Below are 57671 nucleotides of genomic sequence, written 5' to 3' on the forward strand. Positions count from 1 at the left end.
AGGTGCTGGTGTTGTAGCAACTATCGTAGAGTAATAGTTAGCCTAGCTAATTAATACTAAAAAAACCCGAGGCTAGTCTCGGGTTTTTTAATGTCTGCGATTTACGTCATGTGAAGGTGGCGCTATTACCTTAGGCGTAGGTGCTTTGTAGCAACTATCGTAGAGTAATAATTAACGTTTAAGTTAATTATTAGAAAAAGGTCACTTCGGTGACCTTTTTTAATGCCTGCGATTTGAGCTGTAAGCTTTAAGCCGTAAGTTTTAAGCTGCCCGAGTGCTTTTTAATTGTTGACATAGTAACTTGCTACGAGCAGCTTTTTGGCTTACCGCTTACCGCTTACCGCTTACCGCTTACCGCTTACCGCTTACCGCTTACCGCTTACCGCTTGTTCTTTTTCAGTGCGCGCTTTTGCTCTGCTTTTTTAACGTGTTTACTGATCCACTTGGTCATTTTTGCCATTAATGCTGGCGGGAAGTCGTGGCCCATCCCGTTTACTATCTTTAATTTTGCTTTGCGTATCTGGTGTGCGGTTTGTTTTCCTGCGGCCACAGGCATGACAGGATCTGAGCTGCCGTGAATAACTAATGTTGGAGCTTTGATCTTCGGCATTAAATGTTGCCTACAATCACTGGCGGCAATGGCTGCGAGTTGTCGGTAAAAACCTTGGGGGTTGTGTGCTCTATCCACTCCTAATGTAGCTTGTTTACGTAGTGTTTGTTCATCTTGTGGATAAGCGGGGCTGCCTATTAGTTGATTTAGTTTGATATTGTAATGAATAGCACTGTCACGGTTTTCACGTCGCGGACGATGTTTAGCAAGCTGTATGAATAATTTCAAGCTAGCTGCCGAGAGTTTAGGTTTAGTTGAGCTCGACATAATTGAGGTTAAACTTAAAACCTTTTTCTTATTTTTTGCGGCAATAAGTTGCGCAATCATGCCACCCATTGATGCGCCGACTAGGTGCGCTTTTTTAATTTTTAGCGCAGCCATTAACTCCAGTACATCATTCGCCATATCATCCAGAGTGTAAGGGATATGAGAAGCGACGGGGAGGCGTTTGCTTAACCATATCTTAAATAGGTTTGGGTTGCCTAGCTGCCCAAGTTGGCTTGAAAGCCCCGTGTCGCGGTTATCAAATCGGATCACCCGAAAACCATTATTCACTAAGCCATAATACAGTTCGTCAGGCCATACTGTTAATTGCGCACCGAGTCCCATTATCAAAATAATAACGGGAGCAGCAAGCTCTCCGCTATCTTGATAGCTAATGTTGATACCGCTGCTCGTTTTAATAGTGCGCATAGTCGATTATGGATCTAATGCAGCTAATTAATTATGCAAAGTATAGTCAGAACAACGAGTAGCTTCATGCTCATTAGTATGAATTTTTTATATTCCAAAGCTTCTGCTTGTAGTGATCTGCTTTTAACTACCGCCATCAGCGTATTTTTGCAGCTCTGCTAGCATGTTTTCATTGCCAATCATTTCGTTTAATACCGAATAGACGTTATCGTCGGCAGAGTCTTGATATAGCGATAGAATGTGTTGTGCAATCTGTTGGCTATAGTCGCTTCTCTCGCTCTGAGCTTGATAGAATTGAGTTACTAAGCCTTGCCCTGCCAAACGACGAATATAATCGTTAGAATCTTGCTCTAGCAGTGCCGTAAAGCGTTCAGCTAAACGATAATCAAGCACTGGCGATTGAGTTGTAATTTCTATGGCTTGAATTTTAAATTTATCATCATGACTATTATCGGCCAGATCTAATACATTTTTAAAAACTTCATAATCATACTCAGGTATGTTGGCTTGATTTAAAATATATAAGTTCATTTGTAATTGAGCTAGCGCTGCTAATCTATCAATATCACTGGCATTTGGGTCAAGAATTTGCTGTCGTAATTGTACCGCCATATTTTCGGCATAGGCCGGTTCTGACTTTAAACGTAAGTCATAATCTTCTGGTAAATCAGCATAAAAGTCATATAAAGGGTTACTTTTACGCATTTTTTCGGCTTCTTGCTGATCTTTTTCATTGAGTACCGCAATTACCAGCTCTTTAAATTCGTCGTGATTGGTCGCTTCCTCAAATGCTGGGTTTTGCATTTGCAAATTAGCGAGTTGTAATTGTAAGGCGGTAATCTTTTTATTTAATAGATCGATAGATAGCTCGTTATAGTCGTTATTTAACGGAATGTTAGTGACCACTATTTCTGAACCATTTTGGTGTATAGCGTTTTGTTTTGCATGTGGGGTTACTACATGTTTTGCGAAAAAAGTACCGTAACATGATATAGCAATGGCAATTGTGGCGATAACAATTGCTACAGAGCCCTTATTGATAGGCATTAAAAATGTGCTCCAAAGATAAAACGCTAATTTACCCATTTTGGCGAAAAAGTTCTGTTAAAATATGTAGAAAGGCAGGTACAAAAATGAGTTTTTCAATGGCTTTGTGTAAGCTCCGGTTGCCCAGAGCTTAAAATGTACAGATTAATGTTTTTTCGCATACGCTTCGGCTTGCTGCCATACGCGTAGCATGTTGCCGCTGAGTATTTTTTTAATATCAGTGTTGCTGTAGCCTCGATCCATCAAACCCTGTACTAGGTTAGGATAGCTTGAAACATCTTTTAAGCCAGTTGGCAATGAATCACCCACACCGTCATAATCAGAGCCAATACCGACATAATCGATACCAATTAACTCAACAACATGATCGATATGGTCAAGCACTTGTGCAAGGCTTGCAAACGGGAATGGATTTTTAGCGCGATACGCCGCGTCAAAATCTTTACTTAATTTAGTGCCTTGTTTTTTCGCCGAGTCTTTTTTACTGTTTAGCTGATCATACCAATTACGGGAGCTGGCTGTGACAAAGCTTGAACCAAAATTAATCTGGATAACCCCGCCATTTTTTTTCAGTGCAAGTAGCATATCGTCATCCATGTTACGCTCAAAGCCCGGCGTATATTTGCGCAGCGACGAGTGTGAGGCAATTACAGGGGTTTTAGATAGCTCCATTACTTGGTAAAACGCATCATCTGAGATGTGCGATACGTCAATCAGCATACCGATATTGTTCATTTCAGTAACCAGCTTTTTACCAAATGGGCTCAAGCCTTTCCATTTACGGCGAATATCGTAAGATGAATCAGAAATATGGTTGCTTTGTGAATGGGCAAGAGTGATGTAGCGCACACCACGGTCAAAAAAGTGTTGTAAGTTTTTCATATCGCCTTCAATTGGCGAGCCATTTTCCATACCCATTGCTAGTGACATTTTGCCTTGCTTAAATTGCGTTTTAATATCAGAGGTAGAGCTTGCAATGGCAAATTTGTCTGGTGCACGCTGTGCAATCGCTTCCATGCTATCAATGAGTTGATTCGCTAGTTGGTAGCTTTTTCCTTTACCTTCAAATTCTAAATTAGCAGGAATATAAATCGACATAAACGGCGCATTTAAACCACCTTTAACGGCGCGAGGGTAGTCAAAATCACCGTCGTCAGTGGCTTTGGTTACATCTGCCCAGCTTTTGTGAATACGGTATGGAACATCAATGTGCGTATCGATTAAAATGGTTTCTTGTGTGAGCTTGATAGCTTTATCAGAGGGGGTAGTTGTATCTGCATTCACTTGGCTGCTAAGAGCTAGAGAAATAGCAACAACTATTGAGCTTAGTTTTATCATTTTTAATGGCTCTTGAAGTAAAAGAGCCATTGTGAAGTTTTATCGTGCGGCTGACAAGTTTACTCGTTAAACTGCTCTTCACTTTGTAGCGCCTTAAACTCGCTCTTAGAGATAATGGTGACTGATTCGTGTAGTTCAGAGAAGAACACCATCGCTTCGCCAGCGTTTAATTGCTGATTAACTTGCGCCACTTTTGCTTCAATACTAAATTCTTGTTCACCGTAGTCGGTGCCTTCACGTAAAACGTAACTTTCGATTAAGTTATAGAGTGTGTCTTTATCGAGTTGCTGGTGTGGAATGATCATAACTGCTCTTTTTTAACTACCTGATTGAAGTACTCAGGCACGATTTGCTCTAACCAGTAAACCGGTTTAAATGGGTTACTGCCCGTAATGAAACCAACATGGCCGCCTTTTTCTGAGATGCGTAGCGTAACATGTTCACTCACATCTTGCCTGCTCGGTACGGCTTTAATCGATAGCATTGGGTCGTCTTTAGCGTGCACAATTAACGTCGGTGTGGTTATGTGTTTTAAATAGGGCTTGGCACTAGCTTGTTGGTAATAATCCTCAGCACCAGAAAAACCATGCAAAGGAGCGGTTAGTTGGTCGTCAAATTGCCATAAATCATTAATTTCCATTAATTGCTTGGGTGTTAAATCGATTTGTTGCTCAATTTGTGGCAGTTTGCGTTGCATGGATTTCTTCATTCGGTCGAGCAAATATTTTTGATAAATTTTTGCTAGGCTCTTTCGTATTACTTGGCATGATGCCGACAACTCATAAGGAGCCGACACCACAGCTGCGCCATCAAGTCTGCACTGTTGGCCTTGTTCGCCTAAATATTTAGCAAGTACATTGCCACCGAGTGAAAAGCCAACTGCCAGTAACGGGCGATTTGGAAATTGTTGTTTAAGTTGTTTGATAAAAAAATCGAGATCGCCAGTTTCACCACTGTGGTACGCGCGAGGGAGGCGATTTACTTGCGTTGAGCAATTACGAAAATGCATTAAAACAACGCTAAACCCCTGCTTTTTTAGGGCTTTCATCATACCTTTGGCATAAAAGCTGTTTATATTGCCCTCAAGGCCGTGCAGTACAATGGCCAGCGGTGCATCGTCATTTCTTGGTAACGACCAAGCAAGTTCTAAAAAATCACCATCTGGGGTATCAAGCAGCTCTAATTGATAACGCGTATTATGAAAAGGGCGAAAAAAACGCGGCATAATGGTTTGCACATGACGATTACTCATCCACCACGCAGGCTTGAAATTTGTAAGCATTATTGACGACTACCTAGCTAATTGAAGTATAAGTGTAACAAATTTTTGGCAATAAAAAGCCCCTAATCAAATAACTTGATAGGGGCTTTGCGCGTCGTGCTTAATTCTAATTGGGGATATCTGCATCGTGTATTTTTTTCATAAAGAAATACACAAAGAAAAGGCATAAGCTGATTACTATTCCTAAAAAACCAAATGATAAAAATAGTACTGGGTCGCTAAAAAAATCTCTAAAGAATACGTCCATAACTTGCCTCCTGATGTCTATGGGTTAATCATAGGCTGGCTTAGCTGAGCTTGGTATGATCCAGATCAAGCTATTTTCCTAAGTTGATTAGCAGTGATACAGAAGTTGATTTGGATCAAGTCAGCTAGCGAGAGGAAAATTACAAGGTAATGAATTGCTGTAGGTCGTCATTTATGGCGACAATTTTTGCTGTAAGTCAGTTAAAGATCTTTTTGCACAAAGAGAACAGAATGAGAAGTAAATGAGGGGGAGTTAAAAATTTATTTGCAACAAAAGTAGGTTTCTTCAACAAAATATGACTACTGGTGGTAAGCGGCTTTAGCCATGAATTATTTCGTTATTAAAATTAACGCGCTAAAGCGCGACCTACATGAGAGCTTTTACAAATAGAGCTTTGTGTTACTTGGCGTGCTGCAAGGTGTTAGATCAAAGCTATTAATTGTGGTTATTAACAACTGTTGTTGTTGCTTTTCCAGCTTTAACTCGGCGCTGAGCAGGTTTTTACGAATCGCAGCATAATCTGAAATCGTGGTTTGATTTGCTTTTAAATAAGCGCGTGTGGCACGCAAGGGTGTTAATACCTGTTGATCCAATTCACTAATGCATTGTTCAAGTTTGTTTAGCTGGGCTTTGTTGATGGTGAGATTGAGAGAATCTAAATAGTACAGTAGCAAGCATAGGTTAACGTTTTTACCTTGCTGGTTTTGATAATCTAACAGGCGTGCTTGCATGCCATCTTCGCTATAAAGCTGACATGCAAACTGCCAAAAATCATCGCCGTTAAGCAAGTTCATCGGCAAAGGCCTGTTCTTTTTCTTCCATTTCTTCAAGGGCCATAAGTAGCTCTTCTTCGATGTCATTTACTTTGGGTGTTAATGTCGCTTGTTTAGCGAGTAACTCTTTGAGTTTTGCTTTGTTGTCATCGTTATAAAGCTCGTTATCGCCAAGTGATTCTTCGATTTCAGCTAATTCGGCTGAGTATTTATCGAGTTGCTTTTCAAGCTTTTCAATCTGTTTTTTAAGTGGTTGAACGGCTTTTCTAAACTCGGCTTCTAGGCGCTTTTGCTCTTTGCGATTTACTTGCGAGTTTGCTTTAGGCTCATCGTCAGCTTGCGTGGCTTTTGCCGCTTCTTTATTAGCATTGAGTAGCCATTGGTAGTATTCGTCTAAATCGTAGCCAAACTGGGTTACTTCACCGTTGTCGACTAAGTAATATTCGTCGGCAGTATTTTTTAGCATGTGACGGTCATGGGATACGGTTACCATTGCGCCTTCAAAGCCTTGTAATGCCATAACCAGTGCGTGACGCATTTCTAAGTCAAGGTGGTTGGTTGGCTCATCCAGTAGCAGTAAGTTAGGTTTTTGATAAACCAGCATAGCTAAAACTAGGCGGGCTTTTTCGCCACCAGAAAACGGTGCAACTGGCTCAAGGGCTTTATCACCTATAAAGGCAAAACCACCTAAAAAGTCACGTAGTGATTGCTCGCTTGCTTTTGGATTTAAACGCTGTAAATGAGTGACGGCGCTGGCTTTTAAATCTAGTGACTCCAGCTGATGCTGGGCGAAGTAACCTATATTTAAACCTTGATGTTGGAACACCTCACCAGCTTGCGGTTGTAACTCGCCAGAGAGCAACTTTATTAGGGTAGACTTACCTGCACCATTACGACCAAGTAGAGCAATACGGCTACCTGGCACTAAGTTGAGCTTTATACTGTGTAATATTGTCACATCACCATAGCCGGCTTGTGCTTTATCGAGCGTCATCAATGGGTTTGGTAATGCTGTAGGTTCCGCAAACTCAAAGTCAAAGGGGGAATCAGCGTGAGCGGGGGCGAGCTTTTCCATGCGTTCAAGGGCTTTAACACGACTTTGTGCTTGCTTAGCTTTACTTGCTTTTGCTTTAAAGCGAGTAATAAACTGCTCAAGGTGAGCAATTTGTTCTTGTTGTTTTTCAAACATCGCTTGGTGTTGCAACAAACGCTCAGCTTTTTGACGTTCAAACTGCGAGTAATTACCTTTGTAGACATTGATCAGCTGCTTATCAATGTGCCAAATTTGATCGACCACGGCATCCAGAAACTCACGGTCATGTGATATTAATACCAAGGTGCCTGTGTAAGCACGTAAAAAGCGTTCGAGCCAATACACGGCATCTAAATCTAAGTGGTTGGTTGGCTCATCCAGTAATAATAAATCAGCATCGCGAATAAGTGCTTGAGCTAAGTTTAAGCGCATACGCCAACCACCGGAAAAATCACTCACAGGGTTTTCGATTTGGTTATTGGCAAAACCTAAACCATGCAACAGTTCACCGGCTTTGGCTTCAATGCTGTAGCCTTTGATGTTTTCTAACTGGATATGAACTTTGGCTTGCGTGTCGCCATCGTTATTTTGTTCAGCTTCGCGCAGAGCAATACGTAATGCGTAATAATCTGGATGGCCTTGTAGTACATAGTCAATGGCACTTATTTCAAGTGCTGGGGTTTCTTGTTTTACCGAGGCAATCGACCAATCCTTTGGAATACTGCAATTACCCGCATCAAGCTGTAACTCAGATTTTAATAAGCTAAAAAGCGTCGATTTACCGCAACCATTTGCACCAACGAGGCCGACTTTGTGCTCTGGAAATAAGGTAGCCGATGCATCTTTAAGCAGTGCTTTACCGCCGCGGAGTAATTCAATTTCTGAGATCTGGATCATGTATTATGCGCTTTACTGTGCCTGTGTGAACTTGGCGCTATCATAGCACGGAAGCTGGGCTATATTTCAATTGCTAGCGTATCAACTGAACAGTTATTGGGTTAAAATGCGGCGAGTTTCTTTTCAAACTGTGAGAAAGCGTAGTGAAGCAGAAAAAACGATTTATTGCTGGAGCAACCTGCCCAGAGTGTAAAACAATGGATATGATGATGCTTTATAAAGAGCATGACGTAGAAAAAGTTGAGTGCATGCAGTGCGGCCATAAAATGGCGCAGCCAGAACAGGCAGTACAAGCATCAACACGCCAATTTGAGCAAGTAATCGGCGTGTTTAAACCGGGCGATTAAGCCGCGCTAATTAATAATGCGGCGGTGGTGGCTCTGGCATGTTTGACATCATCGACGGCGCTGATTGCGACTCTTTAATTTTTTCAGCCAGTAGCTCTGTTTGGCGTTTCATCTTCGCTAACAGCTGCTGGTGCACCTTAATTTCGTCATTTAAAATATCAATCGTTTCATCTTGAAAAGCGACTTTGGCTTCAAGTTCCATTAAGCGATGTTCAATTGTGTTCATTTTTATCTCGTCTAATAAAGCGCTCAGCGACTCCGCTGGAGCTTTCGGTTAACAACTTGGTATCGTTGTCAGTAAAAGCAACATCAAGCACCACCGCTGATTTAGGTCTGCTGCCTTCGCGCGGGGTGACATGCCAACTCTGAATTTTTTCACCCGTATCTAACTGCCATAAATCAACCAAGCGATTGGGTGAGCCGGTAGCAAGTAAGGTGCCTGCATCATTAAAGCGAACCGCAGTGAAAATTCTTTGTCGGGCAATATACGCCAGTTTACTAACAAGATCACCCGTTGTCAGCTGCCATACATGTGCCTGTGTCATACTGTCGGCGGTAAATGCATAGCGACCTTGTGGATCAAGGGCTACTTGAGTCACTCTGGTTGGGTGATTAAAGCGATGGATCACTTGCCCTGTTCGAGTATCCCAAAAATAGGCTACGTAGTCGTTAGAGCCGCTGAGGGCAAAATGTCCATTGGGGGATAAATCGACCGCGTTAATTTTTTCTTGATGACCAAGGAACTCTATGCGTCTACCGGTCTCTAATTCGAGATAAACAACCACGCCGTCGCTGCGACCGTATAAAACGCTGCGACCTTGGTTACTGATGGCGATATCTCGAATGGTGGCGGTTTTGATTTTGTAATAGCCGGTATTTTTTCCGCTAGCAATATCCCAAACAGCAAAGGTGGTTTTTTCTGCGGTGACAGCATGGCTATTGTCATACGCAATGGCGACAGTGTGAACTAGGCTATCTTGGGCTTGTTGCTGAAACCATTGGTATTTTAGCACTTGCTGTTGATTATCCCATAGGGCGACCCCATGGTGTATGGATGAGATCAGGCTGTATTTGCCATCATGAGATACTGCTGAGGCAAAGGAGCCTCTAGCTGCATGCTCATAGCTTGCAGTCGCTTGGTCTTTTTGTTCTGAGCAGGCAATTAGCAAGGTGCAGCACAGAAGATACAAAAAAGTACGAAATATCGACATATTACAGGTATTTCCCCTTAACTCTTAGTGATTGAGAGGTTAGACTAGGGCACGTTGAAGGCCAAGGTTGTTTATCTAATAACTTGAAAGTGCGCGGTAGCTTACAATCAGAAATTAGATAAGTAGCCTATCACGGGCCGTTAATCATTAACTAGTAATAATACAATAAATGACATCTGCAAAGTGTGTCGGAGATTTAAAATGAAAAAGACGATTAAATTGTCATTGATTGCAGCGTCAGTTTTTGCGCTAACAGCTTGTAATCAAGAAGCAAAACAAGAACAAGCAGCACCCGTTAAGCTAGATACTGAAGCACAACAACAAGCATACGGTATCGGTGCATCAGTTGGTAACTTTTTAAATAAAGATTTAGCTGATAAAAAAGAGTTAGGTATTGAGCTTGACCAAGCATTGCTTATTCGTGGTTTTGAAGATGCACTTGCTGGCGAAGCAAAACTTGACGAAGAAAAAATTCGTGAAGTATTAACTACACTTGATACATCTGTACGTACTAAGCAAGAAGCTCATGCGAAAGTTGAAGCTGAAAAAAGCAAAGCTGCAGGTGAAAAATACCTAGCTGATAATGCTGCAAAAGAAGGCGTTACAGTGACTGAATCAGGCCTTCAATATGAAGTGATCACTGAAGGTGATGGTGAAAAGCCAGTTGCTACAGATGTAGTTAAAGTACATTACAAAGGTACTTTATTAGACGGTACTGAATTTGACAGCTCTTATTCACGTAACGAACCAACAACTTTTCCTCTTAACCGCGTAATCGCTGGTTGGACTGAAGGTTTACAACTTATGCCCGTTGGCTCTAAGTACAAGTTCACCATTCCTGCTGAACTTGCTTACGGCGACCGTGACTTAGGTAAAATTCCAGCTAACTCAACACTTGTTTTTGAAGTAGAACTACTTGAAATTCAAAACGAAGAGCAAGCTGCTGCGGCAGAATAATTAGTTATTCTGGATTGAAAAGGGGCTCACTTGCCCCTTTTTTATTGTGTAAATTTTAGCTGAAGGCCGCCTCTTTCATAGTCAACGTGCCGGCATCCGCATTAATTTCAACTTGTGTGCCGACGGGTAAAATAAATTGTCGCTTAATATGGCCAATCATCGCACCGCGATAAGCGGGAATGCCCAGTGGCTTAATATAATCTGCAAAAATTTCATCAAGCGTTAATGAGCCATAACCTCGACCCGGTGTACAGTCGTTACAATCGCCAAATACAAAGCCGGCTATCTTATCCAGCGCCCCCATGAGTTTTAATGTGCTAAGCATGCGATCAATGCGATAAGGTGCTTCATCAATATCTTCTAAAAATAAAATCGCCCCGTCAAACTCAGGTAAATAAGTTGAGCCTGCTAAAGCGGTTAGTACGGTTAAATTACCTCCAATCAGTTGTCCTGTTGCTTTACCAGGAGTGATTGTTTGGGTCAGGTATTGGCTATTTACCAATTCGTCTTCGCCCTTAGGTAGGTTGCTAAAATGCATACGTGTTTGTTGCTCAAACATTTGCTGAAACTGCTTAACATGGAATCGGTTCCAGCTGCTTGATGCATTGGGGCCATGAAAACTAACAATGCCCGCTTTAGCAAGCAGTGCATTGTGTAATGCAGTTATGTCAGAGTAACCCATTAGCGGTTTGGCGTTAGCACGGATCATGGCATAGTCCAGTAATGGCAAGATACGCGCAGCCCCTGAGCCGCCTCGCAAGCAAAAAATAGCATCAACACTACTGTCGTTAAACAGCGCATTAAGATCGTCAGCACGCTGTGTATCTGTACCGGCAAGGTGGCCGCGTCTTGCCATAATATTAGGAGCTAACTTTGCTTTGTAACCAAGCGCTTCTATTACTTGCTTGGCTAAAATAATATCTTTTTGATTTGCAGTTGCCGCGGATGGACTGACTACGCCAATAGTCCCCTTTCTTGGTAGTGAGGTAGGTTTTTTCAAACTTAATACGTTGTGGTTTGATGAATTAGCGACTGCTTGCACGCTATTACCTGCGAGTAATCCAGCACTGAGAAGTGATACAGATTTTAAAAATGTACGTTTATTCATAGCGAGCCTTTGTTATTTTTATACACAATGGCTCTATCATTACATTATGGAAATATAAATTTCAATTATTTGGGGTGGTTTGGAATATTTAATTTTTATCGGTAAGGCAACAGGTAGAAAACAGACAAGGAGCAGAGCTCCTTGCTACAGCATAGTGGTGCTATTTAGGTATGATTAGAATACAAATTATCGATTAATTCATCTTCTAATTCAAAGCGCAGCTCAAGAGCTTCGCCTAGTTTTGATAAGTCATGATCAAAGTCATTGAGTAAATCTTCTTTATCTACTTCTGCATATTTATCATTAAAATCAAGAGCAGTATCGGTGGTTTCTGAAATTCGTGGATAAAGTTCATTGGCAAGCTTTTGACTACTAGGGCCTTTTTGTTCACATGCTTTGGCAATGTCGTCATACACCTCGAAGTGCCCAGCAGATAAGTAATCCATCAAGATTTGGCAAAAATTTTGGATCTGTAATTGATCTGGTAAAGCGTGGTCTTTTTGATCATACGGTGAAAAGCCAGCAATACGACAATATAAAACTAACAGCTCTTGACGTTCTGTAAGCCATTTATCGATAACGGTGTGGCTACCACCCCATTTTTGTTGAGCTTTTTCCAAACGCGTCAGCATTATCTTTCTCCTTAGCTGGGTTGGTTTCTTCTATAACAATGAAATATGCAGAAAAGATCAACACATTTTTTAAATAATTTAGTAATAAAAGGTTAATATATTGATATATAGGTAGTTATTATTACTACTTTGCAATTGTTCTGGGCAAGAAAAAACCACCATAAATGGTGGTTTAATTTCTTTTCCATGACTTGTTAAAACAAGCTTTCTTATTGTTATGGGAAGATTTTTATTTTTGTTGTTATATAATTTTTATTGTTTTTATTGTTAACGCGGAACAAGTTATACCAAGCTTTTTGTAATGTTGCAAACATATTAATGAAAAATTTCAAATGTTATTTTTTGTTGCTTGAATTTTAAGCGTAAAATAAAACCATTGATCTGTATCATCGGCAAGTACATTGCAATAGAGCACGGTGCGATATGGTGATACAATCTGCGCAATTTCATAACAGCTTTAGGATCTCTTACGCATGAGCGAATTAAAAAACGACCGTTATTTACGTGCACTACAAAAACAACCTGTTGATGTAACTCCGGTATGGATGATGCGCCAAGCAGGGCGCTATTTACCAGAATACCGTGCCACACGTGCACAAGCGGGCGATTTTATGAGCTTGTGTAAAAATGCTGAGCTAGCTTGCGAAGTAACCCTGCAACCGTTGCGTCGTTACCCGCTAGATGCTGCTATTTTATTCAGCGACATTTTAACGATTCCAGATGCAATGGGCTTAGGCTTGTATTTTGAAACAGGTGAGGGTCCTAAGTTTGAGCGCCCTATTTCATCATTAGCTGATGTAAAAAAGATCCCAAAGCTTGATCCAACCGATGAGCTTGGCTATGTAATGAATGCAGTAAGCACCATTCGCCGTGAATTAAAAGGCGAAGTACCACTGATTGGTTTCTCTGGTTCACCTTGGACTTTAGCCACTTATATGGTTGAGGGCGGTAGTAGCAAAGTATTTGGCAAAATAAAAAAAATGGCGTTTGCAGAGCCGCAAACATTACATTTGTTACTTGATAAGTTAGCAGATTCAGTGATCGACTACCTAAATGCACAAATTAAAGCGGGTGCACAGTCGTTAATGGTGTTTGACTCATGGGGTGGGGTATTGAGCCCACGTGATTATAATGAGTTCTCTTTGCAGTATATGCACAAAATTGTTGATGGCTTAATTCGTGAATATGACGGCCGTAAAGTGCCTGTAACGCTGTTTACTAAAAATGGTGGCCAATGGATAGAAGCAATCGCAGCAACAGGTTGTGACGCCGTAGGTCTTGATTGGACTATCAACATTGGTGATGCTAAACGTCGTGTTGGCGATAAAGTGGCATTACAAGGTAATATGGATCCATCAATGCTGCATGGTACACCTGATCGCATTCGCCAAGAAGTAGCAACAATACTTGAAGACTTTGGTACCGGTGATGGCCATGTATTTAACTTAGGCCATGGTATTACGCCAGATGTAGACCCTGAACATGCCGGCGTATTTATCAATGCCGTACATGAGTTAAGTGCGCAATATCATAAATAATAACCGTTAGAATAACGAGCCACTCGTTATTTACGTAGTAAAAAGCCCGCTAATGTTAGCGGGCTTTTTGTTGTCTTTTAAACGCTTTTAAATATGGGTTACTTAAATAAGCGGTTCAAACCATTTAACGCAGCAACACGGTAGGCCTCAGCCATGGTTGGGTAGTTAAACGTGGTATTTACAAAGTAATCAATGTTATTGCCGCCATTCTTTTGTTCCATAATGGCTTGGCCGATGTGAACAATTTCAGAGGCGCGCTCACCAAAGCAATGGACACCCAATACTTCTTTCGTTTCGGTATGAAATAATATTTTTAAGCTACCCACTTCAGTACCGGCAATTTGCGCTCGTGCTAAATGCTTAAATTGCGCACGGCCTACTTCGTACGGTATTTTAGCCGCAGTAAGCTGTTGTTCGGTTTTACCGACAGAACTCATTTCAGGAATGGTATAAATGCCTGCCGGAATATCAATAATTAGTTTTTCATCGCAATTGCCACAAGCTATGGCATCGGCGGCAATTCTACCTTGGTCAAATGCAGCACTGGCAAGGCTTGGGTAGCCAATAACATCACCCACGGCATAAATGTTATCAACCTCTGTTTGGTAGGTTTCATTGACTTTTAACTGGCCACGACCATCTGCTTTTAAGCCTACAGCTTCAAGGTTTAAACCGTCAGTGTTACCGGTGCGACCATTGGCAAATAAAATACAGTCTGCTTTGACGCGTTTACCTGATTTTAAATGCATCACTACACAATCGTCGCGAGTTTCAACGCGATCAAATTCTTCGTTATGGCGAATAACAATGCCGCTATTCCAAAAGTGATAACTTAGGGCATCTGATATTTCAGCATCCATAAATGCCAACAAGCGGTCACGGGTATTCACTAAATCAACCTTCGCCCCTAACCCTTTAAAGATTGATGCGTATTCACAACCGATAACCCCAGCACCATAAATTAATACGCGGTGAGGGTCATGTTCTAGCCCTAAAATAGTATCGCTGTCGTAAATGCGCGAATGGGTAAAGTCTACTTCTGGTGGACGATATGGGCGAGAACCTGTTGCAATAACAATTGTTTTAGCTGTTAATCGTTCAGTCGAACCATCATTACGCGTAATTTCAATTGTGTTTTTATCTACAAAGCTAGCATCACCTTGAAATAGGTGGATCCGGTTACGATCGTAAAAACTGCTGCGCAGATTTGACTGCTTAGAAATCACTGAACTGGCGTGGCGCAGAATATCAGGGAATGTTAAGCGACTAGGGCGTTCGCCGATATTAAATAATGGGTTTGCTTTATATTCGATATAGCGGCTCACAGAATGACGTAGCGCTTTTGAAGGAATAGTACCCCAATGTACACAACCGCCACCAACACCTTCTTGGCGTTCAATAACGGCTACTTTCTTGTTGCTTTTAGATAGGTTCATGGCGGTACCTTCACCGCCAGGACCTGTGCCTATAATAATCGCATCATATTGAAACGATTGTTGCTCTTTCTTTACTTGTTGTTTGGCCACAGCCACTCCTACATTAACTAAAAGAGGCTTTTAATAACCTCGCATTTAGTGCAAGCCATGCCTGTTTTTGATTTTCCCAGGCAGCTTCCAACTCATGATATTGTGCCATTAAAGCCGATTTTTCGCATTGTTGCAGCATGTTATTCTTTTTAACTTCTAATACTTGCTTTTTTAGTGCACAAAAGTGTTGTAGCTTTTTTAGCAATAAATCGTACTCTTGCTGCAATAATGTAAGCTTATCTTGCGCTAAAGGCAATTTAGCTAAACGGTTTTGTGTTTTGTTCATTAACGTTTCGGCTTTGGCTTTTTCGATACGTTCAACTGGTGTACGTTTTAATTTCTTTGCCAATCCAACACTGGCAAAGGCGCGGATCATCCATTTTGTTGGATCATAATGAAACCATTTAATGCCATTTCGATAGTCGCTGGCAAAAATATGGTGGAAATTATGATAACCTTCACCGTAAGTAAACAGAGCCAAAAAGCCGTTATCTCGTGCTGTATTTTTCTCAGTGTAAGGGCGTGACCCCCAAATGTGCGCAACTGAATTAATAAAAAAGGTAAAGTGTTGGCTTAATACTAAACGTAACAACCCTGCTAATAATAGCATACCAATTACATCGCCTATCATTAAACCTAGTAACAGGGGAATACCAATATTAGTTGCCAGAACTAGTTTCATATAATGACGATGCTGCCACATCACTACTTTATTGCGTTGTAAGTCACGGCAGTTAGAGTAATCACCATAGCTGTCGCCTTGGTAGTCACGTAGCATCCACCCTATATGGCTATACCAAAAACCGTTGGTTGCGGCGTAAGGGTCTTTTACTGGATCATCAACCTGACCATGATGAACACGGTGATCACTACTCCAATGTAACGCGCTATTTTGTAGTGCAAAGGCACCGCCTAAAGCGAAGATAAATTCAATAATTGGGTGAGCATCATAAGTTTTATGTGCCCAAAGGCGATGATAGCCAGCGGTAATCGACATACCAGCATAAAACATACACGCAACGAAGGCGATCCAATGCGCACTGCTAAAGCCATTGGTAAATCCATACCAAGGAACTAAGATGGCGGCTGCCAAAAAGGTAATACTGAAAAATAGGACGTTAGTCCAGATAATAGGTGGTTTTTTCATCTTAAAAAATCTGAGCGTACACTTGTAAGCTAAAATAATATTTCATTCTCTTGCCGTCAAGTATTAGACTGGGGAATTAAGATAAAAATCACCATAAATTGATTTTAATTAAATCAGGAGTAGTTTATGTCGGGTGTTCGCGCGCAACAGAAACAAAAAACACGACAAGCTCTAATTGAGGCGGCATTTAATCAACTTAGTGCTGATCATAGCTTTTCGAACCTCAGTTTACGTGAAGTAGCTCGTGAAGCGGGGATTGCGCCTACCTCGTTTTACCGCCATTTTAAAGACATGAATGAACTGGGCTTAACGATGGTTGACGAGGCGGGTTTAACGCTGCGTCAGCTAATGCGTCAAGCTCGTCGCCGCATAGCCAGTGGCGGTAGTGTTATTACTACTTCTGTGGTTACTTTTATGGAGTTTATTGATAATTCGAGCAATCAATTTAGGCTACTGCTGCGTGAGCGATCTGGCACTTCTAAAGCGTTTCGCGCCGCTGTAGCTCGTGAAATAAAGCATTTTATTTTAGAACTTGCACATTATCTTGAAAGTGAAACACCGTGTAATGCAAGCCAAGCGTATATTCAAGCAGAGGCTATGGTAACGTTAGTGTTTAACGCTGGCGCCGAAGCCCTTGATATTGAAGGTCAGCAACGTGATGAACTGGTTGAGCGCGTTATATGGCAATTACGTTATATTACTCGTGGTGCAAGTAATTATGTAAGAGAGAATAAAACCGATAGCGCATAATCAGTATAAATGCTTGTAGATTTTTTGTTCCTATTTCTTTATTATTGGCAACTACATTTGTACCTAGTTAATTAAAGCTAGGTAATAAAGAAAGCGAGGACGCACATGCTCACCAAGGACGCGGTGGACTTTCAACATGCCCATATTTTTGATGAAATTAAAGACGAAGTAATTACACCACCTGTTGTAACGTTTACGTACGTCAGGCGTGCTGAATTCACTCTATTACCGAAAAAAATCCAACGGCTTATTCAAGATAATCAGTATGGTGTAATCGATAAACGTCAAGCCGCACGGCTTCGTGATGATCCCCGCAGCCAATTTTGGATAAATGAAAAAACATGGCGAAAAGTCAGCTACAACAGCTATAAAAATACTGCGCAAGGCTTGGCTGTTTATCCAAAAGAGCCTGTGAATACCACTAAGTTTTCCTCATCTGGTGGAGCTAATGCTACACCTGATTATTCAGTATCAGAGCATTTTTTAAGTGACTCTCAACAAGCCGGTTTTTTAGCAACCCCAGCACTGCTTAATAGCCAGTACGGTGAAGGGCAAGCAAAATATATTGCCCAATCAATGCAGCAACATAGCCGCACTTCAAAGCCAACCGTAGTTGAAATTCATTTGCCCGCAGTGTGTATATACAAACCCGTTTTACAAAGTACGGTGCAGTTAAAAGCATCGCATCAAGTTAGGCAAAGTTTTTCTACCCATCTTTTACAAGCAAGTGAAACTGTAGAGCAACTTGCCCAGCAATATACCGGCTATAAAAATGCTAACTTAATTTACGACTACAACTTAGGTTTTAGCAGTCGTAAACCTGCAACCTCAGGCACCAGTTTACGAGTACCTGATGGCTGGAAACTTAATATTGAAGGCTCAAGTAGCAACAGTCGCACTGTGGTTATTAAATGGCAAGGGCCAACTAACGGGCAAGTAACCTTGCAACTCGATAAAAAGCGCCCAGATGAAGTATCGTTTTGGCAGCATTATTTTTCTGTAAAACCAGGTGTTTATACCGTGGTTGTTACTGCCAGTGGTGCAGTAGACACCACCACGTTTACAGTTGAGCAGCCGACATTAGCGTATGAAATCGAATTGCTTGACGAAGCCGGCGCACCGCAAGCCAACATGGGCTATAAAATTCGCCTGCGTAATGGCCACGTTATCACCGGCCAGCTCGATCAAAATGGCTACGCCAATGTGTCTGGTCCTGACTTTGAAAACGCCAAAGTGAGTTTTTTTGAACTTGCCGATCATGACTGGTCTGTAGGTCATATCACCTAACAGCGGTTTATATTTAGATATAAGGATATATCAATGGTACACCAACACACCGTTGCGCAAGGCGAAACATTGTTACGCATAGCACGTCAATATGGTTATAAAACCTCAACCGCCTTGTATAACCACCCTAGTAATGCTGAATTTAAAGCACTACGCCCTGATCCTAATTTAATTTTTCCGGGTGACATTATCAAGATCCCGCAAAAAACCGAAAAATTCATGCCGCTAAAAACAGGTAGTAAAAACACTTTTGTGGTTCGCGATGAAAAGGAATATTTTCGCCTAAAAGTAGCGTATGACGATGGCGAGGATATTGCGGGTAAACGTGTCGTGCTTAATATTGGCAGCCAAACAATCGATACCGTATTGCAAAGTGATGGGCTTATCGAAGTAGAGCTTAATAATAATGACGCACTTACTGGCAGCGTCGATTTATATTTAAAAGCAGGTGACACCACACCAACTAAAAGCTTTGCGGTACAAATAGGCAACCTAGATCCAATCGACACGCTTTCTGGCGTGCAGGGACGTTGTAATATGTTGGGGTTTAATTGCGGTAAAGTTGATGGCGTCATGGGGGAAAAAACACGCATTGGGGTAAAAGAATTTCAGTACCAACATGAACTAGAAGTTGATGGTATTCCTGGCCCTAAAACCAAAGCAAAATTACAACAAGTATTTGGGAGTTAGTATGAGTACCCCGCATAGTATGCCAATGGTAGTTAACAATACAAATCTGTTAACGATTGTGAAACCCGCTTTTGTATTTTTGTATCAAGTCGATACAAATACAAAAAATTACGCAAAAGAACAGCTTGTGCTAGTAAATAATCAACATAACTGGCAGCAAATAAAACCCATATCACGTGTAATACCTGAGGGGGATTGGGTTCGTATAGAATTTACCGACATCCCCCAAAGTGGCAATTTCGATTTAATACAAGACCCAAACGACGGTCAGCCTACTTACTATATATTTGATAACGTGCCATTCAGCGAGCTTAACAAGCAAACACCAAAAACTGTAACAATGGCAGAAATAACAGAAGAGTAAGCGCATTCATTTTGTCTTCATTATAAAAAGTTTTAAATAATGAGTTTGTTTACAGCAATCCAATAAATAGGCTCATTCAGTAAAAGGATAGTTTTTGATGTTTTTTAAAAAATACAGCATGTTTTGTGTGTTCTCTCTTTGTGCCAGCTTGGTACTAAGCGGTTGCTCGGAGCCGTCATCACAGGGTTCTGAGCAAGTAGAGATTGACCTTGCTAAATACCCATGGGCAGAGGAGCATAAAAACCACTCTAAGTGGCCAATGGAAATACGTGAAGAGGTGTATGGTGATGCTGATACATTTTCAACCCCGCGGTTAATGTTTTGGAGTAAATACAAATACAGTGAGGTACGCACGCTGTGGTCATCTCGTTTAGATGGCTCAGACAGGCGCCGCATAATTCCTGAAGAAGTGTTTATACAATTCAGGCCTGTAGGGCTACATAAACCAAGCCGCTCCCCAGATAACCGCTATATAGCTATTTCGGGTTATATCAATGATAGAGCGACGCGCCAGCTTTACGATACCAAAGAGCAAAGGTTGATTACCATGTCAGGTGGTGGTGGTTACCCGTGGTTTAACTGGACCTCAGACAGCGAAAACGTAATCTTTTACTCAGATGGCAAAAACTTTAATTACCATGTTCCAACAGGCGAGCTAACCCCGCGGCCGCAAATTCACCACAGTGGCGCTGCTTTTTTACTTCCGGGAGATAAAGAGTTTTTAGCGGTAAAGCACGATGGTTTTTGGATTCACTCGTTTGATGGCGAGATAGTACGCAAAGTTAATTTTGGTTTCCCAAAAGCGTGGGAAATGAAAAACCACCGTATTTCACCCGATGGCAAATACTTGGCATTTATGACTCAAGGTAGACCAAAAGCACATTTTCATTGGGTTAATATTGCTAACCCGGAAATAAAGAGCTCAGAAATAGGGGAAGGTAATGGCGTTATCTTCTCTGATAAAGAAGATTATCAGCTTGAATATACCAATCGCAATTTGCCTGAGCGTAATGAGAAAGGGTGGTTCCTTTCCGAGCGTATTATAAGAACAATAAACATAGTGACAGGCGAGCAATCAGAAGTATTAGAAAAAGAGAATAATATTTGGGGTATGGGCTCAATATACCCTATTGCAATTACTAATTCGGCAATGCAAGGAAGTTAATATGCATGAACTAAGCAAAGGATCTGCAAGCCCATTGGTGTACTTATTAACTGGTTATGTTGAAAACAATAAACCCATTGGTAAGTTAACCCCGGTAGCAAACCGAATCGTGGTGGCTGAACAGCCAAAGCTAGCCACATACGATACAAAAAAGCCTGTTGTTTTAAAAACTAATAGTGCTGGTATTTTATCGACAATAAACAGTGATTCATTAGAGACGCGCCTGCCGTTTCATGCATACACGGCTAATAATAATCAACGACCTATGATTATTCCACCAATGGAGTCTATCGGGCTTATTGCCAATAATAACCAACAGGCTGGGCGAAAGAGTTTGTTGATAATTTAAAAAGTTTTAAATAATGAGTTTGTTTACAGCAATCCAATAAATAGGCTCATTCAGTAAAAGGATAGTTTTTGATGTTTTTTAAAAAATACAGCATGTTTTGTGTGTTCTCTCTTTGTGCCAGCTTGGTACTAAGCGGTTGCTCGGAGCCGTCATCACAGGGTTCTGAGCAAGTAGAGATTGACCTTGCTAAATACCCATGGGCAGAGGAGCATAAAAACCACCCTGAGTGGCCAATGGAAATACGTGAAGAGGTGTATGGCGATGCTGATACATTTTCAACCCCGCGGTTAATGTTTTGGAATAAATATAAATACAGTGAGGTACGCACACTGTGGTCATCAAGGTTAGATGGCTCAGACAGGCGCCGCATAATTCCTGAAGAAGTGTTTATGCAATTTAGACCCGTAGGGCTGCATAAACCAAGCCGCTCCCCAGATAACCGCTATATCGCTATTTCGGGTTATATAAATGACCGAGCTACTCGTCAGTTGTACGACACTAAAGAGCAAAAGTTAATTACCATGTCAGGCGGTGGTGGTCATCCTTCATTTAACTGGACCTCAGATAGCGATAATGTGATTTTTTATGCAGATGGTAAGCATTACAACTACAAGGTATCAACAGCAACACTTACACAGCGCGAAATAATTTACGCTGACGAGCTATTTTTACTGCCCGGCGATAAAGAGTTTTTAGCGGTAAAGCATGATGGCTTTTGGATACATAAGTTTGATGGTGAGATAGTACGTAAAGTGAATTTTGGTTTTCCACGCAAATGGAGAATGAAAAACCATCGAATTTCGCCCGATGGCAAGTATTTAGCGTTTATGACCCACGCTAGACCGAAAGCCCACTTTCATTGGGTGAATATTGCAAACCCTGAAATAGAGCACTCAGAAAAAGGGGAGGGAAATGGCGTAATCTTTTCACTTGATGAAGATGTTACCCTTAAATTTGGCTATAACCCTAGAGGTGAAGTTGATGAAAATAACAAGCCAGTTACTTATAGTATTATTACCCAAACTAATATTTTAACCGGTGAACAGCAGGTAATACGCACTAAAGAAATGAGAATGTGGGGGCTTAGAAGCATAGCGCCCATTGCTATTACCAACCAAAAAGCACAGAGTAACTAATTATGCATGACATGAGCAAAGGAAGTGCCAGCCCAATAGTGTACTTATTAACTGGTTATGTTGAAAACAACACGCCCGTGGGTAGATTAACCCCGGTAGCAAATCGATTTGTGGTGGCTGAACAGCCTAAGTCAGCTGCCTATGATGTAAAAAAACCTGTTATATTAAAAACAAATAGCGCAGGTATTTTATCGACAATAAATAGTGATTCATTAGAGGTACGCCAGCCATTTCATGCATACATGGCTAATAATAATCAACGATCTATTATTATTCCGCCAATGGAGTCTATAGGGCTTATTGCAAATAATAACCCAACAGGCTGGGCAAAAGAGTTTGTTAATAATTTAAAAAATTACAGTAGCACAAATACACCGCTATTAGAGTTACAAACAGTCCCCGTTACCAATTTAAAACAACCTACAGAAAATAGCGAAGATGACACTTACAATAAATGGTATGAAAAAGAAATAACTCAGAAGAACGTACAAAGTATCCAAGCTTATATACTGGCAAAAACCCGAGCAGTAATTTTAAGTATTAATCCAAACATCCCGCTTCTTTCTCCGGGTGAAAATATTGTTTTGTCACCGCCTGTGGGTGAAGATTTATTTGCTACTTTCGACACTGAAACTAAATTAGCAGTGATATCAGGTACTAACAAGATACTACCCAAAGGGTTGTATAGAATCAAAGTAAGGCTTGATCAAGATACCTACCAAGCTAATATTTCAAACTGGTGTGCCAAATCAGTTCAGTCAGATGATAACTACGATTACTACGAACTTGCCGAAATGCTCCGCTTTGATATAAAAAATGAAGCCGGTGAGTTTGATGTGATTAACTGCGATCCGCTTTCGGTTGAAGAGGCAATAATAAAGCAATTCCCGCGCTTTTATAGCCACTTAATTAGTTATGCAAAAGATTTAAAAACCGAGCATGCTACCTATGACCCGAAAAACATCAGTGTAAAAGATGAAAATGGTAAAGAAATTGGCCGCGCTAAAGTCAGCGATGAGCCCATTAAAATGGCTAGTGGCTATGAAAGCTTTTGTCATGGTTGGGCGGTGACAAAAGGCCGCGCACAACTCGCCGCCGGGTTAATAAATACCGATATAACCGCCAGTGCCAGTAATGGTAACTTTACTACTAACGGTAAATTTGTGTTAGGCAGTAAAATTGCCAAAGCTTTACACGATCATTTAAGAGCGAATGCAGATACAACCATTCAAGCCACCCTTGATTCTGTATTTGCGATGCAAGAAGGGCAAGATGCGTGGCAAAAGCTACGCAGTGCGCGCGCAGGCTTTACCACAGATGATTGGAAAGATGCGCTTGCAAAAAACTTGTGGCGCTTGCCTGATAATACACCTGCGCAAATGAGGGAGTACAGCGGTACTGTCGCTGGGCGTATTGGTATTCCTAAAGTGGCCATGGATGCAACAGGCAATGCGTTAAATATAGCTGACCTAGCGACTAACATTGTTGCGCTCGGGCAAACGACAGTACAACAAATTGGCACTAATATCCCTAATTTAGTGCAATCTAAGCAGCATTATAAAACCATTGCACAAGATTACTTTGAGCATTTAAGCGCTAAAGAAATAGTAAAAGACGTGGTAATTAAAGCACAGTTTGCACTTAATAGTGAGCAGGTAACCGATGAATACCGTGATGCTATTTTGCAGCAAAGTGAAGCGGTTTTAAAAGCGTTTGAGCTAAACGAATCTCTTAAAATTATAGTGGCAGGCCATACCTGCGATCTGGGTCATTACGATTATAATATGGCGCTATCTGAGCGACGAGCCGATGCTGTTAAAAATGTTTTAGTAACTCAAGCAGGTATTGATGAAGCGCGCATTGAAGTGCAAGGTCTGGGTTATACTCAGCCACTTGTAAATAATAAAGACGAAGCCAGCCGAGCGCAAAATCGCCGTGTACATATTGCCGCTTATGCTATTAGCCAGCTCTCTGTTTGCCCATCACGCGAAGGTATGGATAGCTTAGAGCGCTTTCGTAATTTAACTGTGGTTAACGACATAAAAGTAGGTGAAACGGTTGATGCCATGGCGTGGCAAATGATCAACATTGCTTTGGGTGTGATGGCATTTATTCCGGCAACAGCGCCCATTGCGGCGGCGGTGGCAGTTATAAAAGCAGGTGGTGCTATAGCTACATCAGCTGCTAATTTAATGGATGAAGTACTGCTCGATAATACCTGTAAAAAGTACTATGCCGAAATTCAAAGAGATAAACGCCTAGGCCAAGAATGTGCGGCTAACCAAGGGATGATGCATGAGCTGCTTAATGAATTTAAAGACAGCGAAAGCACAGAACAAAGTACGCAGTGGGCTGCGCAATTTAGACTGCGCTCAGAGGCAATATCGGGCCTGATGGGCTTGTTATTAAGGGCCCAGCGTGAAGGAGATAAAAGCGAATATTATAGCAACCTAGAGCGTTATAAAGTAAAACAATACATAGAAAACTTTTTATTAGGTGATAGCTGGGCGCTTCCTAATTTACCCGGTGCGTCTATTCGAATGGATACGTTTTGGGTTTTTTTAATTGATGGCATTACCGCACAACAAAGTAATGATACTGATAATAAAGCGCTCTATGGTTTTAGTGACAATTACAGCCTGTTAGATAAAGCCGCACGTAAAGCTGTGGTAAAAGATCCCGAAAATACGCTCTATATGCAATCTCAATTTAATCCTTACGGCTTTTATATGATGGCGGTGCCAACACTCGCGCGTGAACATAACTATATTACCGCTGAATTTCAAAACTACTTTCCTATTCATACCTTTGGCACGCAAGAAAAAGCAGGCAGTAAATACTTAGAAAGCTTTGCAAACACATTTGAGCCGGTATTTTCTGACTATGGTGAGGCGAGCTATCACCACAGCGCTATATACTATCAAGACCAAAATTCAAAAAAATGGTTGCCAATTATTGCTAACAAACTAAAGCGCTTAACGCCATTCACACCTATTCGTGTTTTAGTGGTGTTTAACGATACGATGACCGCTATTGCCCCTATTGCCTTTAAAGTTACGCGTTGTGATGGGGTAAATAACGAGCTTGCTTACAAAGAGCTCGTAAGGCCGCTTGTTGAGTCTGAGCTATTAGAAAGCGAAAAGCACTTTGCAGGAAAGTTTGGCTGTGTGTTTACGCCGTTTTTTCAGCTAGGGCCAAAAACATATTTGGGTACTAAACCCATGGTGCATAAAGAAGCTTTTTACCCATTTATGCATGACTCTGCACTTGAATATTATCGAGCTAAAAACTTTGCTGACATGCGTTATTACATTAGTGCCCAAGTTGGCAGTAGTCGTGAAGTAGTATTGCCGTTAATGGGTGAGCGAGAAGAGAATAACGATGAAATGATTTTTGACTCCGGCTATTTAAATATTCTTAATGGGCTTGGTATAAAAAATAAATATATAGCTACCGACTTTTATGTAGATTTAAATACAGAACGTGATGGTGGCAATGAAGAGTCACTACTAATAAAAGATTTTTTAACCAGTAAAAGTTCTAGTTTTGTTCGTCCTGAACTTTTTGCCGGGGAAAAAAGTGTTCGAATATTGGTGCGTTTTGGTGGTGAAGGGAAGCCTTATTTAATAACCAGTAAAATACAAAGGCAAGGACACTCAATCCGTTTATTTGAAAGCCAATTTGATGCAGCACAAAGTTTAGGGTTTAAAGTACGCCAGTTTGGTGATGGCATTATTTTTGATGACTTTGACTGGAATACCAAAGTAGACATTATGGTCGTTGCTACCTGTACAAAACTTGAATCAGAAAACTATACAAAAACACTGATAGGTTTGAATTGGCGCAGTGTGCCATGTGAATTAACTCTACAACAAACCATTGGCATTAATGATGTGGGCCCTACTTATAAATCAAGACTCTATTATTTAGGTAAGGCGACTCGTAATGCAAATAAAGGCTACAACCAAGCTTTAAATAGATGGGAAGATGATAACTATCAATTTGATGACTCAACAGGTGCAAAGTTTAGAGAATACCGAGAGTTTGTTGAGCTACTTAATAAGGCTGGGCACAGTAATGACAGAGGCATGCAAGGTCGAGCGCTTCTTAATTGGCATAATAAAGACGCTAAAGCATTTGCCGGTGAAGAGCAGGTTTTTGTTTTTGCAGCGAACTTTAGCTTAAAGTATGAATCGCCAAAGCGTGTTGAAGTAAACGGCTTAAGGCCTTTTGGTGAGATATTTACAAACCAACTTAGTGATATATACACCAGCGAGGAAGACAGGGTGTATAACATGGAGTTAGGCGTTGCTAGCTTTAATTCTGCGGGTAATTCTGGTTTTAACTTTAATGATATAGGCTCAATGACTGATAACACCAGTAATCATGGTTTGCAGTTAAAGTTACCATTGCCTAACCCTACAAATAGCGATTTACCTTGGGGGAAAACATTACCAGAAGCTGGTTTAAAGGAGTTAGCTGCCAAGCTAAATGGCGAGCATTCAACTCCATCACAAAAAGCATTGTATAAACGGTTGTCAGAGGAAGGGTTGACTGAAGATGAAGCAAAGCAGTGGTTTATTGAAGATGCGACAAAGTCGAAAGTAAAACCGTTAGGGGCTTTTAAAAACGAATAAAGCGATATTGTTGTGATGCAAGGTCGCGGTTGCACATTACACGAACTTCGTTCAAAGCAAACACTATAGCGGGAGAATAAATAACTACTATAGCAGGCCGCTTTAATAAAAGTTGAGCATGTAGTGGCAATTAAAATAGAAAACTTATCTAAGCAGGATCTACCATAAAGCCAAGTATCTTATCGGCACCTTGAGTTTATTGTAGATTTTATATCTCTACTTTTGTGTTTTTAAGGTTTTTTATTTCTTTGATTGTGCTTTTTTATTATTTTAAAGGTGAGATTATGCTTGCAAGCAGTGTTTTGAAGTGTTAAAAATAGGGCTCACTGAACACACACATTTAGTAAAGATGATGCAAAATACACGTTTAATTACATTAAAACTAAACCTCTTACTGCTAGCGCACGTGAGCGGGGATTAGTGTATTTGCATTAAGTAAACACAAAAAACCCCGCAATATGCGGGGTTTTTTTTATCTCGCAATCAGGGTAGCTGAGAATTAAGGGCAGATTATGCAAGATCAAGATAAAGTATGGATTTTTGACACCACCTTACGTGACGGTGAGCAGGCGCTTAAAGCAAGCCTGACTGAAGAAGATAAAATCCAACTGGCGCATACCATTAGCCGCCTAAATGTGGATGTAATGGAAGTTGGCTTTCCGGTTTCAAGCCCTGCTGACTTTCGTTCAGTGCAACGTATTGCTACAGAAGTTAAAGGGCCAATTATTTGTGGTTTAGCACGTGCTGTTGCTAAAGATATCGAAGCTTGCGGTGAAGCCCTGCGTACAGCTCAACAAAGTCGTATTCATACATTTATTGCTACGAGTCCTTTGCATTTAGAACATAAATTACGCATGAGTTTAGATGACGCCACAGCCATGGCGGTTAAATCAATTAAACTTGCGCGTAACTATACTGATGATGTGGAATTTTCATGTGAAGATGCTGGTCGAACGCCGCATTGGGATTTATGTAAAATAGTTGAGCAGGCAATTAATGCTGGCGCATCTACTATCAATTTACCAGATACAGTTGGCTATGTAACACCAGATGAATATGCGGCGATGATCCGTCATTTGATGAATAACGTGCCAAATATCGATAAAGCGCGTTTAAGTGTGCATTGCCATAATGATTTAGGTTTAGCGGTTGCTAATTCAATTGCTGCAGTACAAGCCGGAGCACGGCAAATCGAATGTACGATCAATGGCATTGGTGAGCGTGCGGGTAATTGTTCGCTTGAAGAAGTGGCGATGATCATGCAAATGCGTCAAGACCACTTAAAAGTGCATACTGATATTCGTAGTGAAGAAATTTACCGTGCGTCTCGCCAAGTGGCAAAAATTTGTAATATGCCGGTGCAGCCAAATAAAGCCATTGTCGGCGAGAATGCGTTTGCTCACAGTTCTGGCATTCACCAAGACGGCGTATTAAAAGCGCAAAATACCTATGAGATTATGTCGCCAGAAAGTGTCGGCGTGCCAAATAACCAACTAAACATGACCTCTCGTTCAGGGCGTCATGTTATTGAGCACCGCCTTGAAGAATTAGGCTATCAAAAGTCTGATTATGATATGGATAGCCTATATGAAAGCTTCTTAACCCTTGCCGATCAAAAAGGCACAGTGTATGACTATGATCTTGAAGCGATGATTTATTTTAATCAAATTAGTGATAAAGATGATAAATACCAATTAGAGTTTGTTAACTCAACATCTAACTCGCAATCAGTAGCAAGCTCTACAATCGGTATGACGATTAATGGTGAGTCTAAGCAAGAAGCGGCTACCGGTAATGGCCCTGTAGAAGCGTCATTCTTAGCGATTGAGCGTTTAACAGGCATGGCTGTTGAAATGATTGAGTTTAACCTAGAGGCCACCGGTGAAGGCGCCAGCTCTCTAGGGGAGGTAAATATAATCGCTAAATATGATGGCCGCCCTTATCACGGTGCAGGTATCGCAGCGGATGTGGTTGAAGCGTCAGTGCGCGCTATGATCCGCGTTTATAACTTAATTTATCGCGCACAAAAAGTGTCTGATTTAAAACAACAAAGGAAAGCAGGATGAGTCAATCAAATTACAGCGTTGCAGTATTAGCAGGCGACGGTATCGGCCCAGAAGTAATGGCAGCAGCAGAGCAAGTATTGGATGCTGTGAGCAGTAAATTTGGTTTTACTTTAACTCGTCATCATCATGCTATTGGTGGTGCTGCGATTGATCAATTTGGTAAAGCGTTACCTGATCAAACTCTAGCTGCCTGCGAAAGTGCTGATGCGATTTTATTTGGTTCAGTGGGCGGCCCTAAATGGGAGCACCTACCTGCCAATGAACAACCTGAGCGTGCTTCACTGTTACCGCTGCGTAAACACTTTGGCTTGTTTTGTAACTTACGCCCAGCGCAACTGTTACCAGCGCTAAGTGCTGCATCACCGCTGCGCGCTGATATTAGTGCACAAGGCTTTGATATTTTATGTGTGCGTGAGCTGACCGGTGGTATTTATTTTGGTGAAAAAGGCCGCAGTGGCGAAGGTGCTGAGGAATCGGCATTCGATACGCAAACTTATTCACGCAAGGAAATTGAACGTATCGCTCGTTTCGCTTTTGAAGCAGCAAAATTACGTAATAATCATGTAACCTCAGTTGATAAAGCGAATGTACTTGCTTCGAGCGTGTTATGGCGCGAAGTGGTTACAGAGGTAAGTAAGGACTATCCAGAAGTAAGCCTAGATTATATTTACGTTGATAACGCAGCAATGCAGTTAGTTAAGCAGCCAAGCCAGTTTGATGTGTTACTGTGTGATAACTTATTTGGTGATATTTTATCAGATGAATGCGCAATGATCACAGGCTCTATGGGCTTATTACCGTCAGCTAGCTTAAACCAATCAGGTTTTGGTATGTATGAACCAGCGGGTGGTTCAGCACCTGATATTGCTGGTAAAGGGGTCGCTAACCCTATTGCGCAAATTTTAAGTGCGGCGTTAATGTTACGTTATTCACTAGGCCAAGATGAAGCCGCGCGCAGCATCGAAAAAGCCGTTGCCGAAGCGGTTGAAGCTGGTGTAGGCACGCCAGATATCTATCCAAATGCGGGTTATACCACGCAGGATGTTGCCGCAGCGATTGTTGCTCGCATATAAAGCGAGCGGCTATTTAAACAATTATTCACTCGCTGCACCGTCACGCGGCGAGTCAAACTGATTAGGGGATCAGCAAGTGGCCCAAACGTTATACGATAAAATCTGGCAAGCACATGTTGTAGCTAGTATTAATGAGCAAACCGACTTACTTTATATTGACCGTCATTTAGTGCACGAAGTGACATCACCGCAAGCATTCGCAGGCCTTCGTGAGAAAAACCGTAAAGTACGTTGCCCAGAGAAAACCATTGCGACTATGGATCATAATGTCTCGACCAAAAGTCGTTCATTAGATGCTGCCAGTGAAGTATCTAAAAACCAATTAATGGCGCTTGATGCCAACTGTAAAGAGTTTGGCATTGTACTTTATGATTTAAATTCAATTAACCAAGGTATCGTGCATGTAATGGGGCCTGAGCAAGGGATCACCTTACCAGGTACGACGATAGTGTGCGGCGATAGCCATACGTCAACCCATGGTGCATTTGGTGCACTTGCCCACGGCATTGGTACTTCTGAGGTTGAGCACGTCTTAGCTACGCAGACCTTACAGCAGAAAAAAGCCAAGTCGTTAAAAATCCAAATTAATGGCGTTCTGCGTCCAACTGTTACGGCTAAAGATTTGATCATGGCGGTGATTGGTAAGCTAGGCACTGCTGGTGGTACGGGTTATGTTGCAGAATTTTGTGGTGAAGGCATTGAAGCGCTGTCAATGGAAGCGCGCATGACACTATGTAACATGAGTATTGAAATGGGCGCTAAAGCGGGTTTAATCGCTTCAGATCAAATTACTTATGATTACTTGAAAGGCCGTCCATTTGCTCCACAAGGTGATGATTTTGAAGCAGCAGTTGCTTATTGGGAAACTCTAAAAACTGACGAAGGCGCACAGTTTGACTTAGAAGTTGAGCTTGAAGCAAGCAGCATCCAGCCACAAATTACCTGGGGCACCAGCCCTGAGCAAGTTATTGGTGTTGATGAGTGTATTCCAGATCCAGACCAAGAGCCTGATTTAATTAAAGCGGATGCGATTCGCAGCGCACTTAAGTATATGGGCTTAACAGCCGGTGATAAGTTATCGTCAGCCACTGTAGATACGGTATTTATTGGTTCGTGTACCAACAGCCGAATTGAAGACTTACGCGCGGCAGCACACATTGTTGAAGGTAAACAAGTAGCCCCAGGTGTTGAGGCGTTAATCGTACCAGGCTCTGGCCTTGTCAAAAAACAAGCCGAAGATGAAGGCTTAGCCGATATTTTCAAAGCTGCCGGCTTTGAGTGGCGTGAACCAGGTTGTTCAATGTGTTTAGCCATGAATGACGACCGTTTAGGTGCTGGCAAACGCTGTGCATCTACCTCTAACCGTAACTTTGAAGGTCGCCAAGGCCGTGGTGGCCGTACACACTTAGTGAGCCCTGCAATGGCCGCTGCGGCAGCAATTCATGGTCGCTTTGTTGATATAAGAGGAGAAGCCTAATGAGCATTTTTTTTAGTGGCTTAATGGCCCCACTTGATAAAAACAATGTCGATACCGATCAAATTATTCCTAAGCAGTTTTTAACCTCAACCAGCCGTGATGGCTTTGATGCGGCGTTGTTTTACGATTGGCGTTATTTAGATAACGGCGAGCCAAACCCTGAGTTTATTTTAAATCGCCCCTGTTACCAAGGTGCGCAAATACTGCTAACTCGCGATAACTTTGGCTGTGGCTCATCACGCGAGCATGCACCATGGGCGCTTAAGCAATATGGTTTTGAAGTAATTTTAGCGGAAAGCTTTGCTGATATTTTCTTTAATAACTGCGGCAATAACCAAATGCTTGCGATTGCACTTCCTGCGCAAACATTGGAAGACTTATTTGTACTGAGCGAGCAACATGACGATATTCATATCGACATCGATCTTGAAAATCAGCAGCTTACCAGTAACAAGTTTGCACCAATTAGCTTTGATATTCGCAAAGACGTAAAAGAGCGTTTATTAAGTGGTTTAGATTTTATCGGCGTGACCGAAACCCTCAACCCACAAATCGACGCCTTTGAAGCAAAGCTTAACGCCGAGCGCCCTTGGCAGTAAAGGTTTACTCAATCATAGAATGAAACGCGGCTAAGGCCGCGTTTTATGTGGTTAATACATATAAGCAATCGCCAAGCCTAGTACTGCAAGTACACTACAAACAGTCATGTTAATCGTTTTAAGTCTTTTAAATTGATTAATTTTTGGGTCGTCTAGGGTTGAGAAAAAGCCACTTTTGAGTGATTCATGTAAATTAGCTGCAATAGCGGAGCGTGAGGTATCGCCGAGTGTATTTTTAGCTAATTGCTCCCATTGTGCTGGGTATGCCTGTGATAGGTGTGTAAGCAGCGCATTATATTTACGGTTTTGTATAATAAATAGCGCACAAATTAAAATAAACGCCAGCAATGGGTAACTTTCCATAACTCCTTCCTTATTTTTTTTATCTTTTATTTATCGAACATAAGTTTTTTTTCACTTAAGTTCAACAATGATGGTCGCTTTTGTTTTTCGTCTCGCTAACTTTTATCTCGTTTATTTACAGCTGAACTACCATTCACCGCGATTACTTCCTTTGTTTTTATTAACACGCTAAGCTGCTCCTTTATATTTTTAGGAACAGATTATGAGATTATTAACTGCGGCGACTCTATTACTGGCATCTGCGGCGGCGTTTGCACGCCCTGCGCCTTTGGTTTCTATTCCAAGCCATGATGGTTTTTTTGATAATATTGCTGCTCACTGTGGTAAAGCGTATGAAGGAACTGTAACGGTTGATAATGCCGTAGGACCGAGTTCATTTGCAGGTAAAAAATTGGTGATGCATGTGCGCCGCTGTAACGAGCGTGAGCTACAAGTGCCGTTTCATGTGGGTGATGATGCATCACGTACCTGGATCATAACTAAAACAGGCAGTGGTTTGAGCTTAAAGCACGATCATCGTCATAAAGATGGCACTGATGACGTATCAACCATGTATGGTGGTCACACCGTTGATGCGGGTTTTACTAATGTGCAATCATTCCCTGCGGATCAATATTCAAAAGAATTATTTGTTAGCCAAGGTATTCCGCAATCGATTGGTAATACATGGCAGATGTATATTTACCCTGAAAAATTCACTTACCGTTTGATTCGCCAAGGTCGTGAGTTTCGTGTGGACTTTGATTTAACCAAACCAGTTACACCACCTGCTGCACCTTGGGGTTATAAAGACTAGAAAGAAAAGCCTAGTCTTTTGTGGGCTCTGTCTCACATTGCAGAAATACCGTTAATGGTGGCTGATATTTACGAGGTTTGGTTGGAAAACGGTCATACTCTTGTACGCCATCAGTCACCTTTAACATAAACGAATTACCACGGCATAAGCGATTAGCATGGCGTAGTAAAAACACGCTTTGGTTTTTAAAGTGTTGATAGTCGTCAGACTGAATTTCTAAATGGTAGTTATTATTATCAATTTTAGTTTGGTAATAATGTACTTTTTCATCAAAATCATAGAGTTTTTCGGTCTCACCTTTTTCTGCTTGCGCCACAGTGCAGCTTGCCAATAGCGTTAAAATGCTGCTTATTTTTAAGCAATGCGCTATTTTTCCTGTCATAAACCTTGCACTCCATTATTGTATTGCACCATTGATTTCACTAAAGTGATGCCTAAGTTATGATTTAAGTCTAACACCCAAAAAGGGAAAATGTGATGTTCAAACAAATTAAACAGCTTTTTTCGTCATTTAATGAACAGCAATCGACGATGCAAGAACATGATTTAAAAACGGCAATAGCTGCGTTATTGATTGAGGTAATGCGTGCCGATAGTGAGCAGCAAGCAGATGAGCTGCAAACGTTAGCATTGACTTTAAAAAAATATTTTAACTTAAGTGATGAAGACGTTGCACAATTAACAGAGCAAGCTGGCAAGAGTTTGGATGAGGCAATTGACTACTTTCAGTTTTCTAAACAAATTAATGCGCAATGCAACGCCGCACAGCGTATTGAAATAATTGAGCTGTTATGGCGTTTAGCTTATGCCGATGGTGAGCTTGATCCGCAAGAAGAGTATGTAATTCGTCGTGTTGCTAGTTTATTGTATGTAACTCACGAGGACTTTATCGCCGCAAAGTTAGCCGCGACAAAGCTCTCTTAGAGTCACCTTACTCATTTGCTCAGTTTACTCGTCACGCTTACAAGTTGTTGAGCTAGGCCAGCTACTTTTTCAGCTGTTACTGGGTCGCTAATGCGGCCTGTTTCATCTAATACAGTGTGAATTGCTGGTACAGCTAGTTGATCAGCTAACACTAGGCTACCAACACCCGATAAAATATCGCGCACATGGTTTAAGCCACGTAAACCGCCTAAGCCACCCGGCGATGAGGCGTATAATGCTGTTACCTTGTTACGAAATGCAGGAACCGCGCCTTGTTCGGTGCGTGATGCCCAATCAATGGCATTTTTTAATACCGCGGTGATCGAACCATTGTACTCAGGGCTGGCTAGTAAAATGCCATCTGCAGCACGTAATTTGTCTTTTAATAGCTGTGCGCCTTGAGGTGTACCTTGCGCTTCTATATCTTCGTCAAACATAGGTAAGTTTAAATCTGCAAGTTTGATCACTTCTACTTCTGCGCCGCTTTCTAATGCAAAGCGGGCTGCCTCATTGATCAATTTTTGATTAAAGCTGTCTTTACGCAAGCTGCCTGCTAAGGCAATAATTTTTGGTGCAGTCATAGTGTTCGCCTTAATGTTGGTTAAGTTATGATTAGTTTGTCTATAAGTTACTTTAGCAAATTTTTACTTGCAGAAAAGCCAAATAAACGCAAAACTTATGTGCATATATGCACAACACAGTGAAAGGGCGAGTATGGCAATCCAATTTGATGACTGGCAAGATGTAAAAGTCGCTTATGAAGTGGCGCGACTCGGCACATTAACGGCCGCGGCCGAAAAGCTCAACGTGCACCACAGCACCGTACTTCGGCGGATCAATAATTTAGAACAAAGCTTAAACGCACGTTTATTCCATCGTCATGCCCGTGGTTATAAAGTGACAGAAATAGGCGCTAAGTTATTTACTGCGGCGCAATCTATCAACAGTGAACTTGAGCGCTTACATAACGATATTATTGCTGCAGACAGCACCTTGCGTGGCAGTTTGTTGCTTACAACAGTTAGCGGCTTTATTGATGTGTTAAGTGATGTATGCGAGCAGTTTCAAAGTTTGCATCCGCAGGTGCAATTAGAAGTCATACTTGATCAAAAACGCCTTCGCCTTGATCACGGTCAAGCACATATTGCTGTGCGCGCAGGGCCTCGCCCAGATGAAGGTGATTATATCGCTCAGCACTTAGCACATTTATCATCCGGGTTTTACGCCTCTAAACGTTATATAGATAAGTACGGGATGCCGAAAACTCTCAACCAGCTGCCACTGCATAATTTTGTTTCTGGGGTAGCGGGTTACAACGGTAAAGTACCTTACTTCGCTTGGGTTGATGAAAATATTCCTACTGAGCAAGTGAAACTCCGCGTTTCTGAAACCTCAGAAGCGACCCGAGCAATCGTAAAAGGCTTAGGGATTGGTGGTTTACAGCATGATGTTGCAGCGCAATACCCTGAACTGATCCCAGTATTGGCGAATGAACTTAATTGGCCGACTGACTTATGGTTAGTGACTCATCATTTAGTACATCGTACCGCTAAAGTGCAAGCGTTTAGTCAATTACTAAAAGCCTACTTCCAAGAGCGTAAATTAGGCTGATGTGGTATTGCAAAAACCTTGGAGATGCGATGCTTGCAAGTTCAGAGCTTGATAAAATTAAGCACAATGCAGGTAAGTTACCGCTATTTGTCCGTTATGTTGCATCACATGGACTACATTGTGAGGTTATCGTGTATTTTCCGCCTGAAGCAAAAAGCGTGGCTAAACACTATTTAGCCACGCCATGTTTAATGCCAGATGAAAGTGCTTTAATGCCTCTTTAAATTTTGATTTACCAACTAAAATGATTTTTTTACTGCAATACCTAAGCGCTTCGCGAGCCTGACTAAATTAGCTCTATCTACATGCAAAGTGCGGGCGGTGGCGGCCCAATTAAAATCATGCTGCTCTAGTTGCTGGCTAATTAAATGATGAGTAAACGTGTCGGTGGCCTGCTTGAGTGATAAGTTACGACTATTGACTGGGTAAGTTAGCACTGGAGCAGAAGTTGTATGGTGCTTTGCTGAATCATGATTAGATAAAGCAGTTAGATTTAAATCACAATGCGCAGGGGTGATCGTGATAATAGCCTGCTGCCATTGCGCTTGTTTAGCTTTGAGAGCTGCACGGCTTATGACATGTTCAAGTTCACGCACATTTCCTGGCCAGTCATATTGAGTGAGCAAGAGTTGTGTTTCGACACTGAGTTTGAGTTGTTTTATTGCCAGTTTGCGAGCGGTTTGTTCAACAAAATAACCGGCTAATAGAATTACATCATTTTCACGCTCACTCAGTGGTGCAACAATGAGTGGATATACGCTGAGGCGATGATAGAGATCGGCTCTAAAACGACCTTCGGCTACTTCATTCTTTAAATTGCGATTTGTCGCAGCAATAACTCGCACATCCACGTATTTCACTTCATCTTCGCCTACCGTTTGAATTTCACCACTTTGTAATACGCGCAATAACTTGCTTTGCATAGCAAGAGGCAGTTCGCCAATTTCGTCTAAAAATAATGTGCCGCCATCAGCGAGTTGAAATTTACCTTGGCGGGCACTTTCTGCTCCAGTAAATGCGCCCTTAGCATGACCAAAAAACTCACTTTCGGCGAGGTTCTCGGGTAGTGACGCACAATTGAGGTGAATTAGCGGCTTTTCACTACGTTTAGAATGCAGGTGAATGTTGCGTGCCACCAACTCTTTGCCGACTCCGGTATCACCTTGGATCAGCACGCTAAATTCAGACGCTGCAACCAGTTTTATATCATTTTTAAGGGTTTGCATTGCAGGGCTTTGACCAATGATTTCCACTCCATCGCGGGTCAGCGCTTCACGGTTTAGCTCTTGCACTAAGGCACTGCTATGTTGTGCATGACTTTGATATTGCTGCAATTGCAGTGTGGTGTGTAAATGCGCAGCACAAAGCGTGCTCAATTGAGTTAAGTGCTCAAGGCTTAAATTATCAAACGCACTCGCGTTGAGGCTATCAAGGGTCAGCACTCCGAGTAAATTTTCATTGTTATCAAATAATGGCATTCCCAAACAAGCGTGTACGGGGATATCCCCAGCTTTAGCACTGAGTAAACCATCATACGGATCTGGCATTGGGCAGTCGTGGGCAAATTGTAAAGGGTGTTTAGCATTACAAATAGCCTGTAGGCGCGGATGCTCTTTAATAACAAAGCGACGGCCTAAGGTATCAGGTGTTAGGCCATCAATTGCGTGTGGTTTTAATACATCCCCTTGTAGGGTCAGTAAGGCAATTGCATCACTTGGGATCAGCTGTTGAATGCAATCAATAAGCTGCTGAAAAGGTTCAACTTGAGTATTCACTTTAGCAAGCGTAATGGCAGCATTTAATAAGCGTTGATTATTTATCATGTCAAAATGACTTAAGTGTGTTTATTTGATTTGTTTAAGGGTGAGTCATAATGACTTTTTTGTCAAGCTTGAATAGTGTAACTGAATGAAAAATATATAATTTAAATGTTGGCTTGGTCTGTGCAGTAGCATTGTTATACATGAATACATAAGTGAGCTTGTTATGTTAATGCCAGCATCTAATAACTATTACGAGGTATCTGTTGCCACAGATTTCTACTCTACACTGTTAAGTGGCGCAAATATAGCGCTCGCTGTCAGTGCCTTAGTGATGATAGCCACGGTTTTATTGAGCTATCCGCTTGCTGAGCTACTGAGTATGCAATTACAAATTGTCGCGCATATAGCAACGATTATTGCCGCCACAATTTTAAAAATAAGTTATGTACTGCGCTGCATAGCACTTAATGGATTAGGAGAGGAGGTACGTTAATGCGACCAATCAATTTAACCGAGCCCATGCCAGAAAAAGTACGGGTGTACCAAGTGAGCCAATGGCCGTTATGGATGTTGGCATTTCGACCCTATTTTTTAGGTGCTGGCTTATTGGCTGTGTTGTCGATTGGCTATTGGTTACTTATTTTAACGGGTCATGCTAGTTGGCGCCTAACTATACCAGCCACGCTCTGGCATGCTCACGAAATGATGTTTGGTTTTGCAGGTGCTGTTGCGGTGGGGTTTTTGTTAACCGCAGCACAAACCTGGACCGGGGTTGCGAGTATCAGCGGGAGTAAATTGATGCTACTAACCCTAGTGTGGCTGGCAGCCCGAGCTGCGTTTTTTATTACCGGTACTGGTATTGAAAACGTTAATTTGTATGCGGTGTTATTACTGCAATTACTGTGGTGGTTAGCAGCAATTACGGCGCTGGCTAACATGTTGCTTAAAGCAAATAACAAAAATAACTATCAATTTTTGCCGATTTTAAGCGCCTTGTGTGCGTTAAATATTATCTACTTATGGTTGGCTATTGAGCAGAACATGCTGTTGGCACTTGCTGTTGTTGATACCGCCGTGTTGGTTATGACGTTGCTGGTAGGTGTGGTTGCGGGGCGAGTGCTGCCCTTTTTTACCGCTCGCGGTTTGGGCTTAGCTGAGCAAGTGCGTACTGGGCGTTTAGATAAAGTGCTGCTTTACAGCTCGTTATTTGCTGTTGCGCTTTATTTTATCAGCCAGTTATTTATACCGAGTGTTAATCCCGGTTGGGCATTGGCCGCTGTTGCTGTATTGCATTTAAGTCGCTCATTGTTGTGGTGGAATAATAAAATGCTCAAAGTGCCGTTACTCTGGTCGTTGCACTTTTCGTACCTAGCGCTTGGGGTTGGTTTGGTGTTGGTTGCACTGAGTTTTTATAGCCCTGTGATCTTATTTAAAGATGCATTACACATGATCACCATAGGTACGATTGGCATGATGATTCTAGCCATGATGACTCGCGTATCGCATGGTCATACTGGGCGTCCTTTAACTATTTCACACTTTATGGCTGTGGCGTTTGCTTTAGTGCTTGTTGCAGCGATTGTTCGTTCGTTATTACCCTTTGTTATTGGGCCACATATAGCGTGGCAGCTTAGCGCTGTGTTGTGGCTGGTGGCATTTTTATTGTTCTTGATCCATTGTATTCCTATCTTAACGCGGCGTCGTGTTGATGGGCGTCGTGGTTAATTGATGTTAGGAAGTCGTATGTTATCTGATAAAACCATTGCAATAGTTAAAAGCACCGTGCCTTTATTGGCAGAGGCGGGCACTGTCGTTACTGAGCATTTTTATAATCGCATGTTTAGCCATAATCCTGAGCTGCAAGATATTTTTAATATGGCGAATCAACGCAGTGGCCGTCAGCAATTTGCATTGTTTAATGCATTGGCAGCGTATGCGCAAAATATTGATAATCTGGCCGTGTTAAAAGAAGCACTAGCACGTATTAATCATAAGCATGCCAGTATGCATATATTGCCTGAGCATTATCCGATTGTTGGCGGGCATTTAATTGGCACGTTAAAAGAATTGATCCCAGCGCAATTTACACCTGAAGTTGAATATGCGTGGCGTGAAGCGTATGCATTACTGGCTGATATTTGTATCACCGAGGAAGCCGCACTATACGCGCATAGTAAAAATAATCACGGTGGCTGGTCAGGCACACGTCAGTTCATCATTGCGAAGAAACAAGCAGAATCAGAGTTAGTAACCAGTTTTACGTTAGTACCGGTTGATGGTAAAGCGGTAATAACCCATAAGCCAGGGCAGTATTTAGGCATTAAAGTGAAGCCCACTGATGCGCAATATAGTGAGATACGCCAATACTCTATTTCTCAGCAAAGTAATGGTGAAAATTACCGCATTAGCGTGAAAAAAGAGTTAGTGCCAGCTGCGGGGATTGTATCGAATTACTTGCATTCACTTGATGAGGGCAGTGTGGTGGAGCTTTATCCACCGGCTGGTGACTTCTTTTTGCGGGCAAATAATAAACCTGTGGTACTAATTTCTGCGGGCGTTGGTCAAACACCGATGCTGGCAATGCTACAAACGTTATTAAGTGATACAACGAATCAAACGGTTACTTATTTACATGCGTGTGAAAATACCCAGCAACATTCATTTAGTCAATTTCTTGTGGAGCAAGCCGCGGCGCATACTCGGTTAAATCACTACACTTGGTTTAATCAAGGTGGCGAGGAGGCAGAATTTACTGGGTTGATGAATGTCAGCGCTGTTGCTAAGCAGCTACCGCTAGGAGAAGGGGATTTCTATATCTGTGGCCCAACGGGGTTTATGGCGGCAATTAAACAGCAGTTACTCGCGCTTGATGTTGATGCGGCACGTATCCATTACGAAGTGTTTGGCCCACATCAAGATATTTGATTAATCAAAACTTCAAGGCGCTAATAGCGCCTTGAAGTTAGAGTGCTTTATTGCTTTGTTGTGCTGCTAAAGCTTGATTTTGCCAAGCATTAAACAACTTTTGCTGTTTGTCGGATATTTTTAAACCATAGGTTTTTTGCATATAAAAGTAGGCATCTGCGATGCGCTTTCGTGCATAAAATGGTGGCTCTACTACTCTTTGTTTAAAGTCGACTTTTACTTGGCAGCGACCATATTGATTGGCATCCCCGGTGATCATGCCAAAGCGGTAATTAGAGCGGTCGGCGTTTATCTCGCCAATTGCCGGTGCGAGGTTATTTATATCTGCTTCCATTTTACGAAATTGAGCACTGGTTTTAATACAATTTTTTCGGCCGCCATTTTGCCAACATTGTAGCTGGTGACCAAATTCCCACGCTGGAACAATGTGCTCCCATTCAATACGAGTAGCACGTGCATTTGGTTTACCTGAGCGAGTGACTGCGTTGCGAGGCACATAGCCACATGCAGTTGGATCGGGTACTAGTTTTTTGCCTTGGCGTTTTATATCACAACCACAGTAAAGGCTAGTGGCGTTTTCTGGTAAGGTTTTTATAAGGTATTTTTTGGCACTTGCAAAGCGAGTAAATTGTTCAGCGTAGAGGTTAAAACTAAGGCAAGCCAAAACTAGCGCAAGCAGAAAATGCGACATATCCAATCACTTTAGTGAACTACAGGAAGCACTATTTTAGAGTGATCATTCAAATAGGTAAATCAGGTGAACGGAGTATGTTGATTAAAATACAATGATAAATAGCGCGAGGAAAATTGAAATACCTCGCGCTTATGTTTAACGAGTGCGGCGGCGCAAGCGGATATTTTGCAATAATAAAATAATACCGGTTATGCAAAATAATACACTGGTGGCTGAAAAGCTGATCAGTAGAGGGTTGTTAAAGTCTTCACGTTCATCATAGTCCATAATATGCAGCATCCAGAAAAAATCAAAAATTCGCCAAATTGTGCTGCGAACGGTAATAACTTTGCCACTATCTGCGTGTAAGTATAATGTGGTACTGAAACTGTCGTCAAAAGTGACTTGCCAAATATTCTTTTTATAACCTACTTCTCTTGGGCCAGTTGATAGTTTAACTGCTTGGCTGGCTTGCGCATCTATTAGTAGATGCGCTTTCGCATTGGCGATAATTTGTGATTGTGTTGGAGCAACAAAAGGGCGCCCAGTAAGTCCATTAAAGCTGTGATCACCACTTTGGCCATGCACTGTAATGATTGGTGTTGTTAAAAAGTGCTCATAAGTTATTTGCTGTGGTCGAAGTACTTGGGACACAATGTTATCTAGCGATGCAGGGTAATCAGCTTGAGTAAATGGGTTATCTAATTGACGTGCAGCTAAGTGCTTTCCGTGTACTTTCTCAAGAGGGATGGCGCTCATCACTAAACCACCAAGCAACCATGCAAAAATTTGTAATGCCAATAAGTAACCTAACCATTTGTGGAGTTTGCGCGCATGTTTAAAAATGCGTTTATTCATTACTTCAGCCTGTTTGTTATTATTAGTGCGCTATTGTATAAATTATAGTGAGTTTGCCAATGTGGCAAATTGTCGCAGATAATAAAATCCACTGTTGATTTGGTATAAATGTAAAATTGGGTTAAAGTTTGCGTTGTTATTAACGCAGGGTAAAAATGAAACAATGTCGGAAATTCAATTTTTAAATGTAGATCTAGAGCTGGAATCAAAGCAAGATATTAGTTTGCTAGTTGCTGACTTAAAAAAGAGTGCTGTGGTTTTGCATTATGATAAAGATGAGTACCGTCAACTTGCACGTATTGAGTCTAAAGAAGATGTTACCTCGCCAGATAAAGCAATTAACCATTTATGTGAGTTGATTGAGTCGTGCTCGCGTAATGCATTAAAACAGTGGTTATCATGCTCAAGACGCACCTTTGATATTGGCTTTGAATCAGGCACTTCGCCAAAATGTTTTAATCAAGCGCTCAGTGCCGATACATTATTGCGTATCTCTGCGATTGGTGCAGGAATTGAAATTACGATTTATCCGCTGGCAAGCTAGCCTTTACGCTCTACAACTGCTGCGGTCATTCTTGATACGCAGCATAATTCGCCACGACTATTGGTGATTTTTACTTCCCATACCGATGTTCGTTTGCCTAAATGCAGCGGTTTTGCAATTGCCGTTAATGTGCCATTACGCGATGCTTTTAAGTGATTAGCGTTGATCTCTTGGCCAACACAATAAAACTTCGTAAAATCAACTACAAAGTTTGCAGCGTAGCTAGCTACGGTTTCTGCAAGCACCACATTTGCTCCGCCATGTACCATGCCCATAGGATTGTGATGAGCTGGAATTGCAGGCATTGTAGCGGCTAAATAATCATCGCCAATTTCACTAATTTCAATCCCCATAGTTTTCATTAACGTGCCTTGGCCATTAATGCCTTCATCTAATGCTTTGCACTGCGCTAGGGTGATCGGTTGATACCAAATACTCATAAATCTGCCTCATTAAATTAGTGAGTTTTCAGTCTACACTTTTAAACATTTTTCTACAGTTAAGATCATAAAAATAGTTAAAATGTACCTTTATTGTGTATTTGTTAATAGGTTTAAAGCATGAAGTTAGGAGGACTTGGACTCGGTGCATTATTGTGTGTAAATGTGCTTACTCAGGCGCCAGCTATAGCTGCTACACAGCATCAGCTTGATTTGGGTGTTACCGACCTCGCCGGTTTTGATGAGTCATTTTTAGGAGCGCGTTATCGTTATTTTGCTGAAGATCTAGAGCCTCTAACTGGGCCATATGATCTTAAAGCCGACTTAAATAGAGTCAATAACTATGCTTTTGGTGGGTTTTCGAACGGTGATTTTAGTTATTTAAATACAGATGCAGCAGTGTATGGCCCCGAGGGGTTAGTTATGCAGGGCAGTCTGCAAAGAATCTCCGATGATAACAAGGATTGGCAAGATACAGCTTACTTAGTCAGTGCTGCACTTGGCAAGCAGATGAATGAGCAGCTACAACTTGGTTTTAACGCTTATTACAGTCGTGTTGAAAGCAATTGGCGGCAAGAGGTTAAGAATGTTGCAGTAGAGTGGACATATGCGCCCTATGTACGCTGGACAGATATCAATAAAAATCAAGGTTGGGATTTAGAATTAAAACAATTAGCAGGGCGTTATAAATATGTACGAGGTAAAGCTGTTTACTATGTTAATCAGGCTTGGTCAGTGGGGTTAATTGCTAATATACGCAATGAAAAGCATCTTAGTGACAACTATGAGTTACAAACACACTATTGGTTTAATCAGCATATAGCATTAAAGTTTGGCCTTGGCTCGGCGTTAGATTCTGAGAGTGATTTAAATAGCGTAAGCTTATTATTAACGGCGCGTTTATAGTCAATTTATATTTGCGATTTTCAGATAACTGTATATACTCACAGTTAAATGTACTGTATGGAAAACCAGTTGTATGCGCCCATTAACGAATCGCCAAGCTCAAATTCTCGAACTTATTAAAGTATTTATTAAAGATACCGGTATGCCGCCAACCCGTGCTGAGATTGCGCAAACGTTAGGCTTTAAAAGCGCCAATGCAGCTGAAGAGCATCTAAAAGCACTGGCTAAAAAAGGTGTTATAAAAATGAAGCCCGGCGCTAGCCGTGGTATTCAATTAGTTGAGGAAGATGAGCCTGAGCAGCTAGGTTTGCCGCTGATTGGCCGCGTCGCTGCTGGTGAGCCAATTTTGGCAGAGCAGCATGTTGAGAGTCACTGCCAAGTTGACCCATTATTATTTAAACCTGCTGCCGACTTTTTATTACGAGTGCAAGGCATGAGTATGAAAGACATTGGTATTATGGATGGTGATTTACTGGCAGTACATAGCACTCAAGTTGCTGAAAATGGCCAAGTGGTCGTTGCTCGTGTTGATGATGATGTAACAGTGAAGCGCCTTGAAAAAGCAGGTAAAAAAGTTTTCTTACATGCTGAAAATGATGAATTTGCACCAATTGAAGTGGATTTGGAGCATGAATCTTTCAATATTGAAGGGCTGGCAGTTGGCGTGATCCGTAACGCTGACTGGATGTAAACCTATTGCGCACCAAATTGGTGAAGTTTGGTGCTTTGAATTTTTTTTACTTCTTTAGTGGTTAAATTTAATACTTAGCTACGCTTCCCAAGCCCTTGCCAGCTCTACTTTAGGTTACTTTTTGGCTACTGCTACATCCCCTCCATTAGAAAATAACGCGCTGATTTTTAGTTGTTATTTATGCACCAAAAGAGAAATTTATTGCCCCTAAAACTTGCTAATTGTTCGTTTTTTAACTAATTGGTTAATACACTGTGTTAACAACTGTCTTTAAAAGTTGCGAGTTTCTGTAGTAAAAGCACTTTCTGAAGCAGGTTTGATCACCAGTTACAATAAAAAAATAACGAATTGGCGTGAAATAAAGTAGTGCCGCCTTTTCGCTTTGCGTCTTGCAATAGCATCAAAAGGAGCCGTCACATGGGTAAACTGAGCGCTACCTTGTGGCTTATATTACTTATGCTTCCGCAGCAATTGTTGGCGAATAGCCAATTTAATATGCGCGAAGGTGTAACCGATATAAGTAATAATGTTTATCAACTACACATGACTATATTTATAATTTGTTGTGTGATTGGGGTGATTGTATTTGCCGTTATGTTTTGGGCGTTAATACATCATCGTAAATCAAAAGGGGCTATTCCAGCCCAATTCCATGAAAGTACTAAAGTTGAAATACTTTGGACTGCTATTCCATTTGTTATTCTCATCGCGATGGCTGTGCCTGCGACTAAAACGTTGATTGCGATGGAGGATGCAAGTAAAGCTGATTTAACGATTAAAATTACAGGGTCACAATGGAAATGGCATTATGAGTACATGGGCGAAGGTGTTGCTTTTTACTCTATCCTATCAACTCCACAAGAACAAATAACCAATCAAGCGGATAAAACTAACACCTACCTTCTAGAGGTAGACAAACCTTTAGTCTTGCCAATCAATAAAAAAATACGCTTTTTGATGACCTCCGATGATGTGATCCACTCGTGGTGGGTCCCTGATTTTGCGGTTAAAAAAGATGCCAACCCGGGTTTTATCAATGAAACGTGGACGAAAATAAATGAACAGGGCATTTATCGCGGGCAATGCGCTGAGTTGTGCGGCAAAGACCACGGTTTTATGCCCGTGGTGGTGGAAGCTAAATCTGAGCAAGAATTTGCGACATGGCTGGCTGATGCTAAACAAGCTAAGCAAAAAGCAGCTGCTGCGGATGCGGCATTACTCGATCAAACATTACCTAAAGAAGAGTTAATGACGTTGGGTGAACAAGTTTACATGGCCAGTTGTGCAGCATGCCATCAACCAACAGGTATGGGGCTGCCAGGAGTGTTTCCTGCGCTGAAAGGCAATCCGGTGGTGCTTGGTGATATTAAAGATCATATTGATGTCGTACTACATGGCCGCCCAGGTACTGCGATGCAAGCATTTGCTAAGCAATTATCAATTAAGCAATTAGCGGCGGTTATTACTTACAAACGTAATGCGTGGGGTAATGATACCGGCGATGTTATTCAACCGAGTCAGATCCAAGCTGAGCTTGATGCAACATCGGAGGCTAAATAATGAGTAGCGTAACACAGCAACATGATAATACAGCTGCAGATCATGATGATGGCCATCATCACCCTGCTAAAGGGTTTAAGCGCTGGCTATTTACTACCAATCACAAAGATATTGGTAGCTTATATTTAATTTTCTCGCTCACCATGTTTTTAATTGGTGGCGCAATGGCAATGGTGATCCGAGCTGAATTATTTCAGCCAGGGTTGCAGTTAGTCGAACCACATTTTTTTAATCAGATGACCACAGTACATGGTTTGATTATGGTGTTTGGTGCGGTTATGCCAGCCTTTACAGGGCTTGCAAACTGGATGGTGCCACTGATGATTGGCGCACCAGATATGGCCTTGCCGCGCATGAATAACTGGAGTTTTTGGATCCTACCATTCGCGTTTTTAATTCTATTGGCGTCATTGTTTATGCCTGGTGGCGGACCTGCATTTGGTTGGACATTTTATGCACCGCTTTCAACCACCTACAGTAATGATAACACTGCGTTATTTGTGTTTGCTGTGCATATTATGGGGATCAGCTCAATTATGGGCGCAATAAATGTCATAGTGACCATAGTGAATATGCGTGCTCCAGGCATGACATGGATGAAACTTCCGTTGTTTGTCTGGACTTGGCTAATCACCGCATTTTTATTAATTGCAGTAATGCCAGTATTGGCAGGGGCGGTGACTATGGTACTCACTGATAAGTATTTTGCTACGAGCTTTTTTGATGCAGCGGGCGGTGGCGACCCTGTGATGTTTCAACACATCTTCTGGTTCTTTGGTCATCCTGAAGTGTACATCATGATTTTGCCTGCCTTTGGTATTATATCGACCATAGTGCCTACCTTTTCACGCAAGAAGCTATTTGGCTATGCTTCTATGGTTTATGCCACCTCCTCGATTGCTTTACTGAGCTTTATTGTATGGGCGCATCATATGTTTACCACAGGGATGCCCGTCGCCGCTGAATTGTTTTTTATGTATGCAACTATGCTGATATCAGTGCCAACGGGGGTAAAAGTATTTAATTGGGTAGCCACTATGTGGCGCGGCTCAATTAGTTTTGAAGTGCCGATGTTATTCAGTATTGCATTTATCGTGTTGTTTACCTTAGGGGGCTTTTCAGGCTTGATGTTAGCGATTACCCCGGCTGATTTTCAGTATCACGATACTTACTTTGTGGTAGCACATTTTCACTATGTATTAGTCACAGGCGCGGTATTTTCAATCATGGCAGGGGCTTATTACTGGCTACCGAAATGGACGGGCAATATGTTTAATATCACTTTGGCGAAGTGGCATTTTTGGCTGTCGTTAGTGAGTGTGAATGTATTGTTTTTCCCGATGCATTTTGTGGGACTTGCCGGTATGCCACGTCGTATTCCTGACTATGCGCTGCAATTTGCTGATTTTAACGCAATTATAAGTCTTGGTGGCTTTGCCTTTGGTTTATCGCAATTACTGTTTGTGGTGGTGGTATTTAAGTGCGCCAGAGGTGGCAATAAAGTGCCTGCGAAAGTCTGGGATGGCGCTGAAGGATTAGAGTGGGAAGTAGATTCACCCGCGCCATATCATACCTTCGAAACACCGCCGGAGATCAAGTAATGAGCCATGCACCACTGCTTAAGCGTTTAGTGCTGATATGCCTAGGTATGTTTGCTTTTGCCTTTGCGTTGGTGCCGTTATACGACGTTTTTTGTGATGTAACCGGGCTCAATGGTAAACCATCGCTAGAACAAGCGAAGCAAAGCACCAGTATTAATGAAGCACGCGAGGTGGATGTGAGCTTTACCACTCATGCACAAAGTGGGGCACCGTTTACGGTGCAATCAGCTGAATACAGTGTTGCAGTAAAGCCTGGGGCAATGCGCGAAGTAGTGTTTAAAGCAAAAAACCTCAGTAATGAAGATAAAGTTATGCAGGCGGTACCTTCAGTATCGCCAGGAAAAGCAGCCAAGTATTTACACAAAATGGCCTGCTTTTGTTTTGATCAACAGCCATTGAAAGCCGGTGAAGAGGTTGAGTTTAAGTTACTTTTTTACGTTGATACAGAGTTACCAGATGATGTAGAAGAGCTCACCTTATCTTATACCGTGTTTGATATTAGTAGTCAGTTAGTGGCTAGTAATTAGGAGCAAACGAGATGAATCAAAATTACGATAAATATTATGTGCCAGCACAAAGCCCGTGGCCTATTGTCGGCGCTGTGGCGATGTTTTTAATTGCTGTAGGCGCGGCACTGACGGTTATGCAGGCAAGCTCTGAAGCTGGCAATGGCCATTATATTCTTTACGCTGGTATAGCCATTTTGTTCTACATGCTGTTTAGTTGGTTTAAGAATGTGATTGAAGAATCACATCAAGGGTTATATTCAGCACAAATGGACCGCTCATTTCGCCAAGGAATGAGCTGGTTTATTTTCTCTGAAGTAATGTTTTTTATGGCCTTTTTTGGTGCCTTGTTTTATGCGCGAATGATCTCCGTTCCTTGGTTAGGTGGTGCGGGTAACAACGCCATGACTAATGAGGTTTTATGGCCAACATTTGAAGCAGTGTGGCCGTTGGTAACAACGCCTGCTGGGGGAACCACCCAAGCGATGGGCTGGCAGGGCTTACCATTAATAAATACATTAATCTTACTTTCCTCTTCGGTGACACTACACTTTGCGCATGTGGCAATGGAAAACAATAAACGTGGGCCATTAAAAGCTTTTTTAGGGCTCACTATTTTGCTAGGCGTTGTATTTTTAGGTTTGCAAGTAGCTGAGTATATTCACGCTTATAAAGACTTAGGGCTAACTTTAGATGCTGGAGTTTATGGCAATACGTTCTTCTTATTAACCGGCTTTCACGGCATGCACGTGACCCTCGGTACCATTATTTTGCTAGTGGTATTGTTTAGAATTTTAAAAGGTCATTTTAGCCCAGATAAGCATTTTGCATTTCAAGCTGCAGCTTGGTACTGGCATTTTGTTGATGTGGTTTGGTTATGTTTATTTGTGTTTGTATATGTGTTGTAGGGTTGGCATTGGGGTAGATGTAACCGAGTTTAAGTGCAGCAATTACAACGATAAGTACTAGGACGGAAAATAACACGCGGCGGCCTAAATAGTATGACATTGGCCGCCCATTATTTCGACCTGAGACCATAATAAATAATGCTCTAAATAAGTTAAAAAGTATAAACAATAACAACAGTACGATAATAATTTTAATAATCACTGGGTTCACCTTTATGCAGCTAATTTTATGGCGTAAACAAAAGCTTAGCTCAATTTTCATCGTTTGCGTGGTGATCGTTGTGGTAATGGTGTGTTTGCGATTAAGTTATTGGCAAGTTCAACGAGCACAAGCCAAAACACAGCAACTTACTCATATTGCCAGTGTGCAAGCTCAAGGGCTGATGCAATGGTCACAAGTGCAGGCATTGCCTAATGATTGGAATAAAACCGGCGTGCAGGCGACTTTAACTGGCAGGATAAACGGTGATGGTTATTGGTTATTAGATAATCAAGTGTATCAAGGGCAAGTTGGCTATGATGTGCTAATGCTATTTAAGCCTACTACTAGCAAGGTGCCTCTATTAATTAATTTTGGTTGGGTTAAAGCGCCGGTGTCACGAGAACAGTTACCGTCTATAACGCTACCGAGTAAACCTATCACAATCAATGTTCAACTCAAGCAGGGGAAGCTTAGTGGTTTCACCTTAGATAACGCAGCAATAAAACCTGAGGATGGCCGTTGGCCAAAGCGGGTACAAACCATTGATTTACAATTATTCACTCAACAAGCAGAACAAGCAATGGCTGATTTTATTGGTTATCGGCAAGGTTTAGGTGATGAGTTAGGTATACCGCATTATCAAGCTGTAGTAATGAGCCCGCAAAAGCATTATGGCTATGCTGTGCAATGGCTATTAATTGCTTTGGCATGTGTGGTGGTCACTGTTTTTGCGAGTAAAAGAAGGAATTAACATGAAAAATAAACCTATGGTTATTTTTATTGGTTGCTGTTTAGTGCCTTTAGTTCTGGCTTATTTAGCATTAAAGCTAGACTGGATGCCTTCGACATCGACGAATAATGGTGAGTTTTTAACTACTGAAGTAAAAATTAAAGATTGGAAAAACTCAGAGCATAAGCAATGGACGATTGCTTTAAACCATCCAAAGCACTGCCAGCAGGCATGCGCTGAGCAGTTGCAAGCACTAGATAACCTATATATTGCGCTAGGTAAAAACCAAGGCAAGGTTGATATGGTTATTTTAGGCGCCACGCAGCAAGCCTCCTCTACTTGGCCGCAACTAGCCGGTATTGAGGAACTGACACCAGCCAGCTTATATTTAATCGATCATATGGGCTTAGTGGTTTTGCAATACCCGTATCGTGAAGAACCACAACAGAACCGTTTAACGCAAAAAGGCTTGCTCCAAGATTTAAAAAAATTACTTAACTATTCGCGTTCTAGCTGATCAAGGGAGTGTTAACTATGTATAAAAATTATAAGCACTTAGTGTTAGCCACTTTTCTGTTATCAATTTTAGTTGTTGGCTTAGGTGCCTATACGCGCCTTAGTGATGCGGGATTAGGATGTCCTGACTGGCCTGGTTGTTATGGTTTTTTAACTGTGCCAAAACATGAGGCTGATTTAGCTCATGTTGAGCAAACTTACCCAGATATGATGTTTGAAAAGGCAAAAGCATGGAAAGAAATGATCCATCGCTACTTCGCCGGTACTCTTGGGTTGCTTATTTTGGCGTTGTTTATTGTTGCTCTTATAAAGCGTCAGCATCCAGTAATGCCAGTTAAGTTGCCATTTTTATTACTTGTCTTGGTGGTTTTTCAAGCCGTACTTGGCATGTGGACAGTCACTATGAATTTGCAGCCATTAATCGTAATGGGCCACTTGTTAGGTGGATTTAGTATTTTGTCATTAATTACATTGCTGTATCTGCGGCTAACAGCGAAACCAATTACTGGGGGGGATGCAGTTGCACGACGCTACTTTACACTTAGCTTGGTGGGCTTAGTGGTGCTGATAATGCAAATTGCACTGGGAGGATGGCTCGCTGCTAATTACGCAGCTCCACATTGCAATGGGTTGCCGCTGTGTAGTTACGGACAACCGTTTTCACTGAGCAGTGTGTTTCAACTGCCGTTAGAGCACAGCACGTATGAATATGGTGTGCTATCGCAGCAAGCTAGAATGTCGATTCATTTATTACATCGAATTTGGGCGTTAGTTACTTGTGTCGTGTTAGCGCTGATCATGTGGCGTATTTATAGCCGTGCAATATCAAAAAAAATTAAACAGTGCTGCGTTGCAGTATTGGTCGCATTGTTGTGCCAAATTTGTTTGGGCTTGGCGGTTGTGCATTGGCATTTTCCGTTAGCAGTAGCACTGGCGCATAACCTAATGGCTGCCATACTATTATTAACGGTAGTTCGTTTATGTTTTTACTTAAAAGCACGTACTTAGGGGCAGTTATGACACAATTAATAGCAATAACAAAGTTAGCACCCGGCCAAATTAGCGGCTTAATAAATGATTATTTAGCGATTAGTAAATTTAAAGTGGTTGCTATGCTGGTGCTTACTGCATGGGTTGGTTTAGCGCTAGCGCCAGATGTTGGCCGCGGTATTGGCGTACAGTTTATTAGTTTATTGGGGATCGGTTTTTTATCTGCTGCAGCGGCGGTGATCAATCATGTGGTCGATAGTGAAATAGATAGCAAAATGGCGCGAACTCGTCATAGGCCAGTGGCGAAAGGGCGATTATCTAAGTTTCATGCATTAAGCTTTGCAGCAGTGATTGGTGTTAGTGGCTTTGTAATGCTGGTGGTTTGGGCTAATACACTTACAGCAATATTGACCTTATTTGCGCTCGTGGGTTATGCGTTTATTTATACGTCATTTTTAAAGCGTGCAACACCACAAAATATTGTTATTGGTGGGCTTGCTGGGGCGATGCCGCCATTACTCGGGTGGGTATCTGAAACCGGCCAAATGGCTGCTGCGCCATGGTTACTAGTGATGATCATATTTACTTGGACCCCTCCTCACTTTTGGGCATTGGCTATCGCGCGTAAAAGCGATTATGAGCGCGCTAAAATCCCTATGCTACCCGTTACTCATGGAATAGACTTTTGTAAAACCTGTGTAGTTGCTTATTCAGTATTACTTACTTTAGTGTGCGTGTTGCCTTACTTGATTGGCATGTCGGGGGTTATTTATTTGGTAGCGGCGACTTTGCTCAATAGCATATTTACTTACAAGGCAGTAAAACTTAAATTGGCAGGAAATGACGATACCGCTATGGATTTATTTCGTTTTTCGATTGTGCATTTAATGTTACTCTTTGTCGCCTTATTTATTGATAAATGGTTTGTTATATGAATAGCTTAGCAGTTAGGTGTGGGCGAGGTATCTGGGGAGCATTAAGTTTATTGTTGTTGGCAGCTTGTAGTGATAATTCTATGCCAGAGGTTGAAGCTTTGGTGTATGAGCAAGCCAAGTCTTTGAGTGACTTTACCCTGCAAGATCAAAATGCTCAGCCAGTGAATAAACAAACTTTACAAGGGCAGTGGAATTTAGTCTTTCTAGGTTATACCAGTTGCCCTGATATCTGCCCGTTGACATTAGCAAAATTGAAAAGCGTTTATAACGCCTTACATGATGAGTACCCATTGCAAATTTGGTTTTTAGCCGTTGACCCAAAACGTGATACAACTGCCAAACGCAAAGCTTATATTGATTACTTTAACCCTGATTTTTTAGCTGTTTCTGGAGAGCATAAAGACTTATTTCCATTGGTAAGAGAGTTGGGTCTCATTTACGCAATTAGCGATAGCGATGAGCCAGAATATGCGGTTGATCACAGTGCTTCAATCGCGATGGTTGATCCGCAAGGTGCTGTTAGGGCGATATTTAAACCTGAGTTTAAGCAAGGCAGTGTGCCATTAATTAATGCGAAATTATTAATAACAGAATTTAAATTGATTGCTGATCATTATAAATAAATGGGTTATTAGTATGTTTTCGATGATTATAACGGGGCGTTAGCCCCTTTTTTGTGCATTTTATTTCCTCCTAGATAAATAAACTTACTCTTTTTTCAACGCATTTATGGCATTTTCACTAACTCAGTCTAAGCTTTTGTTATGAATTGGTTAAACATGGAAAGTGCTAAAAAATGTTGAAGCTTCCCGCAGAATTAGCAATCACCCAAGTTGAAAATTTACACCAAGATTTATTACAAGAATTGCACAGCAATGATGATGTGTGTCTGGATATTAGCGAAGTTGTGCGCGCAGATACCGCCTCAGTTCAATTGTTATGTGCTTTGCAAAAACACTTGCTATGTGTTCATCATAAAATTATTTGGATTGGGCAAAGTGAGCCTTTAAAAAATGCTATTAACCGCTTAGGCCTAAGCGAATATTTAATACTTGAGAGTGCAGACTAAGGGGTACATATGAAAAAAATTTTAGCCGTGGATGACTCTGCATCAATGCGCCAAATGGTCGGGTTTACGCTTAAAAAAGCAGGCTTTGATGTAACAGAGGCAAAGGATGGCAGTGAAGCATTAAATATAGCCAAACAGCAAGGCTTCGATGCTGTTATATCGGACGTCAATATGCCGGTAATGGATGGCATTACTTTGATCCGAGAATTACGAACTTTGCCCAACTATAAATTTACTCCGTTGTTGATGTTAACCACTGAATCAGGCATGGATAAAAAAGTTGAAGGCAAAGCAGCAGGGGCTACAGGCTGGATAGTTAAACCCTTTAATCCTGAACAATTATTAGCGGTTTTAAAAAAAGTTATTCGCTAATCTAGGGGACGGGTATGAGTATAGATTTAAGTCAATTTTTTGAAGTTTTCTTTGAAGAAAGCCTTGAAGGTTTAGATGCCATGGAAGCTGAGCTATTAAATTTAGTACCTGGCGAAGAAGACTTAGAAACAATCAATACTATTTTTCGTGCCGCACATTCAATTAAAGGGGGAAGCGGTACATTTGGTTTTAACTCTGTATCCGATTTTACCCATGTACTAGAAACCCTGTTAGATCAAATCCGTGAGGGAAAACGAGCGCTTACGGCTGAGCATGTTAATTTATTACTGAAATCTGTGGATTGCTTACGCGCTTTGCTTAGTGCCCTACAGGCAGAGCAAGCGCCTAATTTGGAAGAGGCGAATGAGCTTAGAAGTAAATTTGAGCAAATCTTAGGAGTGACCCCGGCTGGTACCGAGCAAATTGTAACCAAAAGTAAGCCTGCTGAACCTGAACTAAATACTTATCAAATTGATTTTAAACCTCACCATCATTTATTTAAAACCGGTAATGAACCACTATATATGATCAGTGAGCTTGCAGAGCTGGGTGATTTACAGACCCATGCTTTTCATAATGAGATACCTGATATTATTGATTTAAGTGCCGATGATTGCTTCCTATCTTGGCGGTTCTTTTTAAATACGGCAAAAGATGAAAGTGCAATTAGAGAAATTTTTGAATGGGTTGAGGATGATGCTGATATTAATATCACGCTCTGTGGTGGTTTGTTTGCACAGGAAGAACCGCCCCCCGCTGCGCAGGAATCGATAGCAGAAAAGCTTGCATCAACGCCAGCAGTCGCGGAGGTTATTGCGGTTAATCCGAGCCCCAAAGCAGCGGTAGCTAAAGTAACGACTCCAGCTGCAGCAGAATCAACCTCAATCAGAGTGGGCATCGATAAAGTTGATTCATTAATCAATATGGTAGGGGAGTTGGTTATTACGCAAGCTATGTTAAGTCAGATTGGAGAGCAGGAGGTCACCGAAGCGAGTATCGCTGCCTTGCAAGAAGGCTTAGCGCAATTAGCGCATAACACCCGAGATTTACAAGAGAGCGTTATGCGAATTCGTATGCTCCCGATCAGTTTTGTATTTAGCCGTTTTCCTCGTTTAGTAAGAGATATTTCGCAAAAGTTAAATAAACAAGTCGAGCTTAAACTACTTGGAGAGCAGACCGAGCTTGATAAGACCGTAATGGAGAAAATATCAGACCCTATGGTGCACTTAGTGCGTAACTCTTTAGATCATGGTTTAGAGACTGTTGAGCAGCGCATAGCAGCTGGTAAAGATCCTGTTGGCAAGGTAACCCTGAATGCGTTTCATCAAGGGGGTAATATTGTTATAGAAATCATGGATGACGGACAAGGTCTGAATACGGCAAAAATAAAACAAAAAGCCGTTGCTAATGGATTAGTTTCCGACACGGATGAGTTAGATGATGATGAAATTAATGAATTGATATTTATGCCAGGTTTTTCAACCGCGGATGAAGTGAGTGACATCTCTGGGCGCGGTGTGGGAATGGATGTAGTCCGGCGTAATATTCAATCCCTCAATGGCTCTGTAGAAGTGTCATCTGCCGCAGGTGTTGGTTCTACATTTACGATTAGGCTGCCGCTAACGTTGGCTATTTTAGATGGTCAGCTAGTTCGAGTCGCGAAGCATACCTATATTATCCCCCTCATTTCCATTGTTGAATCACTGCAAATTGATATCAGCAAAGTGAGTCGAGTAGGTAAGGATTTAGATGTTCTTAGGCTACGAGATGAATATATCCCGATCTTACGCTTATACACTATTTTTAATCATCAAGGGGCAATAGAAACGCTTGATAAAACCTTACTCGTGGTGGTTGAAAGCGACAATCAAAAAGTAGGCTTATTAGTGGATGATTTATTGTCGCAGCAGCAAGTGGTGATCAAAAGCTTAGAAGCAAATTACCAAAAAGTGGATGGTGTGTCGGGTGCGACTATTTTAGGTGACGGGCGCGTTTCATTGATTGTTGATATCAGTGGCTTAATTAAATTGTCGGGGCTAAGAAAGCCTGGAAGCCAAGATTTAATAATTGAATCGAAAGCAAGTTTGGAGGCGTCATGATCTCTGCGCAAAGCAAAGTAGATAACAAAATAGTGCTGGAACAAGCGCAAGGCGTTAAGCAGTTTTTAACTTTTATTATGGCTGATGAAGAATATGGCGTTGATATTTTAACGGTTCAAGAAATTCGTAGTTGGGAAGAGATCACTGAAATCCCCAATGCTCCTGATTATCTCAAAGGAGTCATTAATCTACGAGGCACCATAGTGCCTATTTTAGATTTGAGATTACGCTTTGGCTTAGCGGCAATAGATTATGGCCCGCTGACCGTAGTGATAGTAGTGAAAGTGCATTTTGCGCAAAACAGTAAAATTATGGGCGTGGTCGTTGATGCTGTGTCGGATGTTTACAGTATCGCAGAGCAAGATGCGAAAACAGTGCCCAGTTTAACAGATTCAGAAAATGCTGAATTCGTAGCAGGATTGGTTAACGTTGGTGAAAAAATGGTGGCGTTACTTGATCTGAAAAAAACAATGGATATTTAGTGTCTTCACTAAATAAGCAAATGTAAATAAACAAAAAGGTGAAGGGCATGGGGTGGTTTAGCAATTCTAAAAATTCAAGATCTGACAATGATTTGGTTGTTGAGGCGTTAAATAAGTCACTCGCAGTCATTGAGTTTGAGCCAAGTGGCGTTATTTTAACGGCGAATGATAATTTCTTAACTGTTATGGGCTATCGACTTGAAGAAGTTCAAGGGCAGCACCATGCAATTTTTGTTGCTGAGAATGAAGCTAAAAGCACGGAGTATCAAGCATTTTGGCAGCGTTTACGCGCGGGTGAGTTTATTTCAGATGAATTTAAGCGGATTGCTAAAGATGGCCGCAACGTGTGGATACAAGCAACCTATAACCCTGTGCTAGACAGTACTGGCGCAGTCACTAAAGTGGTTAAATTTGCCAGCGATATTACCGCACAAAAAAATAAAGCCCATGAAACGGCAGGGCAGATTGAAGCTATTGATAAGTCACAAGCGGTGATTGAATTTGAACTTGATGGGACGATTATTTCGGCTAACGCAAACTTCTTACAGACCTTAGGTTATCAAAGTGATGAAATTGTCGGTAAGCATCATAGTATGTTTGTTGAAACAGCCTACTCAAAAAGTGATGAGTATCAACAGTTTTGGAAAAAGCTTAGTCGTGGCGAGTTTGACTCTGGTGAATATTTACGCATCGCAAAGGATGGCTCAGTAATCTGGATCCAGGCTTCCTACAACCCAATTTTTGACTTAACTGGCAAGCCCTACAAAGTTGTTAAATACGCTACTGATATAACTGCGCAAAAACAAGCAGAAGTAAAATCATTGCATGACGCACAACTTTCCCAAGCTCTACAAGTATGCCAAGCCAATGTGATGATAGCTGATAATAATTTAGAAATTGTTTACGTTAACGATCAAGTGCAGCGTATGTTACAAGCACGCGAAGAGACTCTTAAAACTGTACTACCAAGTTTTTCGGTCGCAAATCTAGTGGGCACTTGTGTCGATGATTTTCATAAAAAACCAGAACATCAAAGGCAGCTACTGGCTGAGTTACAGCAGCCACACAAAGCACAATTACGCTTAGCAGGGCTTATTTTTAGTTTGATTGCGACTCCTTGGGTTGGCACCGATGGCGAACGGCTTGGCACTATTGTTGAGTGGCAAGACATTACTGATGAGGTAAATCGGGCTGAAAAAGAAAAGCTCGAAGCAGAAGAAAATTTGCG

60 protein-coding genes (1 of these 60 running past the window's edge) are annotated in these 57671 nt (G+C 41.6%); 39 read left to right on the top strand and 21 right to left on the bottom strand.

Features of this window, described 5'->3' with window-relative positions; genetic code table 11:
• Positions 1 to 379: 379 nt before the first annotated feature.
• The 7 genes from PHAL_RS0113560 to PHAL_RS0113590 form a co-directional block, all read right to left on the bottom strand.
• Entirely contained in the window at positions 380 to 1303 is a 924-nt protein-coding gene (locus tag PHAL_RS0113560; protein ID WP_016708964.1) for an alpha/beta fold hydrolase, read from the bottom strand.
• A 123-nt stretch (positions 1304 to 1426) separates the two neighbouring features.
• Positions 1427 to 2350, bottom strand: a complete 924-nt coding sequence (locus PHAL_RS0113565) for a hypothetical protein (RefSeq protein WP_029216157.1) — start codon at positions 2348 to 2350, stop codon at positions 1427 to 1429.
• A gap of 144 nt (positions 2351 to 2494) precedes the next feature.
• Positions 2495 to 3688 carry a dipeptidase gene (locus PHAL_RS0113570; RefSeq protein ID WP_029216158.1) on the bottom strand — a complete coding sequence of 398 codons (1194 nt, stop codon included), beginning with the start codon at positions 3686 to 3688 and terminating at the stop codon, positions 2495 to 2497.
• A 59-nt stretch (positions 3689 to 3747) separates the two neighbouring features.
• Positions 3748 to 3993: a YheU family protein gene (locus PHAL_RS0113575; RefSeq protein WP_016708967.1), complete on the bottom strand. Its 246-nt coding sequence runs from the start codon at positions 3991 to 3993 to the stop codon at positions 3748 to 3750.
• A complete protein-coding gene (locus PHAL_RS0113580; RefSeq protein ID WP_016708968.1) occupies positions 3990 to 4970 on the bottom strand; it encodes a hydrolase in 981 nt (326 codons plus the stop codon). The genes PHAL_RS0113575 and PHAL_RS0113580 overlap by 4 nt, the downstream gene beginning before the upstream one ends.
• Before the next feature lie 627 nt (positions 4971 to 5597).
• The gene (locus tag PHAL_RS0113585) at positions 5598 to 6011 is read right to left on the bottom strand and encodes a TIGR02444 family protein (protein ID WP_016708969.1); all 414 of its coding nucleotides are present in this window, start codon (positions 6009 to 6011) and stop codon (positions 5598 to 5600) included.
• A complete protein-coding gene (locus tag PHAL_RS0113590) occupies positions 5998 to 7920 on the bottom strand; it encodes an ATP-binding cassette domain-containing protein (protein WP_016708970.1) in 1923 nt (640 codons plus the stop codon). Before PHAL_RS0113590 ends, PHAL_RS0113585 begins: the two co-directional genes overlap by 14 nt.
• A gap of 143 nt (positions 7921 to 8063) precedes the next feature.
• On the opposite strand from PHAL_RS0113590, the gene PHAL_RS0113595 reads away from it, so the two are divergent.
• Complete coding sequence (locus PHAL_RS0113595) at positions 8064 to 8267, top strand: YheV family putative zinc ribbon protein (RefSeq protein ID WP_029216159.1); 204 nt, start codon at positions 8064 to 8066, stop codon at positions 8265 to 8267.
• Between the two features lie 10 nt (positions 8268 to 8277).
• On the opposite strand, the gene PHAL_RS0113600 is transcribed toward PHAL_RS0113595, so the two are convergent.
• Complete coding sequence (locus PHAL_RS0113600; RefSeq protein WP_016708972.1) at positions 8278 to 8493, bottom strand: SlyX family protein; 216 nt, start codon at positions 8491 to 8493, stop codon at positions 8278 to 8280.
• On the bottom strand, positions 8480 to 9478 hold the full coding sequence (locus PHAL_RS0113605; RefSeq protein ID WP_016708973.1) for a WD40 repeat domain-containing protein: 999 nt from the start codon (positions 9476 to 9478) through the stop codon (positions 8480 to 8482). Before PHAL_RS0113605 ends, PHAL_RS0113600 begins: the two co-directional genes overlap by 14 nt.
• Positions 9479 to 9679: 201 nt before the next feature.
• On the opposite strand from PHAL_RS0113605, the gene fkpA reads away from it, so the two are divergent.
• On the top strand, positions 9680 to 10435 hold the full coding sequence (fkpA, locus tag PHAL_RS0113610; RefSeq protein ID WP_016708974.1) for an FKBP-type peptidyl-prolyl cis-trans isomerase: 756 nt from the start codon (positions 9680 to 9682) through the stop codon (positions 10433 to 10435).
• Positions 10436 to 10490: 55 nt separating this feature from the next.
• Here the strand turns inward: fkpA and PHAL_RS0113615 are convergent, their stop codons facing one another.
• Both PHAL_RS0113615 and PHAL_RS0113620 read right to left on the bottom strand, forming a co-directional pair.
• Entirely contained in the window at positions 10491 to 11543 is a 1053-nt protein-coding gene (locus tag PHAL_RS0113615; protein ID WP_016708975.1) for a S66 peptidase family protein, read from the bottom strand.
• A gap of 164 nt (positions 11544 to 11707) precedes the next feature.
• Positions 11708 to 12175: an Rsd/AlgQ family anti-sigma factor gene (locus PHAL_RS0113620; protein WP_016708976.1), complete on the bottom strand. Its 468-nt coding sequence runs from the start codon at positions 12173 to 12175 to the stop codon at positions 11708 to 11710.
• A 473-nt stretch (positions 12176 to 12648) separates the two neighbouring features.
• Here PHAL_RS0113620 and hemE point away from each other — a divergent pair, with 473 nt between their 5' ends.
• Entirely contained in the window at positions 12649 to 13713 is a 1065-nt protein-coding gene (hemE, locus tag PHAL_RS0113625) for a uroporphyrinogen decarboxylase (protein WP_016708977.1), read from the top strand.
• Positions 13714 to 13811: 98 nt separating this feature from the next.
• Here hemE and sthA read toward each other — a convergent pair whose 3' ends face one another.
• Together sthA and PHAL_RS0113635 are read right to left on the bottom strand one after the other, a co-directional pair.
• Positions 13812 to 15239: a Si-specific NAD(P)(+) transhydrogenase gene (sthA, locus tag PHAL_RS0113630; protein ID WP_016708978.1), complete on the bottom strand. Its 1428-nt coding sequence runs from the start codon at positions 15237 to 15239 to the stop codon at positions 13812 to 13814.
• A gap of 13 nt (positions 15240 to 15252) precedes the next feature.
• Complete coding sequence (locus PHAL_RS0113635) at positions 15253 to 16386, bottom strand: acyl-CoA desaturase (protein ID WP_016708979.1); 1134 nt, start codon at positions 16384 to 16386, stop codon at positions 15253 to 15255.
• A gap of 126 nt (positions 16387 to 16512) precedes the next feature.
• On the opposite strand from PHAL_RS0113635, the gene fabR reads away from it, so the two are divergent.
• From fabR to leuD, 12 genes are all read left to right on the top strand, one after another.
• A complete protein-coding gene (gene fabR / locus PHAL_RS0113640; protein WP_016708980.1) occupies positions 16513 to 17136 on the top strand; it encodes an HTH-type transcriptional repressor FabR in 624 nt (207 codons plus the stop codon).
• Between the two features lie 105 nt (positions 17137 to 17241).
• Complete coding sequence (locus PHAL_RS0113645) at positions 17242 to 18423, top strand: DUF4397 domain-containing protein (protein ID WP_016708981.1); 1182 nt, start codon at positions 17242 to 17244, stop codon at positions 18421 to 18423.
• Between the two features lie 33 nt (positions 18424 to 18456).
• On the top strand, positions 18457 to 19113 hold the full coding sequence (locus PHAL_RS0113650; protein WP_016708982.1) for a PGRP and LysM peptidoglycan-binding domain-containing protein: 657 nt from the start codon (positions 18457 to 18459) through the stop codon (positions 19111 to 19113).
• A 1-nt stretch (position 19114) separates the two neighbouring features.
• A complete protein-coding gene (locus tag PHAL_RS0113655; RefSeq protein WP_016708983.1) occupies positions 19115 to 19477 on the top strand; it encodes a hypothetical protein in 363 nt (120 codons plus the stop codon).
• A 97-nt stretch (positions 19478 to 19574) separates the two neighbouring features.
• Positions 19575 to 20642 carry a PD40 domain-containing protein gene (locus tag PHAL_RS0113660; protein WP_016708984.1) on the top strand — a complete coding sequence of 356 codons (1068 nt, stop codon included), beginning with the start codon at positions 19575 to 19577 and terminating at the stop codon, positions 20640 to 20642.
• 1 nt (position 20643) lies between these two features.
• On the top strand, positions 20644 to 20991 hold the full coding sequence (locus PHAL_RS23090) for a hypothetical protein (RefSeq protein ID WP_016708985.1): 348 nt from the start codon (positions 20644 to 20646) through the stop codon (positions 20989 to 20991).
• A 71-nt stretch (positions 20992 to 21062) separates the two neighbouring features.
• On the top strand, positions 21063 to 22127 hold the full coding sequence (locus tag PHAL_RS0113670) for a hypothetical protein (RefSeq protein ID WP_016708986.1): 1065 nt from the start codon (positions 21063 to 21065) through the stop codon (positions 22125 to 22127).
• A gap of 2 nt (positions 22128 to 22129) precedes the next feature.
• Positions 22130 to 26764, top strand: coding sequence for an OmpA family protein (locus PHAL_RS0113675; protein WP_016708987.1), 4635 nt, complete (start codon positions 22130 to 22132; stop codon positions 26762 to 26764).
• Positions 26765 to 27276: 512 nt separating this feature from the next.
• Positions 27277 to 28830, top strand: coding sequence for a 2-isopropylmalate synthase (leuA, locus tag PHAL_RS0113680; protein WP_016708988.1), 1554 nt, complete (start codon positions 27277 to 27279; stop codon positions 28828 to 28830).
• On the top strand, positions 28827 to 29903 hold the full coding sequence (leuB, locus tag PHAL_RS0113685) for a 3-isopropylmalate dehydrogenase (RefSeq protein WP_016708989.1): 1077 nt from the start codon (positions 28827 to 28829) through the stop codon (positions 29901 to 29903). Before leuA ends, leuB begins: the two co-directional genes overlap by 4 nt.
• 76 nt (positions 29904 to 29979) lie before the next feature.
• Positions 29980 to 31380 carry a 3-isopropylmalate dehydratase large subunit gene (leuC, locus tag PHAL_RS0113690; RefSeq protein ID WP_016708990.1) on the top strand — a complete coding sequence of 467 codons (1401 nt, stop codon included), beginning with the start codon at positions 29980 to 29982 and terminating at the stop codon, positions 31378 to 31380.
• The gene (gene leuD, locus PHAL_RS0113695; RefSeq protein WP_016708991.1) at positions 31380 to 31979 is read left to right on the top strand and encodes a 3-isopropylmalate dehydratase small subunit; all 600 of its coding nucleotides are present in this window, start codon (positions 31380 to 31382) and stop codon (positions 31977 to 31979) included. The genes leuC and leuD overlap by 1 nt, the downstream gene beginning before the upstream one ends.
• Before the next feature lie 51 nt (positions 31980 to 32030).
• On the opposite strand, the gene PHAL_RS0113700 is transcribed toward leuD, so the two are convergent.
• Positions 32031 to 32342, bottom strand: a complete 312-nt coding sequence (locus PHAL_RS0113700) for a hypothetical protein (RefSeq protein WP_016708992.1) — start codon at positions 32340 to 32342, stop codon at positions 32031 to 32033.
• Between the two features lie 202 nt (positions 32343 to 32544).
• On the opposite strand from PHAL_RS0113700, the gene PHAL_RS0113705 reads away from it, so the two are divergent.
• Complete coding sequence (locus tag PHAL_RS0113705; protein ID WP_016708993.1) at positions 32545 to 33138, top strand: hypothetical protein; 594 nt, start codon at positions 32545 to 32547, stop codon at positions 33136 to 33138.
• A 10-nt stretch (positions 33139 to 33148) separates the two neighbouring features.
• Here the strand turns inward: PHAL_RS0113705 and PHAL_RS0113710 are convergent, their stop codons facing one another.
• Positions 33149 to 33520 carry a hypothetical protein gene (locus PHAL_RS0113710; RefSeq protein WP_016708994.1) on the bottom strand — a complete coding sequence of 124 codons (372 nt, stop codon included), beginning with the start codon at positions 33518 to 33520 and terminating at the stop codon, positions 33149 to 33151.
• Between the two features lie 95 nt (positions 33521 to 33615).
• Between PHAL_RS0113710 and PHAL_RS0113720 the strand changes: the two genes are divergently transcribed.
• Positions 33616 to 34062, top strand: a complete 447-nt coding sequence (locus PHAL_RS0113720) for a tellurite resistance TerB family protein (protein ID WP_016708996.1) — start codon at positions 33616 to 33618, stop codon at positions 34060 to 34062.
• Positions 34063 to 34073: 11 nt separating this feature from the next.
• Here PHAL_RS0113720 and PHAL_RS0113725 read toward each other — a convergent pair whose 3' ends face one another.
• Positions 34074 to 34643 carry an NADPH-dependent FMN reductase gene (locus PHAL_RS0113725; protein ID WP_016708997.1) on the bottom strand — a complete coding sequence of 190 codons (570 nt, stop codon included), beginning with the start codon at positions 34641 to 34643 and terminating at the stop codon, positions 34074 to 34076.
• Positions 34644 to 34776: 133 nt separating this feature from the next.
• On the opposite strand from PHAL_RS0113725, the gene PHAL_RS0113730 reads away from it, so the two are divergent.
• Both PHAL_RS0113730 and PHAL_RS23095 read left to right on the top strand, forming a co-directional pair.
• Positions 34777 to 35673: a LysR family transcriptional regulator gene (locus PHAL_RS0113730; protein ID WP_016708998.1), complete on the top strand. Its 897-nt coding sequence runs from the start codon at positions 34777 to 34779 to the stop codon at positions 35671 to 35673.
• 29 nt (positions 35674 to 35702) lie between these two features.
• Positions 35703 to 35897 carry a hypothetical protein gene (locus tag PHAL_RS23095; RefSeq protein WP_016708999.1) on the top strand — a complete coding sequence of 65 codons (195 nt, stop codon included), beginning with the start codon at positions 35703 to 35705 and terminating at the stop codon, positions 35895 to 35897.
• Between the two features lie 15 nt (positions 35898 to 35912).
• On the opposite strand, the gene norR is transcribed toward PHAL_RS23095, so the two are convergent.
• Positions 35913 to 37493: a nitric oxide reductase transcriptional regulator NorR gene (norR, locus tag PHAL_RS0113740; protein WP_374954836.1), complete on the bottom strand. Its 1581-nt coding sequence runs from the start codon at positions 37491 to 37493 to the stop codon at positions 35913 to 35915.
• Between the two features lie 166 nt (positions 37494 to 37659).
• On the opposite strand from norR, the gene PHAL_RS0113745 reads away from it, so the two are divergent.
• The 3 genes from PHAL_RS0113745 to hmpA are packed head-to-tail and all read left to right on the top strand — an operon-like array spanning position 37660 to position 40361.
• Positions 37660 to 37929 carry a hypothetical protein gene (locus PHAL_RS0113745; protein WP_016709001.1) on the top strand — a complete coding sequence of 90 codons (270 nt, stop codon included), beginning with the start codon at positions 37660 to 37662 and terminating at the stop codon, positions 37927 to 37929.
• Positions 37929 to 39161 (top strand): NnrS family protein, encoded by a 1233-nt coding sequence (locus PHAL_RS0113750; protein WP_016709002.1) that lies wholly within the window; start codon positions 37929 to 37931, stop codon positions 39159 to 39161. Before PHAL_RS0113745 ends, PHAL_RS0113750 begins: the two co-directional genes overlap by 1 nt.
• A gap of 18 nt (positions 39162 to 39179) precedes the next feature.
• On the top strand, positions 39180 to 40361 hold the full coding sequence (hmpA, locus tag PHAL_RS0113755) for an NO-inducible flavohemoprotein (RefSeq protein WP_016709003.1): 1182 nt from the start codon (positions 39180 to 39182) through the stop codon (positions 40359 to 40361).
• Positions 40362 to 40398: 37 nt separating this feature from the next.
• On the opposite strand, the gene PHAL_RS0113760 is transcribed toward hmpA, so the two are convergent.
• Both PHAL_RS0113760 and PHAL_RS0113765 read right to left on the bottom strand, forming a co-directional pair.
• A complete protein-coding gene (locus PHAL_RS0113760) occupies positions 40399 to 41052 on the bottom strand; it encodes an endonuclease (RefSeq protein WP_016709004.1) in 654 nt (217 codons plus the stop codon).
• Between the two features lie 138 nt (positions 41053 to 41190).
• Complete coding sequence (locus PHAL_RS0113765) at positions 41191 to 41892, bottom strand: membrane protein (protein ID WP_016709005.1); 702 nt, start codon at positions 41890 to 41892, stop codon at positions 41191 to 41193.
• Between the two features lie 163 nt (positions 41893 to 42055).
• Between PHAL_RS0113765 and PHAL_RS0113770 the strand changes: the two genes are divergently transcribed.
• Positions 42056 to 42436 (top strand): hypothetical protein, encoded by a 381-nt coding sequence (locus PHAL_RS0113770; protein ID WP_029216163.1) that lies wholly within the window; start codon positions 42056 to 42058, stop codon positions 42434 to 42436.
• Here the strand turns inward: PHAL_RS0113770 and PHAL_RS0113775 are convergent.
• A complete protein-coding gene (locus PHAL_RS0113775) occupies positions 42433 to 42876 on the bottom strand; it encodes a PaaI family thioesterase (RefSeq protein ID WP_016709007.1) in 444 nt (147 codons plus the stop codon). The two genes, PHAL_RS0113770 and PHAL_RS0113775, sit on opposite strands and share 4 nt — an antisense overlap.
• A 120-nt stretch (positions 42877 to 42996) precedes the next feature.
• Here PHAL_RS0113775 and PHAL_RS0113780 point away from each other — a divergent pair, with 120 nt between their 5' ends.
• From PHAL_RS0113780 to PHAL_RS0113805, 6 genes are all read left to right on the top strand, one after another.
• On the top strand, positions 42997 to 43782 hold the full coding sequence (locus tag PHAL_RS0113780) for a hypothetical protein (RefSeq protein WP_016709008.1): 786 nt from the start codon (positions 42997 to 42999) through the stop codon (positions 43780 to 43782).
• Positions 43783 to 43855: 73 nt separating this feature from the next.
• Positions 43856 to 44473, top strand: a complete 618-nt coding sequence (lexA, locus tag PHAL_RS0113785; protein WP_016709009.1) for a transcriptional repressor LexA — start codon at positions 43856 to 43858, stop codon at positions 44471 to 44473.
• 417 nt (positions 44474 to 44890) lie between these two features.
• On the top strand, positions 44891 to 46033 hold the full coding sequence (gene coxB / locus PHAL_RS0113790) for a cytochrome c oxidase subunit II (protein WP_016709011.1): 1143 nt from the start codon (positions 44891 to 44893) through the stop codon (positions 46031 to 46033).
• The gene (gene ctaD / locus PHAL_RS0113795) at positions 46033 to 47634 is read left to right on the top strand and encodes a cytochrome c oxidase subunit I (protein WP_016709012.1); all 1602 of its coding nucleotides are present in this window, start codon (positions 46033 to 46035) and stop codon (positions 47632 to 47634) included. The genes coxB and ctaD overlap by 1 nt, the downstream gene beginning before the upstream one ends.
• Complete coding sequence (locus PHAL_RS0113800) at positions 47634 to 48161, top strand: cytochrome c oxidase assembly protein (RefSeq protein WP_016709013.1); 528 nt, start codon at positions 47634 to 47636, stop codon at positions 48159 to 48161. Before ctaD ends, PHAL_RS0113800 begins: the two co-directional genes overlap by 1 nt.
• An 11-nt stretch (positions 48162 to 48172) precedes the next feature.
• Entirely contained in the window at positions 48173 to 49048 is an 876-nt protein-coding gene (locus PHAL_RS0113805; protein ID WP_016709014.1) for a cytochrome c oxidase subunit 3, read from the top strand.
• Here the strand turns inward: PHAL_RS0113805 and PHAL_RS24710 are convergent.
• A complete protein-coding gene (locus PHAL_RS24710) occupies positions 48948 to 49310 on the bottom strand; it encodes a DUF2909 domain-containing protein (protein WP_308700769.1) in 363 nt (120 codons plus the stop codon). The genes PHAL_RS0113805 and PHAL_RS24710 overlap by 101 nt on opposite strands.
• On the opposite strand from PHAL_RS24710, the gene PHAL_RS0113810 reads away from it, so the two are divergent.
• The 10 genes from PHAL_RS0113810 to PHAL_RS0113855 all read left to right on the top strand — a co-directional run.
• Positions 49264 to 50001: an SURF1 family protein gene (locus PHAL_RS0113810; RefSeq protein ID WP_016709015.1), complete on the top strand. Its 738-nt coding sequence runs from the start codon at positions 49264 to 49266 to the stop codon at positions 49999 to 50001. The genes PHAL_RS24710 and PHAL_RS0113810 overlap by 47 nt on opposite strands.
• Position 50002: 1 nt before the next feature.
• Positions 50003 to 50497, top strand: coding sequence for a hypothetical protein (locus tag PHAL_RS0113815; protein ID WP_016709016.1), 495 nt, complete (start codon positions 50003 to 50005; stop codon positions 50495 to 50497).
• Between the two features lie 17 nt (positions 50498 to 50514).
• A complete protein-coding gene (locus PHAL_RS0113820) occupies positions 50515 to 51504 on the top strand; it encodes a COX15/CtaA family protein (protein ID WP_016709017.1) in 990 nt (329 codons plus the stop codon).
• Between the two features lie 8 nt (positions 51505 to 51512).
• Entirely contained in the window at positions 51513 to 52421 is a 909-nt protein-coding gene (cyoE, locus tag PHAL_RS0113825; RefSeq protein WP_036981111.1) for a heme o synthase, read from the top strand.
• Entirely contained in the window at positions 52418 to 53044 is a 627-nt protein-coding gene (locus PHAL_RS0113830; RefSeq protein ID WP_016709019.1) for an SCO family protein, read from the top strand. The genes cyoE and PHAL_RS0113830 overlap by 4 nt, the downstream gene beginning before the upstream one ends.
• A 173-nt stretch (positions 53045 to 53217) precedes the next feature.
• On the top strand, positions 53218 to 53490 hold the full coding sequence (locus tag PHAL_RS0113835; protein ID WP_016709020.1) for an STAS domain-containing protein: 273 nt from the start codon (positions 53218 to 53220) through the stop codon (positions 53488 to 53490).
• A gap of 9 nt (positions 53491 to 53499) precedes the next feature.
• On the top strand, positions 53500 to 53862 hold the full coding sequence (locus PHAL_RS0113840) for a response regulator (RefSeq protein ID WP_016709021.1): 363 nt from the start codon (positions 53500 to 53502) through the stop codon (positions 53860 to 53862).
• Between the two features lie 14 nt (positions 53863 to 53876).
• Positions 53877 to 55961, top strand: coding sequence for a chemotaxis protein CheA (locus PHAL_RS0113845; RefSeq protein WP_016709022.1), 2085 nt, complete (start codon positions 53877 to 53879; stop codon positions 55959 to 55961).
• Complete coding sequence (locus PHAL_RS0113850; protein ID WP_016709023.1) at positions 55958 to 56443, top strand: chemotaxis protein CheW; 486 nt, start codon at positions 55958 to 55960, stop codon at positions 56441 to 56443. The genes PHAL_RS0113845 and PHAL_RS0113850 overlap by 4 nt, the downstream gene beginning before the upstream one ends.
• Positions 56444 to 56490: 47 nt before the next feature.
• Positions 56491 to 57671, top strand: partial view of a methyl-accepting chemotaxis protein gene (locus PHAL_RS0113855; protein WP_016709024.1) — the beginning only. It continues 1525 nt past the right edge of the window; 1181 of the gene's 2706 nt are visible here — the first part of the coding sequence; its start codon is at positions 56491 to 56493; its stop codon lies off the right edge, out of view.

It is taken from the genome of Pseudoalteromonas haloplanktis ATCC 14393, assembly GCF_000238355.1.
Taxonomy (GTDB): Bacteria; Pseudomonadota; Gammaproteobacteria; order Enterobacterales; family Alteromonadaceae; genus Pseudoalteromonas; species Pseudoalteromonas haloplanktis.

Coding starts and splice junctions, on each gene's coding strand:
- PHAL_RS0113805 (WP_016709014.1), top strand. CDS start 48,173: ATGAATCAAAATTACGATAAATATTATGTGCCAGCACAAAGCCCGTGG.
- PHAL_RS0113770 (WP_029216163.1), top strand. CDS start 42,056: ATGTCGGAAATTCAATTTTTAAATGTAGATCTAGAGCTGGAATCAAAG.
- PHAL_RS0113780 (WP_016709008.1), top strand. CDS start 42,997: ATGAAGTTAGGAGGACTTGGACTCGGTGCATTATTGTGTGTAAATGTG.
- PHAL_RS0113760 (WP_016709004.1), bottom strand. CDS start 41,052: ATGTCGCATTTTCTGCTTGCGCTAGTTTTGGCTTGCCTTAGTTTTAAC.
- PHAL_RS0113615 (WP_016708975.1), bottom strand. CDS start 11,543: ATGAATAAACGTACATTTTTAAAATCTGTATCACTTCTCAGTGCTGGA.
- PHAL_RS0113655 (WP_016708983.1), top strand. CDS start 19,115: ATGAGTACCCCGCATAGTATGCCAATGGTAGTTAACAATACAAATCTG.
- PHAL_RS0113800 (WP_016709013.1), top strand. CDS start 47,634: ATGAGCCATGCACCACTGCTTAAGCGTTTAGTGCTGATATGCCTAGGT.
- hemE (WP_016708977.1), top strand. CDS start 12,649: ATGAGCGAATTAAAAAACGACCGTTATTTACGTGCACTACAAAAACAA.
- PHAL_RS0113570 (WP_029216158.1), bottom strand. CDS start 3,688: ATGATAAAACTAAGCTCAATAGTTGTTGCTATTTCTCTAGCTCTTAGC.
- fkpA (WP_016708974.1), top strand. CDS start 9,680: ATGAAAAAGACGATTAAATTGTCATTGATTGCAGCGTCAGTTTTTGCG.
- PHAL_RS0113775 (WP_016709007.1), bottom strand. CDS start 42,876: ATGAGTATTTGGTATCAACCGATCACCCTAGCGCAGTGCAAAGCATTA.
- leuA (WP_016708988.1), top strand. CDS start 27,277: ATGCAAGATCAAGATAAAGTATGGATTTTTGACACCACCTTACGTGAC.
- PHAL_RS0113650 (WP_016708982.1), top strand. CDS start 18,457: ATGGTACACCAACACACCGTTGCGCAAGGCGAAACATTGTTACGCATA.
- PHAL_RS0113850 (WP_016709023.1), top strand. CDS start 55,958: ATGATCTCTGCGCAAAGCAAAGTAGATAACAAAATAGTGCTGGAACAA.
- PHAL_RS0113745 (WP_016709001.1), top strand. CDS start 37,660: ATGTTAATGCCAGCATCTAATAACTATTACGAGGTATCTGTTGCCACA.
- PHAL_RS23090 (WP_016708985.1), top strand. CDS start 20,644: ATGCATGAACTAAGCAAAGGATCTGCAAGCCCATTGGTGTACTTATTA.
- PHAL_RS23095 (WP_016708999.1), top strand. CDS start 35,703: ATGCTTGCAAGTTCAGAGCTTGATAAAATTAAGCACAATGCAGGTAAG.
- PHAL_RS0113750 (WP_016709002.1), top strand. CDS start 37,929: ATGCGACCAATCAATTTAACCGAGCCCATGCCAGAAAAAGTACGGGTG.
- cyoE (WP_036981111.1), top strand. CDS start 51,513: ATGACACAATTAATAGCAATAACAAAGTTAGCACCCGGCCAAATTAGC.
- PHAL_RS0113720 (WP_016708996.1), top strand. CDS start 33,616: ATGTTCAAACAAATTAAACAGCTTTTTTCGTCATTTAATGAACAGCAA.
- PHAL_RS0113700 (WP_016708992.1), bottom strand. CDS start 32,342: ATGGAAAGTTACCCATTGCTGGCGTTTATTTTAATTTGTGCGCTATTT.
- lexA (WP_016709009.1), top strand. CDS start 43,856: ATGCGCCCATTAACGAATCGCCAAGCTCAAATTCTCGAACTTATTAAA.
- PHAL_RS0113710 (WP_016708994.1), bottom strand. CDS start 33,520: ATGACAGGAAAAATAGCGCATTGCTTAAAAATAAGCAGCATTTTAACG.
- PHAL_RS0113575 (WP_016708967.1), bottom strand. CDS start 3,993: ATGATCATTCCACACCAGCAACTCGATAAAGACACACTCTATAACTTA.
- leuB (WP_016708989.1), top strand. CDS start 28,827: ATGAGTCAATCAAATTACAGCGTTGCAGTATTAGCAGGCGACGGTATC.
- PHAL_RS0113600 (WP_016708972.1), bottom strand. CDS start 8,493: ATGAACACAATTGAACATCGCTTAATGGAACTTGAAGCCAAAGTCGCT.
- PHAL_RS0113730 (WP_016708998.1), top strand. CDS start 34,777: ATGGCAATCCAATTTGATGACTGGCAAGATGTAAAAGTCGCTTATGAA.
- PHAL_RS0113675 (WP_016708987.1), top strand. CDS start 22,130: ATGCATGACATGAGCAAAGGAAGTGCCAGCCCAATAGTGTACTTATTA.
- ctaD (WP_016709012.1), top strand. CDS start 46,033: ATGAGTAGCGTAACACAGCAACATGATAATACAGCTGCAGATCATGAT.
- PHAL_RS0113645 (WP_016708981.1), top strand. CDS start 17,242: ATGCTCACCAAGGACGCGGTGGACTTTCAACATGCCCATATTTTTGAT.
- coxB (WP_016709011.1), top strand. CDS start 44,891: ATGGGTAAACTGAGCGCTACCTTGTGGCTTATATTACTTATGCTTCCG.
- PHAL_RS0113560 (WP_016708964.1), bottom strand. CDS start 1,303: ATGCGCACTATTAAAACGAGCAGCGGTATCAACATTAGCTATCAAGAT.
- PHAL_RS0113840 (WP_016709021.1), top strand. CDS start 53,500: ATGAAAAAAATTTTAGCCGTGGATGACTCTGCATCAATGCGCCAAATG.
- PHAL_RS0113810 (WP_016709015.1), top strand. CDS start 49,264: ATGCAGCTAATTTTATGGCGTAAACAAAAGCTTAGCTCAATTTTCATC.
- PHAL_RS0113765 (WP_016709005.1), bottom strand. CDS start 41,892: ATGAATAAACGCATTTTTAAACATGCGCGCAAACTCCACAAATGGTTA.
- leuD (WP_016708991.1), top strand. CDS start 31,380: ATGAGCATTTTTTTTAGTGGCTTAATGGCCCCACTTGATAAAAACAAT.
- PHAL_RS0113845 (WP_016709022.1), top strand. CDS start 53,877: ATGAGTATAGATTTAAGTCAATTTTTTGAAGTTTTCTTTGAAGAAAGC.
- PHAL_RS0113705 (WP_016708993.1), top strand. CDS start 32,545: ATGAGATTATTAACTGCGGCGACTCTATTACTGGCATCTGCGGCGGCG.
- PHAL_RS0113835 (WP_016709020.1), top strand. CDS start 53,218: ATGTTGAAGCTTCCCGCAGAATTAGCAATCACCCAAGTTGAAAATTTA.
- PHAL_RS0113565 (WP_029216157.1), bottom strand. CDS start 2,350: ATGCCTATCAATAAGGGCTCTGTAGCAATTGTTATCGCCACAATTGCC.
- PHAL_RS0113815 (WP_016709016.1), top strand. CDS start 50,003: ATGAAAAATAAACCTATGGTTATTTTTATTGGTTGCTGTTTAGTGCCT.
- PHAL_RS0113725 (WP_016708997.1), bottom strand. CDS start 34,643: ATGACTGCACCAAAAATTATTGCCTTAGCAGGCAGCTTGCGTAAAGAC.
- PHAL_RS0113830 (WP_016709019.1), top strand. CDS start 52,418: ATGAATAGCTTAGCAGTTAGGTGTGGGCGAGGTATCTGGGGAGCATTA.
- PHAL_RS0113635 (WP_016708979.1), bottom strand. CDS start 16,386: ATGAAAAAACCACCTATTATCTGGACTAACGTCCTATTTTTCAGTATT.
- PHAL_RS0113605 (WP_016708973.1), bottom strand. CDS start 9,478: ATGTCGATATTTCGTACTTTTTTGTATCTTCTGTGCTGCACCTTGCTA.
- PHAL_RS0113660 (WP_016708984.1), top strand. CDS start 19,575: ATGTTTTTTAAAAAATACAGCATGTTTTGTGTGTTCTCTCTTTGTGCC.
- PHAL_RS24710 (WP_308700769.1), bottom strand. CDS start 49,310: ATGAAAATTGAGCTAAGCTTTTGTTTACGCCATAAAATTAGCTGCATA.
- PHAL_RS0113590 (WP_016708970.1), bottom strand. CDS start 7,920: ATGATCCAGATCTCAGAAATTGAATTACTCCGCGGCGGTAAAGCACTG.
- fabR (WP_016708980.1), top strand. CDS start 16,513: ATGTCGGGTGTTCGCGCGCAACAGAAACAAAAAACACGACAAGCTCTA.
- PHAL_RS0113620 (WP_016708976.1), bottom strand. CDS start 12,175: ATGCTGACGCGTTTGGAAAAAGCTCAACAAAAATGGGGTGGTAGCCAC.
- hmpA (WP_016709003.1), top strand. CDS start 39,180: ATGTTATCTGATAAAACCATTGCAATAGTTAAAAGCACCGTGCCTTTA.
- PHAL_RS0113670 (WP_016708986.1), top strand. CDS start 21,063: ATGTTTTTTAAAAAATACAGCATGTTTTGTGTGTTCTCTCTTTGTGCC.
- PHAL_RS0113585 (WP_016708969.1), bottom strand. CDS start 6,011: ATGAACTTGCTTAACGGCGATGATTTTTGGCAGTTTGCATGTCAGCTT.
- PHAL_RS0113820 (WP_016709017.1), top strand. CDS start 50,515: ATGTATAAAAATTATAAGCACTTAGTGTTAGCCACTTTTCTGTTATCA.
- PHAL_RS0113580 (WP_016708968.1), bottom strand. CDS start 4,970: ATGCTTACAAATTTCAAGCCTGCGTGGTGGATGAGTAATCGTCATGTG.